Source organism: Kangsaoukella pontilimi (assembly GCF_009830125.1).
GTDB classification, from domain to species: Bacteria; Pseudomonadota; Alphaproteobacteria; order Rhodobacterales; family Rhodobacteraceae; genus Kangsaoukella; species Kangsaoukella pontilimi.
Genome location: NZ_WUPT01000002.1, coordinates 111,033 through 166,480, shown reverse-complemented (window position 1 = coordinate 166,480; position 55,448 = coordinate 111,033). Strand labels below are relative to the sequence as shown.

Annotated in this window: 57 protein-coding genes and 1 tRNA gene (2 of these 58 cut by a window edge); 26 read left to right on the top strand and 32 right to left on the bottom strand. The window is 62.7% G+C overall.

Annotation, left to right across the window (positions count from 1 at the left end):
• A protein-coding gene (locus tag GQ651_RS10220; protein ID WP_160764161.1) for a hypothetical protein crosses the window boundary here: on the bottom strand, positions 1-343 show its beginning. Its footprint begins 572 nt before the window's first position; 343 of the gene's 915 nt are visible here — the first part of the coding sequence; the start codon lies at positions 341-343; the stop codon falls past the left edge of the window.
• Positions 344-432: 89 nt separating this feature from the next.
• Here GQ651_RS10220 and GQ651_RS10215 point away from each other — a divergent pair, with 89 nt between their 5' ends.
• Complete coding sequence (locus GQ651_RS10215) at positions 433-1,140, top strand: extensin-like domain-containing protein (RefSeq protein ID WP_319637396.1); 708 nt, start codon at positions 433-435, stop codon at positions 1,138-1,140.
• 7 nt (positions 1,141-1,147) lie between these two features.
• Here GQ651_RS10215 and GQ651_RS10210 read toward each other — a convergent pair whose 3' ends face one another.
• The 4 genes from GQ651_RS10210 to tsaD form a co-directional block, all read right to left on the bottom strand.
• Positions 1,148-1,531 carry a DUF1761 domain-containing protein gene (locus tag GQ651_RS10210; protein WP_160764159.1) on the bottom strand — a complete coding sequence of 128 codons (384 nt, stop codon included), beginning with the start codon at positions 1,529-1,531 and terminating at the stop codon, positions 1,148-1,150.
• A 64-nt stretch (positions 1,532-1,595) separates the two neighbouring features.
• On the bottom strand, positions 1,596-2,024 hold the full coding sequence (locus tag GQ651_RS10205) for an EVE domain-containing protein (protein WP_160764158.1): 429 nt from the start codon (positions 2,022-2,024) through the stop codon (positions 1,596-1,598).
• A 5-nt stretch (positions 2,025-2,029) separates the two neighbouring features.
• On the bottom strand, positions 2,030-2,983 hold the full coding sequence (locus tag GQ651_RS10200) for an NAD(P)H-dependent glycerol-3-phosphate dehydrogenase (RefSeq protein ID WP_160764157.1): 954 nt from the start codon (positions 2,981-2,983) through the stop codon (positions 2,030-2,032).
• Positions 2,980-4,065 carry a tRNA (adenosine(37)-N6)-threonylcarbamoyltransferase complex transferase subunit TsaD gene (gene tsaD / locus GQ651_RS10195; RefSeq protein WP_160764156.1) on the bottom strand — a complete coding sequence of 362 codons (1,086 nt, stop codon included), beginning with the start codon at positions 4,063-4,065 and terminating at the stop codon, positions 2,980-2,982. The genes GQ651_RS10200 and tsaD overlap by 4 nt, the downstream gene beginning before the upstream one ends.
• Positions 4,066-4,136: 71 nt before the next feature.
• Between tsaD and GQ651_RS10190 the strand changes: the two genes are divergently transcribed.
• The 4 genes from GQ651_RS10190 (at position 4,137) to GQ651_RS10175 (ending at position 8,005) form a co-directional block, all read left to right on the top strand.
• Complete coding sequence (locus GQ651_RS10190; protein ID WP_160764155.1) at positions 4,137-4,826, top strand: uroporphyrinogen-III synthase; 690 nt, start codon at positions 4,137-4,139, stop codon at positions 4,824-4,826.
• A 92-nt stretch (positions 4,827-4,918) separates the two neighbouring features.
• Complete coding sequence (locus GQ651_RS10185; RefSeq protein ID WP_160764154.1) at positions 4,919-6,229, top strand: COG4223 family protein; 1,311 nt, start codon at positions 4,919-4,921, stop codon at positions 6,227-6,229.
• A gap of 13 nt (positions 6,230-6,242) precedes the next feature.
• Positions 6,243-7,826: a heme biosynthesis protein HemY gene (locus tag GQ651_RS10180; RefSeq protein ID WP_160764153.1), complete on the top strand. Its 1,584-nt coding sequence runs from the start codon at positions 6,243-6,245 to the stop codon at positions 7,824-7,826.
• Between the two features lie 103 nt (positions 7,827-7,929).
• Positions 7,930-8,005: transfer RNA gene (locus GQ651_RS10175), tRNA-Thr, on the top strand.
• A gap of 67 nt (positions 8,006-8,072) precedes the next feature.
• Here GQ651_RS10175 and GQ651_RS10170 read toward each other — a convergent pair.
• From GQ651_RS10170 to GQ651_RS10160, 3 genes are read right to left on the bottom strand one after another with little or no spacing between them, the layout of a single operon-like run.
• A complete protein-coding gene (locus GQ651_RS10170; protein ID WP_160764152.1) occupies positions 8,073-10,043 on the bottom strand; it encodes a hypothetical protein in 1,971 nt (656 codons plus the stop codon).
• 7 nt (positions 10,044-10,050) lie between these two features.
• Positions 10,051-12,210: a sulfatase-like hydrolase/transferase gene (locus GQ651_RS10165; RefSeq protein ID WP_160764151.1), complete on the bottom strand. Its 2,160-nt coding sequence runs from the start codon at positions 12,208-12,210 to the stop codon at positions 10,051-10,053.
• A 20-nt stretch (positions 12,211-12,230) separates the two neighbouring features.
• Positions 12,231-13,169 (bottom strand): hypothetical protein, encoded by a 939-nt coding sequence (locus GQ651_RS10160; protein WP_160764150.1) that lies wholly within the window; start codon positions 13,167-13,169, stop codon positions 12,231-12,233.
• A gap of 308 nt (positions 13,170-13,477) precedes the next feature.
• Between GQ651_RS10160 and GQ651_RS10155 the strand changes: the two genes are divergently transcribed.
• Together GQ651_RS10155 and GQ651_RS10150 are read left to right on the top strand one after the other, a co-directional pair.
• Positions 13,478-14,215 carry a methyltransferase domain-containing protein gene (locus tag GQ651_RS10155; RefSeq protein WP_160764149.1) on the top strand — a complete coding sequence of 246 codons (738 nt, stop codon included), beginning with the start codon at positions 13,478-13,480 and terminating at the stop codon, positions 14,213-14,215.
• Between the two features lie 64 nt (positions 14,216-14,279).
• A complete protein-coding gene (locus GQ651_RS10150; protein WP_227258135.1) occupies positions 14,280-15,038 on the top strand; it encodes a class I SAM-dependent methyltransferase in 759 nt (252 codons plus the stop codon).
• Between the two features lie 21 nt (positions 15,039-15,059).
• Here the strand turns inward: GQ651_RS10150 and GQ651_RS10145 are convergent, their stop codons facing one another.
• Positions 15,060-16,787, bottom strand: a complete 1,728-nt coding sequence (locus GQ651_RS10145; protein WP_160764148.1) for an FkbM family methyltransferase — start codon at positions 16,785-16,787, stop codon at positions 15,060-15,062.
• Positions 16,788-17,060: 273 nt separating this feature from the next.
• Here GQ651_RS10145 and GQ651_RS10140 point away from each other — a divergent pair, with 273 nt between their 5' ends.
• Entirely contained in the window at positions 17,061-17,969 is a 909-nt protein-coding gene (locus GQ651_RS10140; RefSeq protein ID WP_160764147.1) for a hypothetical protein, read from the top strand.
• A gap of 21 nt (positions 17,970-17,990) precedes the next feature.
• On the opposite strand, the gene GQ651_RS10135 is transcribed toward GQ651_RS10140, so the two are convergent.
• The 4 genes from GQ651_RS10135 to gyrB all read right to left on the bottom strand — a co-directional run bounded on the left by GQ651_RS10135 (position 17,991) and on the right by gyrB (position 23,897).
• Complete coding sequence (locus GQ651_RS10135) at positions 17,991-20,357, bottom strand: putative bifunctional diguanylate cyclase/phosphodiesterase (RefSeq protein ID WP_160764146.1); 2,367 nt, start codon at positions 20,355-20,357, stop codon at positions 17,991-17,993.
• Positions 20,358-20,381: 24 nt separating this feature from the next.
• Complete coding sequence (locus tag GQ651_RS10130; RefSeq protein ID WP_160764145.1) at positions 20,382-20,915, bottom strand: hypothetical protein; 534 nt, start codon at positions 20,913-20,915, stop codon at positions 20,382-20,384.
• 9 nt (positions 20,916-20,924) lie between these two features.
• Entirely contained in the window at positions 20,925-21,368 is a 444-nt protein-coding gene (locus tag GQ651_RS10125; RefSeq protein ID WP_160764144.1) for a hypothetical protein, read from the bottom strand.
• Positions 21,369-21,479: 111 nt separating this feature from the next.
• Positions 21,480-23,897: a DNA topoisomerase (ATP-hydrolyzing) subunit B gene (gyrB, locus tag GQ651_RS10120; protein ID WP_160764143.1), complete on the bottom strand. Its 2,418-nt coding sequence runs from the start codon at positions 23,895-23,897 to the stop codon at positions 21,480-21,482.
• Positions 23,898-24,163: 266 nt separating this feature from the next.
• Here gyrB and GQ651_RS10115 point away from each other — a divergent pair, with 266 nt between their 5' ends.
• Complete coding sequence (locus tag GQ651_RS10115) at positions 24,164-24,646, top strand: hypothetical protein (RefSeq protein ID WP_160764142.1); 483 nt, start codon at positions 24,164-24,166, stop codon at positions 24,644-24,646.
• Positions 24,647-24,695: 49 nt separating this feature from the next.
• On the opposite strand, the gene GQ651_RS10110 is transcribed toward GQ651_RS10115, so the two are convergent.
• From GQ651_RS10110 to GQ651_RS10070, 9 genes are all read right to left on the bottom strand, one after another.
• The gene (locus tag GQ651_RS10110; protein ID WP_160764141.1) at positions 24,696-25,316 is read right to left on the bottom strand and encodes a LysE family translocator; all 621 of its coding nucleotides are present in this window, start codon (positions 25,314-25,316) and stop codon (positions 24,696-24,698) included.
• Positions 25,313-26,401 carry a DNA replication/repair protein RecF gene (gene recF / locus GQ651_RS10105; protein WP_160764140.1) on the bottom strand — a complete coding sequence of 363 codons (1,089 nt, stop codon included), beginning with the start codon at positions 26,399-26,401 and terminating at the stop codon, positions 25,313-25,315. Before recF ends, GQ651_RS10110 begins: the two co-directional genes overlap by 4 nt.
• A gap of 60 nt (positions 26,402-26,461) precedes the next feature.
• A complete protein-coding gene (gene dnaN / locus GQ651_RS10100) occupies positions 26,462-27,580 on the bottom strand; it encodes a DNA polymerase III subunit beta (protein ID WP_160764139.1) in 1,119 nt (372 codons plus the stop codon).
• 134 nt (positions 27,581-27,714) lie between these two features.
• A complete protein-coding gene (dnaA, locus tag GQ651_RS10095; protein WP_160764138.1) occupies positions 27,715-29,088 on the bottom strand; it encodes a chromosomal replication initiator protein DnaA in 1,374 nt (457 codons plus the stop codon).
• Positions 29,089-29,124: 36 nt separating this feature from the next.
• Positions 29,125-29,454: a rhodanese-like domain-containing protein gene (locus GQ651_RS10090; protein WP_227258134.1), complete on the bottom strand. Its 330-nt coding sequence runs from the start codon at positions 29,452-29,454 to the stop codon at positions 29,125-29,127.
• Positions 29,455-29,794: 340 nt separating this feature from the next.
• On the bottom strand, positions 29,795-30,058 hold the full coding sequence (gene rpsT / locus GQ651_RS10085; protein ID WP_160764136.1) for a 30S ribosomal protein S20: 264 nt from the start codon (positions 30,056-30,058) through the stop codon (positions 29,795-29,797).
• 165 nt (positions 30,059-30,223) lie between these two features.
• Positions 30,224-31,000, bottom strand: coding sequence for an enoyl-CoA hydratase (locus GQ651_RS10080; RefSeq protein WP_160764135.1), 777 nt, complete (start codon positions 30,998-31,000; stop codon positions 30,224-30,226).
• A 63-nt stretch (positions 31,001-31,063) separates the two neighbouring features.
• Complete coding sequence (gene mutM, locus GQ651_RS10075) at positions 31,064-31,915, bottom strand: bifunctional DNA-formamidopyrimidine glycosylase/DNA-(apurinic or apyrimidinic site) lyase (protein WP_160764134.1); 852 nt, start codon at positions 31,913-31,915, stop codon at positions 31,064-31,066.
• Positions 31,908-32,576 (bottom strand): hypothetical protein, encoded by a 669-nt coding sequence (locus GQ651_RS10070; RefSeq protein WP_160764133.1) that lies wholly within the window; start codon positions 32,574-32,576, stop codon positions 31,908-31,910. Before GQ651_RS10070 ends, mutM begins: the two co-directional genes overlap by 8 nt.
• Positions 32,577-32,678: 102 nt before the next feature.
• Between GQ651_RS10070 and ubiE the strand changes: the two genes are divergently transcribed.
• Together ubiE and ubiB are read left to right on the top strand one after the other, a co-directional pair.
• Positions 32,679-33,431, top strand: coding sequence for a bifunctional demethylmenaquinone methyltransferase/2-methoxy-6-polyprenyl-1,4-benzoquinol methylase UbiE (ubiE, locus tag GQ651_RS10065; RefSeq protein WP_160764132.1), 753 nt, complete (start codon positions 32,679-32,681; stop codon positions 33,429-33,431).
• Complete coding sequence (gene ubiB / locus GQ651_RS10060; protein ID WP_160764131.1) at positions 33,432-34,961, top strand: 2-polyprenylphenol 6-hydroxylase; 1,530 nt, start codon at positions 33,432-33,434, stop codon at positions 34,959-34,961.
• Positions 34,962-34,964: 3 nt separating this feature from the next.
• Here ubiB and GQ651_RS10055 read toward each other — a convergent pair whose 3' ends face one another.
• Both GQ651_RS10055 and fliK read right to left on the bottom strand, forming a co-directional pair.
• Complete coding sequence (locus GQ651_RS10055; RefSeq protein WP_160764130.1) at positions 34,965-35,648, bottom strand: flagellar hook capping FlgD N-terminal domain-containing protein; 684 nt, start codon at positions 35,646-35,648, stop codon at positions 34,965-34,967.
• Between the two features lie 10 nt (positions 35,649-35,658).
• Entirely contained in the window at positions 35,659-36,375 is a 717-nt protein-coding gene (fliK, locus tag GQ651_RS10050; protein WP_160764129.1) for a flagellar hook-length control protein FliK, read from the bottom strand.
• 1,287 nt (positions 36,376-37,662) lie between these two features.
• On the opposite strand from fliK, the gene GQ651_RS19035 reads away from it, so the two are divergent.
• The 6 genes from GQ651_RS19035 (at position 37,663) to GQ651_RS10020 (ending at position 41,675) form a co-directional block, all read left to right on the top strand.
• A complete protein-coding gene (locus GQ651_RS19035) occupies positions 37,663-37,944 on the top strand; it encodes a rod-binding protein (protein WP_160764128.1) in 282 nt (93 codons plus the stop codon).
• Entirely contained in the window at positions 37,941-38,267 is a 327-nt protein-coding gene (locus GQ651_RS10040; RefSeq protein ID WP_160764127.1) for a hypothetical protein, read from the top strand. Before GQ651_RS19035 ends, GQ651_RS10040 begins: the two co-directional genes overlap by 4 nt.
• Positions 38,268-38,465: 198 nt before the next feature.
• Entirely contained in the window at positions 38,466-40,016 is a 1,551-nt protein-coding gene (locus tag GQ651_RS10035) for a flagellin (RefSeq protein WP_160764126.1), read from the top strand.
• Between the two features lie 80 nt (positions 40,017-40,096).
• Positions 40,097-40,474 carry a flagellar biosynthesis regulator FlaF gene (flaF, locus tag GQ651_RS10030; protein WP_160764125.1) on the top strand — a complete coding sequence of 126 codons (378 nt, stop codon included), beginning with the start codon at positions 40,097-40,099 and terminating at the stop codon, positions 40,472-40,474.
• On the top strand, positions 40,471-40,875 hold the full coding sequence (flbT, locus tag GQ651_RS10025; RefSeq protein ID WP_160764124.1) for a flagellar biosynthesis repressor FlbT: 405 nt from the start codon (positions 40,471-40,473) through the stop codon (positions 40,873-40,875). Before flaF ends, flbT begins: the two co-directional genes overlap by 4 nt.
• Complete coding sequence (locus GQ651_RS10020; protein WP_160764123.1) at positions 40,872-41,675, top strand: DUF1217 domain-containing protein; 804 nt, start codon at positions 40,872-40,874, stop codon at positions 41,673-41,675. The genes flbT and GQ651_RS10020 overlap by 4 nt, the downstream gene beginning before the upstream one ends.
• A gap of 24 nt (positions 41,676-41,699) precedes the next feature.
• Here GQ651_RS10020 and GQ651_RS10015 read toward each other — a convergent pair whose 3' ends face one another.
• Positions 41,700-43,034: a FliI/YscN family ATPase gene (locus tag GQ651_RS10015; protein ID WP_160764122.1), complete on the bottom strand. Its 1,335-nt coding sequence runs from the start codon at positions 43,032-43,034 to the stop codon at positions 41,700-41,702.
• Between the two features lie 85 nt (positions 43,035-43,119).
• Here GQ651_RS10015 and GQ651_RS10010 point away from each other — a divergent pair, with 85 nt between their 5' ends.
• The 9 genes from GQ651_RS10010 to GQ651_RS09970 are packed head-to-tail and all read left to right on the top strand — an operon-like array spanning position 43,120 to position 47,624.
• The gene (locus GQ651_RS10010) at positions 43,120-43,506 is read left to right on the top strand and encodes a FlgB family protein (RefSeq protein WP_160764121.1); all 387 of its coding nucleotides are present in this window, start codon (positions 43,120-43,122) and stop codon (positions 43,504-43,506) included.
• A gap of 9 nt (positions 43,507-43,515) precedes the next feature.
• A complete protein-coding gene (flgC, locus tag GQ651_RS10005) occupies positions 43,516-43,908 on the top strand; it encodes a flagellar basal body rod protein FlgC (protein ID WP_160764120.1) in 393 nt (130 codons plus the stop codon).
• Between the two features lie 10 nt (positions 43,909-43,918).
• On the top strand, positions 43,919-44,209 hold the full coding sequence (gene fliE, locus GQ651_RS10000; RefSeq protein WP_160764119.1) for a flagellar hook-basal body complex protein FliE: 291 nt from the start codon (positions 43,919-43,921) through the stop codon (positions 44,207-44,209).
• A complete protein-coding gene (locus tag GQ651_RS09995; protein WP_160765120.1) occupies positions 44,206-44,475 on the top strand; it encodes a flagellar biosynthetic protein FliQ in 270 nt (89 codons plus the stop codon). The genes fliE and GQ651_RS09995 overlap by 4 nt, the downstream gene beginning before the upstream one ends.
• Before the next feature lies 1 nt (position 44,476).
• On the top strand, positions 44,477-45,193 hold the full coding sequence (locus tag GQ651_RS09990; RefSeq protein WP_160764118.1) for a flagellar hook-basal body complex protein: 717 nt from the start codon (positions 44,477-44,479) through the stop codon (positions 45,191-45,193).
• A 10-nt stretch (positions 45,194-45,203) separates the two neighbouring features.
• Positions 45,204-45,989: a flagellar basal-body rod protein FlgG gene (gene flgG / locus GQ651_RS09985; protein WP_160764117.1), complete on the top strand. Its 786-nt coding sequence runs from the start codon at positions 45,204-45,206 to the stop codon at positions 45,987-45,989.
• Entirely contained in the window at positions 45,989-46,411 is a 423-nt protein-coding gene (gene flgA / locus GQ651_RS09980) for a flagellar basal body P-ring formation chaperone FlgA (protein WP_160764116.1), read from the top strand. Before flgG ends, flgA begins: the two co-directional genes overlap by 1 nt.
• 4 nt (positions 46,412-46,415) lie before the next feature.
• A complete protein-coding gene (gene flgH, locus GQ651_RS09975; protein ID WP_160764115.1) occupies positions 46,416-47,132 on the top strand; it encodes a flagellar basal body L-ring protein FlgH in 717 nt (238 codons plus the stop codon).
• A 3-nt stretch (positions 47,133-47,135) separates the two neighbouring features.
• On the top strand, positions 47,136-47,624 hold the full coding sequence (locus GQ651_RS09970; RefSeq protein ID WP_160764114.1) for a flagellar basal body-associated FliL family protein: 489 nt from the start codon (positions 47,136-47,138) through the stop codon (positions 47,622-47,624).
• On the opposite strand, the gene GQ651_RS09965 is transcribed toward GQ651_RS09970, so the two are convergent.
• The 7 genes from GQ651_RS09965 to motA all read right to left on the bottom strand — a co-directional run.
• The gene (locus GQ651_RS09965; protein ID WP_160764113.1) at positions 47,596-48,006 is read right to left on the bottom strand and encodes a hypothetical protein; all 411 of its coding nucleotides are present in this window, start codon (positions 48,004-48,006) and stop codon (positions 47,596-47,598) included. The two genes, GQ651_RS09970 and GQ651_RS09965, sit on opposite strands and share 29 nt — an antisense overlap.
• Positions 48,003-49,088: a flagellar type III secretion system protein FlhB gene (flhB, locus tag GQ651_RS09960; RefSeq protein WP_160764112.1), complete on the bottom strand. Its 1,086-nt coding sequence runs from the start codon at positions 49,086-49,088 to the stop codon at positions 48,003-48,005. The genes GQ651_RS09965 and flhB overlap by 4 nt, the downstream gene beginning before the upstream one ends.
• Positions 49,085-49,864 carry a flagellar biosynthetic protein FliR gene (locus GQ651_RS09955; protein ID WP_160764111.1) on the bottom strand — a complete coding sequence of 260 codons (780 nt, stop codon included), beginning with the start codon at positions 49,862-49,864 and terminating at the stop codon, positions 49,085-49,087. Before GQ651_RS09955 ends, flhB begins: the two co-directional genes overlap by 4 nt.
• A complete protein-coding gene (gene flhA, locus GQ651_RS09950; RefSeq protein WP_160764110.1) occupies positions 49,861-51,942 on the bottom strand; it encodes a flagellar biosynthesis protein FlhA in 2,082 nt (693 codons plus the stop codon). The genes GQ651_RS09955 and flhA overlap by 4 nt, the downstream gene beginning before the upstream one ends.
• Positions 51,939-52,613, bottom strand: a complete 675-nt coding sequence (locus tag GQ651_RS09945) for a transglycosylase SLT domain-containing protein (protein WP_160764109.1) — start codon at positions 52,611-52,613, stop codon at positions 51,939-51,941. Before GQ651_RS09945 ends, flhA begins: the two co-directional genes overlap by 4 nt.
• A 153-nt stretch (positions 52,614-52,766) precedes the next feature.
• Entirely contained in the window at positions 52,767-54,971 is a 2,205-nt protein-coding gene (locus tag GQ651_RS09940) for a hypothetical protein (RefSeq protein WP_160764108.1), read from the bottom strand.
• A protein-coding gene (motA, locus tag GQ651_RS09935) for a flagellar motor stator protein MotA (protein ID WP_160764107.1) crosses the window boundary here: on the bottom strand, positions 54,968-55,448 show its 3' portion. Its footprint extends 389 nt past the window's final position; 481 of the gene's 870 nt are visible here — the last part of the coding sequence; the start codon falls outside the window, past its right edge; it ends in the stop codon at positions 54,968-54,970. The genes GQ651_RS09940 and motA overlap by 4 nt, the downstream gene beginning before the upstream one ends.

Here is a 55,448-nt window from a genome sequence, read left to right as displayed (position 1 = left end):
TGGGTTTCTGCGCTTTGACGCTGTCCGGATCGAAAGACCCGCCCAGCATTCGGCCCAGCAGGCTGACCTCGCGTGCCTCGCCGTCGTTCAGGACCATTGCGGTCACGTCGTCATGGGCTGTGGCATCACGCAAGAAAATTCCGGCCCCGGCAAGAAGCAGGGTCGCACCGCCGACCATCATCAATAGCTTGCTTCCGATTGGCGATCCACCGCCCGAAGAGGGCGCAAAGGACGGTCCGGTATCTGCCACCATCTCGACCTTGGGGGTCGCCTTCGGGGCTTCTGCCTGCTTCTTCTCAATCTTCTTGAGACGGTCCTGGAAGCTGTTCTTATCTTGATCCATTGCGCTGCCGAGCCTTGCCGTTTCCAATCGGACCACAATAAAAACAGGTATTCTGGCGAAAGTTGGGCGGTGACATGGTTCTTGTGCGAGTGCGTTGGCTGTCTTCTGTCCTGACGGCTGGCGTCGTTCTTGGTGCAGCCGCCGCGATTGCGATAGCTCATCCAGAGACGCCGCTTCCGGACGCGTGGAACCCGGCAAAGCCATTGGTCATATCCGATCCTGTAACCCCCCTGACCGGCTGGAAACTTCGCGGGGCGCTGTCCGGCGGTCCGGCCTGTCTTGCAGCGCTTTCCGAGGAGCCTGTGCAAAGCCTGCCGCCGCTTGTCGACACGGATACCCCAGCCTGCGGCATCCGGGACCGCGTGCGCCTGACCGGGGTGGGCGACGCGCGCCTAGCCCCTGTCGAGACGGATTGCGCCATCGCCCTCAGGCTCGCCATGTGGGAGCGGCACGGTCTGCAACCGGACGCGCTGCGCCTTCTCGGAACCGAGATCTCCGAAATTCTGCACTTCCAAAGCTATTCCTGCAGGCCCATCCGGACCATGGCCGGGCCTGGCGGCCGCATGTCCACGCACGCAACGGGCGAGGCGATCGACATTGCTGGTTTCAGCCTTGCCGACGGGCGCCGTCTGACGCTGATCTCGGACTGGGAGGGCGACGGGCCGGAGGCGGCGTTTCTACGCGCCACGCGTGACAGCGCCTGCCGTTGGTTCGCCACGACCCTCGGACCGGACTACAACGCGCTGCACGCCGATCATTTCCACCTGCAGGCGCGGGGCTGGGGGCTGTGCCGTTAGGACCGTCTCAGAAAAGGACCAGAACTGCGCCCATGATCGCCATTCCGATTGTGGGATAGGCGCCGTCCATCCAGATCAGGCTGCGCGGACGCTCCGAAAACATGACATTGGTCGCGACCCATGGCGCGGCGACGAAAAGCCCGAGCCCCAGCCCCGATATGACCCCGGCCCCGACCGTTTCGATCCCGGAGCCGCTGAAGATATGCCGCGTCATTCCGGCAACCAGAAGCGTACAGATGAAGCTGACGATATAGGGCGCCGGGTGCTTCCGGTTGACCGTCTCCTCGGTCAGGCCGGACGCCTCCATCCACTGCTTGCCGATGATACCGTACCAGACGGCACCGAAAATCCAGGCCGCAACGGCAGCGGCGACGACGCTCAAAAGTCCCATTTCAAGACCTTTTCCTAGGTTCCCTGTCTGAAACTATGACAAGGAAGGGCGGTCCGATCCAGCGCTAGGATGCTTCGTCGGGAACGCCGCCAAGACCGCACAGGATCTGCCATTCCTCGGCGGTGACTGGCTGAACTGACAGGCGCGAGTTCTTGACGAGGACCATGCTGGAAAGCCGCTCGTCCGCCTTGATCTGATCCAGCGTCACCTCCGTCTTGAAGGGAAGGCGCGCCTTGATGTCCACGCACTCCCAACGATCGTCATCGGTCGAACTGTCGGGATGTGCCTCGGCGATGACCTCGACCGTGCCGACAATCGCCTTGTCCTTTTGCGAATGGTAGAAGAAGCCCCGGTCGCCCTTTTTCATGTCGCGCATGAAATTCCGCGCCTGATAGTTCCGGACGCCATCCCATTCCTCGCCCTTTGCGCCCCGGGCGACCTGATCGTCCCAGCTCCAGGTCGAGGGTTCCGATTTGAACAGCCAGTACTGCATTGGTGTCACTCCTTTCCGGGGGGCCGCGCCAGAAGCGCCTCGATTGCCCTGTCGATGGTAAGGCGACCTTCGGCCACAAGTGCGACCGTCTGGGCCAGTGGCATGTCGATGTCTTCGCGCGCGGTTTCCTCTGCAAGGGCGATTGCGGTTGCCAGCCCCTCGACCGTGACGCCCTCGGGCACGCCCTCGCCCCGGCCAAGGGCAAGGCCAGCGGCAAAATTCCGGGACTTCTCGGAGGTGCAGGTGAGGACAAGATCACCCAGCCCCGCCAGTCCCTGCAACGTCTCGGGCAGCGCGCCCCGCGCTGTCGCATAGCGCACCATTTCCGCGAAGCCCCGCGCAATGACCGACGCGCGGGCGCTGTCTCCCAGACCCGCGCCGATGGCGATCCCGGCGGCGATAGCGATCACGTTTTTCGAGGCGCCGCCAAGCTGCGCGCCCGCCGTATCGTCGCTGCGGTAGATGCGCAGAAGCGGCCGATTGAGCACCTCCTGCACAGGTTTCGCGCCATCGCTCATTGCAAGGACAAGGGCGGTCGGCAGGCCGCGCGCGATGTCGGTGGCAAAGCTGGGACCCGTGAGGCAGCCGGCGCGCGCCCCCGGCAGAACATCGCGGACGACATCCACGGGGCCAAGCCCGCTGCTCCGCTCGATGCCTTTCGCGCAGGTGATCAGCGTCTGACCGGTCAGCGCGCTCGCATGACCTTCCAAAAAGCCGCGCGCCGCCTGCGCAGGAACGGCGATCAGGGCGATATCGGCGTCAGGTATCTCTGCGCTTAGGGTCAGACTGTCGGGCAGTTCGATATCCGGGAGTGCCCGCCCTGTCTTCCGGCTCTCCGCCATTGCGGCAAGGTCATCGCCATCGCGCCCCCAGAGTGTGACTGGAGTACCGTCCCGAGACAGTGCGATGGCGAGCGCCGTTCCGAATGCGCCGGTGCCGAGAACGCTGATCCGTGTCATGCCTTGGCCCCTTTCTTGCCGGAGCCGAGCATCGGCGCCTGCGACCTGTCCAGTGGCCAGCGGGGCCGGGCGACCACCGGTTCCGATGTGTCATAGCCATCCCGCAGCGCCTCGATCCCCGCCCAGGCGATCATCGCGGCGTTGTCGGTACAAAGCTGAAGAGGCGGCGCGACGAAGCGTAGACCTCCATCCGCGGCCACCCTATCGAGCGCCGCGCGGATAGTCCTGTTTGCAGCCACGCCCCCGGCAACGGCGATGGCTGGCGCTTCGGGGGCATGGTCCAGATAGGCCGAAATGGCGCGCCGGGCCTTCTCGGCCAGAACATCCGCCACCGCCGCCTGAAATCCGGCGGCCAGATCGGATCGGTCCTGCCGCGTCAGCCCGCCCTTGTCGGACACGATCTTGTCCCGCTCGCGCAGAACGGCCGTTTTCAGGCCCGAGAAAGACATGTCGCAGCCCGGACGATTGAGAAGCGGTCGGGGAAAGTCGAAACGCGCCGGGTCGCCCTTGGCCGCCTCGGCCTCGACAGACGGGCCCCCCGGCTGAGGCAGCCCGAGAAGGCGCGCGGTCTTGTCGAAAGCCTCTCCCGGCGCATCGTCGATCGTGCCGCCCAGACGCTCGAACCGGTCGGCGCCATGCGCGATCAGGAACTGGCAATGCCCGCCTGACGCCAGCAGCACGAGATAGGGAAAGGCGAGATCATCGGTCAGACGAGGGGTCAGCGCGTGGCCAGCCAGGTGGTTCACGCCGACAAGCGGCACGCCGGACGCCGCCGATAGCCCCTTGGCCAGCATCACGCCCGAAAGCACCCCGCCGATCAGGCCGGGTCCGGCAGTCACCGCAATGGCGTCCAGGTCTTTCAGCGCGTGACCCGAGGCCGCCAGAGCCGCTTCGACGGCGTGATCCAGCTTCTCGGTATGAGCGCGGGCGGCGATTTCGGGAACGACGCCGCCGAATGCCGCATGAAGCGCCGTCTGGTCGGCCACGTTCGACGCGAGAATCGTCCTGTCCGAACGGACAACGGCGGCGGCGGTGTCGTCGCAGCTTGTCTCGATCCCCAAAACGGTCAGTGTGCGGGTCATGGCTCACGCTTGCCCAAGGTCAGACCGGCAGGTAACACCCAAGGCAAGCCCATACAAGCAAGGCACGGTCCATGGACGACGAGGGCGCGACAATCCTGATGACCCGCCCGGCGGACCGGTCGGCAGCGTTTCTGTCGCTCTGCGAGACGCGGGCGGGCCGCCGCCTGCCTGCCGTCGTCTCGCCCATCATCGAAATCCGGGACGAGGGCGATCTGCCCGATCTCGCACGGTACCGCACGATTATCCTGACCTCGGCCAGCGCGGTAGAGCGTCTGGCGCGAGAAGGACAGCTTGTGGGAAGAGCCGTTGCCGCGGTCGGGGACCGGACGGCGGCAGAGGCGCGGGCGGCGGGCGCGGATGCCGTGGCGCTGGGCGACACTGTCGAAGACTTCCTGCAGAACACAAGCTGGGTCGCTCCACCGGCCATACACTGCCGCGGCATCCATGCACGCGGGGATCTTGCCGCCCGTCTGTCCGAGCAGGGCATCTCTTGTGACGAAGCGGTGATCTATGACCAGATCGGTCGCCCCCTGTCCGCCGCAGCGCGCGGGCTCTTGACCGGTTCAGGACGGGTTGTTCTGCCCGTCTTTTCTCCCCGATCCGCGCGACTGATCGCTGAATTCGGAGGAATCACCGCACCCCTCTCGGTGGTTGCGATGAGCGATGCGGTCGCGGAAGCATGGAACGGCCCGGGAACTGTGCAGATCGCCCGCGAACCGACGGCTGACGCCATGTCCGAGGCTGTTCTGGCGTCTTTGTGACGCGCTCGCCTTGTTGCCACCCCCCCTGCGCACTAGAGTCTTTACGTTGAACTGGCCGGGTAAGCGGCCGTCTTCAGAAGGGCTGTTCTGTTTTGGCACGAAAGACGAAATCGTCAGAAAAGACCGAAGAAAATCAGGTAGAGGCCGACTCGGACACCGCCGAGGGCGATGCCACCAAGGACGAGTCGCAGTCGACCGAGCCCGAATCGGAATTGACAGAGGACGTGTCAGCGACCTCTGACAGTGAGGAAACCGCGACGGTTGAGGCCGATGATGGCGCTACCGATCCTGCCGATGCCGCGCTGGATCAAAACGACACCCCCGAGACCACCGAGGCCGATGTCTCGACCGAGGTTGCGGGCGTGGTTCCGGCCCGGTCCGAACCGTCTCCCGCAGTCGTTCCGCCCGCCGCGGCCGCCCCTGCGCAAAGCTCCGGGCCCGGTACCTTCGGCCTCGTTTTCGGCGGCCTTCTTGCCGGTGCCATCGGGTTCCTCGTGGCGACCTTCGCCGTTCCTGAAGGGTGGCCCAATCCGACCGACGATGGCCCGGATCCCATGGTCGCACAGCAGATTGCTGACCTTGAAGGACAGGTGAGTGCACTGGGCGACCGTCTCGATTCTGCACCTGAGCCAATCATCACCGAGGCAGGCGAGGTTGATCTTGGCCCGCTCGAAGAGTCGATCTCGTCGGTTCAGGCATCGGTGGATAACGTCGCTGCGCGTCTGGACGGTTTTGAAGCCACCTTGTCGGACTTCGAGACGCGGCTCTCCGAGGTAGAAACAGCGCCGCCGGTCGCACCGGATGGATCCGCAGCGATGGAAGCGCAGCTTGAAGCGTTCCGGAGCGAGTTGGACGCCGTAACCGAGGCCGCACGCACCGAGATCGAAGAGGCGCAGGCCCGCGCCGACCAGATCGAAGCCGATGCCGCCGCCGCGGCCGAAGCCGCGCGCCGTCAGGCCGCCATAGCGGATATCATGGCGGCTTTGGAAAACGGGACCGCCTTCTCGGATGCTCTATCGGAGTTGGGCGATGCGCCGCCAGCGCTGTCGGCGGTCGCGGAAGACGGTGTGGCCACGCTGGCCAGCCTTCAGGCGACCTATCCCGACCGCGCGCGTGCCGCGCTTCGCGAAACCGATCCGGTTGCGGAATCGGATGGGGCCGCCGACCGGTTTACCGCGTTCCTACGGCGCCAGACAAACGCGCGGTCGCTGGCGCCGCGCGACGGCAACGACCCAGACGCCATTCTGTCGCGCGCCGAAGCGGCGCTGTCGTCGGGTGACCTGCCCGCCGCTCTAACCGAGCTGGACGCGCTTCCGGAAAATGCCCGCGCCGCCATGGATGGCTGGATTGCGGATGCGTCCGCTCGGGCTGACGCCCTTGCCGCCGCCGCAGACCTAAACTGAGGATGTAACAGATATGCTTTGGTCCCTTCTGAAAATCATCCTGTTCCTGGGCTTTGTCGTCGCTGCCGCATGGGGCGCCGGAATGCTTCTGGAAACCGAGGGCGGCGTGCGCGTTGCCGTGGCGAATACCGAGTTCACGCTCGGGCCGCTCGCCTCGGTTATCGCGCTTCTGGCGCTGACCTTCGCGATCTGGCTGTTCCTCAAGCTGGCCGGACTGGTCGTGGCGTTCATCCGCTTCCTCAATGGCGATGAGACCGCGATCACCCGTTACTTCGCCCGCAATCGCGAGCGTAAGGGTTACGATGCGCTCGCCGAAGGCATGATGGCGCTGGCCTCAGGCGAGGCCAAGACGGCTCTGAGCAAGGCCGAAAAGGCAGACCGTTATCTGAACCGGCCCGATCTGACCACGCTTCTGACCGCGCAGGCGGCCGAACAGGCGGGCGATCGGAGAAAGGCCGAAGAGGCATACAAACGCCTTCTGGCCGATGACAAGACGCGCTTTGTCGGCGTCCGTGGCCTGATGAAGCAAAAGCTGGAAGATGGCGACACCGACACCGCCATGAAGCTGGCCGAGAAGGCTTTCGCGCTGAAGCCCAAGCATGAAGACACGCAGAATGTGCTTCTGACGCTTCAGGCCGATGCCGGTGACTGGACGGCGGCGCGGCGCACCCTTGGCGCCAAGCTGAAGCATGGGTCGATGCCGCGCGATGTTCACAAGCGCCGCGATGCGGTGCTCGCCCTTGGTGAAGCGGCGGATATCGTGGCCGATGACAAGTCCATCGAGGCGCGCGAAAAGGCGATTGCGGCGAACCGGCAGTCGCCCGACCTGATCCCCGCTGCTGTCATGGCGTCGGATGCCTATGTCGAACAGGGCAAGCCCAAATACGCAACCCGCGTGATCCGCAAGGCATGGGAGGCCGCGCCGCATCCCGATCTTGCCGGTGCTTTCGCACGGATCGAACCGGACGAAACACCTGCGGACCGGGTCAAGCGTTTTGGCGTTCTGACGAACATGCATCGCGACGACCCCGAGACGAAAATGCTGCAGGCCGAGCTTCTGATCGCTGCCGAGGATTTTCCGGCGGCCCGCAAGGCGCTTGGCGATCTGCCCGAAACCGACCCCACGGCGCGGTCGCTGACCATCATGGCCGCGATCGAGCGTGGCTCGGGTGCGGATGACGCGATCGTCAAGGGATGGCTGGCGCGCGCCCTGACCGCACCGCGCGATCCGCAATGGGTCTGCGACAACTGTCAGAAGATCCATGGCGTCTGGGGCCCGGTCTGCGACAAGTGCGGCGGCTTCGATACGCTCGCCTGGCGCCGTCCGGCCATGGACACTGTCTCTATCCCCTCGGGTGCCGAGATGCTGCCGCTGATCGTCGGCCAGATTTCGGACCAGAGCACAGTCGAAGATGCGGAGGCGGTCGAGGATCAGGACGACGACGCGACCGTCGTCGATCTGAACACCGAGCAGGCCAAGGAGGTGCCATCGTCAGAACCTGACGAGACTGAGGTGAATCAGCCTCCGGCCGACTTCGTCACCGATGACACCGACACAGAGCAGAGCGGCGACGACGCCAAAAAAGTTGCAGGTTAGATCTGGGCAAGCATCTGAAAGGCTGCTAATTGCCCGCTCGGATTGCAAGGGCCCACGCCTGAGCTTTCGTCCGACCGTCTGAACGGCGGTCAGACAGAAGAGTGCCGCTGTAGCTCAGCTGGTAGAGCACGTCATTCGTAATGATGGGGTCGGGGGTTCGAGTCCCTTCAGCGGCACCACTCTTCCCAAAGTCAGATTGGTTGCGTGTCTTATCGCCCCAACGCGTCCTGATGACCGACTTCTGCGTCACGCGGCGCCGACGCGGTCCTCACTCATGAGGGGCACAACGCCCGCCAGCGCGTAGCGACGGAGCGTCCAGTCGGGTGACAGCAGGCTCTGAGCCTCCCAACTGTCGCGGACGGCCCCGTGGTTGGCGGGATAGCCATCGCGCGCCGCTTTGGACCATCCCCACGCATAGGCGAGCGCAAGACCGGCTTCGTCCGGGGCGCGGTTGCAGGTCAGCCGTATCCGGGTGTCATCGACCTGTTCGGCGGACAGGATTTCCAGATCCTCAGGCGCGTCCTCAAGACGGAATCCATGCGGCCCGGGATCGAGCACCAGCGGCGTCAGAGATGTGAAGGCGGCCGTGATCTCGGTGCCGCTCCATGTCGCAAGGCGCAACTCGGGGCAGAACCAGCGGCCACCTGATTGGCATGTGGCAACGGCGAGCGCCTCCAGCTCGTCCATCAGCAGGCGCTCTGCCGGGTCCGGCGTGGATGGCATGTCGGGCATCAGAGCGTAGGGATAGGCGGGGCCAGCAACCACAACGCGGCCAGCCGGATAGGATGCTTCAAGGCGGCCCTCGGCCAGGATACGCGGCGCACGTCCATTCGTCCGGCTACCCGCCGACTGGCTAAGTACGAAATAAGGAAGCGTTCCCTGTCCGGTGTTCTGCGGAATGGCCTCTTCCAGCCAGCCGATCAGATCGCGGTAGGTCGCGGTTATCTCTGCTTCATCCGCGTCCGCCGCCCCTGAGCCAAGACCAAGGATCACCCGATCGACATGGACCGTTCTGTCATGTGAAGGGGCTGCTTCGTTCGCTTGGGCCAGGCGCTCGCGCAGCTTGCGGCGCAGTGTACTGTCTGCTGCAAAGTCCGACAGCGTGCTTCCGGCCTGAGGCAGGTCGAGCGCAAGAACCCCCGGTAAGGCAGTGCCGCGAGAGTCGAGATGGTTTGCCAGAAGAGCGCCATGGGCGCGCGCGGCAAAATCCGGTCCATGTCCTGAGAGCGTTTCATCCAAAACGTGCCAAGGAAAGCGCTCGGGCAACGGGCGGGGGATACCGCACCAATCCCCCAGGGCAATGACGCCACGCATCGTGGGCGGCGTTTGCGCGAGGGTCACGCCATGCCTCTCCTCGAACCCGATGACGCGCCCGCCCCATTGGTCGGACAGATAGTGCAAGCTGCCGCCGCGGTTTTCCAGCATCCACACATTTCCGCGCGTGCATGGCCACCGTTCTTTCGCGCGTGCGGTTTGCCGCGCTCTAGACAGGCGATGCAGGGTTTCGCGATAGAGTGGCAGACGCTTCCTCGCCCGGATCCGGGTATGGAAGTCTGCGGCTTTCAAAGACCGGTCGAAACAGCCGCCGATCGCCGTCTCCAGCAGCCCCGCGTCCTGCAGCGAAGCAACCGGGTCGTCGGACAGGCCTGGCAGCCGTAACATGACGCTGCCAGTGGGCAGTGAACCGGCGGATGGGCGCGGTCCTGCCAGAGGGTCATAGAACAGGTCCACCGGCGCGGCATCGGCCGGCCAGTTCGACGGTATGCTGTCGGGGCATATCGCCACTTTCTGAGCCTTGGTCAGAGCTCCGCCAAGGCGCAGGATGAGCGATCCGGCCTTGCCCGCCCCCAAAACCTTGAGCGCCCCATAGGGTTTGAACAACCCTTCGTTCGTGAGCCCGGAAATGATCCGCTCCAGCCTGTCGATCTCGCGACCGTCCTGAGTGACCTGCAATACAAGCTGGCTCCATCCATGATCGATGCATAGTTTGTCAGTGACACGATCAGACAGAGCTGCGTCATCGCGGCCGGGCAAAAGCTCGACGCTGATGAACAGGGTGGACGGGTTGCGTTCGGTGAACCTGATGACCTGATCATGTTCCCGCCGGAAGAACCCGTTCGAGGGGCCTGCGGGAAAGACCTCTTTCCACCATTGGGGGACGTCCGCTGCATCCAGTGTGGTGGTGGCATCCTGGCCAATTTCGGATTTCGCAGACATGGCGTGATCAACCCGCATAAATGATTTGAGCGCCGACAATCGCGGCAGAGAGCCGGTCCCCCGGAACCCCGACCACAAGCGCCTGTTCGGTCCCGCATTCCATCCGAACACCGTCCTGACATTCGGCAAGGGTGACAGGGCCGATCTCTGCCCAGTCCGTGAGGTCGATCAGGAGGTCGGTCTCACCACAAGTGATGACCTGCGGCAGGCCCGTGCGCCGGAGCGTCAGCCGGGAACTACCGGGCCGGGCGTCGATGGTATTGGCGCCGCCTTCCACGACGATGTGGGTGTTGCCTGTCCCGCTTTGGATCGTCGATTGCCCATGGCCACTGAAGATGGTTGCGTCGCCATCTCCTGCACGGAGCGTATTCTTCCCGCCCGGACCGCCGTGAAGCCGCGTCTCGCCCCTGCCACCGGTCAGGTGATCCGAGCCCGCGCCGCCGTGAACGACGCCGCCGGCGGCCGCGGTAACGGTATTGTTGCCGTCTCCGCAGCGCACAGAGACACGGTCGTGACTGGCAAGGATCGTGTTATTTCCGGGCCCAGTGTAGATGTCCAAGCCGAACCTGCTGTGCCCGTAAATAAGTGAGATGTCGTTATCCCACAAATTTCCGAAGATCGAAATTTTATCGATCTTCCCGCCGCCATCGATGCCCCATTTGACGGTGCGCGTTGCGGGCGACATCTCGAACCGGCTGCCCGAAGACAAAGGCGAGAGGAGTTCGGTACACTCAACTGGGCACCCCGCTTTCGCTTGGGTCCGCGCAGTGCCCGTCACAAACACCTGCGAGGTGCCGGCTTGCTGAGCAGAGCCAGCGTCCGTCGTCATACTGACCGACAAGGCGCGGCGCGTGCGTTTCCCTGTCGAGCCCAGATCGAAACCCCATTCGACCGCGACAGTTGTGAGCCGGTCAAACGTGTCACGGTAGTCGGGGTGATCATGCGCGAGGTTATGGCTGAGCCACTTGTCCTCCTCAACGTCGTGGAACTCCGACCCGCCGTCGGGATACAGGTTCAGGCGCCATGGGCCGCTTCGAATGCCGATCGCGCCGAACTGAAAGCTGGGGATCGCGCGGTCGGGGTCGCCGCGCTTGCTTTCGACGGCGCCTCTGAGACTTCTGCCGTGGGTGCGGAACAGAGGCTGACACCCAGAGTAATCCAGGATCGTCGGGCCGATATCGATCAACCCGACCGGGTCCTCGACAACCCCTCCGGGATTGGCGGGGTCGTAGATCATCAGCGGCACGCGGGTGCATTCTTCGTAGAGCGTTGATTTCCGAAACCGACGCTTGTCGCCCAGATGATAGCCGTGGTCGGAATAGATGACGACGACAGTATTCTCCGCATGGGGCGAGGCCATCAGTGCGTCCCAGACCCGCCCAAGGTGATAGTCCATGTGGCTGTAACACGAGAAATAGTTGCGCACGGACTTTCGCCATTCATCGAGGTCCTCGGACGCGAAATTTTCCTCGATGAACTCTTGCGGGAAAGCGGCCAGATCGAACCCCTTCTTCCAGTCCTCGGGTTGGACGAAGGCGTTTTCGTCATACATCTCCTTGAAGCGCAGAGGTGTCTTGTAAGGCAGATGCGGGTGCAGGAACCCGATCTCGCGATAAAAGGGCGCGTCGCCCTCATAGCCTTGAATGAACGAGATCGCGTCATCGGCGGACTGGCTGTCATAGTAGAGCCGGTCATGCGATGGGTCCGTTGTGGCCGCGCCTCCGCCCAGTCCACCGAACTTCTTGGTGGGTACCTCGCGCCGTCGCGGCGGCGCGATGTTCAGCGCACGGGGTTTGTGAGAATAGAGCACGTCATGCAATTCAGGCGGCTGCGGCGAAAACGCGTGATGGATTTTTCCCGCGGTCGAGCAATAGTACCCTTTCTTCCTCAGCCGGAATTGCCAGAGATGGTCCGGCCGAACCACGTGGTAGAGTCTTGTGTAATTGTCGAAAATCCCGGTTTCACACGGTGACAGACCGGTCAGCATACTGGCCCGAGACGGTCCGCAGATGGGCACCTGACAATAAGCCGAGGTGAAGGCGGTCGAGGCGTCGAAAATCCTGTTAAGGTTGGGCGTCAGAAGCTCGTGACCGAAATCATTCCGGTAGCGCCAGAAGGCGTTTCCGTCATCGATTGAGATAAGAATGATGTTCCGGTCCTGATCCACGATTTTCCCGATGCCCGGCCCTATTCGCCTTGCTCTGTAGACTTGGCCTTTTGTTCAAGCCGTCGCCTTCGAAATGCCGTCCTGAACCGCTCCATCCGCTCAGTCTGGCCCCTCCTGTCCAGTTCGGCCTCAACAGCGCGCCGGTAGATGAGCAGATTGCGACGGCCGCGGATCATCCGGTAGAACATCGGCTCGGTCAGAGTACCGGTTATGGCCGCTGTCATGAAAGGCTTCAGCTGATCGATCCGGCGCAGCACAACGGCGCTCTTGTGGCCGAACCAGAAGCCCTTCAACCGGACCAGCCGGTCCTGCGGCAGACGATCCACGTGGCGCAGATCGTGTTCTACTGCGGGGTCGTAGAGCGCAAAAATCCTGCCCGCATGTTCTGCCGAGATCGCAGCGTCCGAACAGGGCAGGGACCAGTCCTGCACACGTCCTTTCGCAAATCTCTTGTCCCACGGGACGATGGAATCCTCGAGTGTTGATTGAGGGCTGAGCGCCACAACTGTCGCGCCCGGCGCGAATTCGGAGAAGGCAAGTGCACCGAAGCCGCCCATCGACGTGCCGATCAGCGCGACCCTTTCGAAGCGCCGAAAGAAGCCGGACTCAGCGAGCCGGGCAAACTGATCTATCAGCCACATGTCGCGATACCAGGTCGGGCCGCGTGCGAAAACGCCGAGATGGCTCCACCCTTGGTCATGAACGAACTTTCCGGCCCACGGCTCGACATCATAGTTCGGATTTCCAGCGTCGGAGAGATTATCGAAAGAAACGACCAGTTGGCGCCGGCTTCGCTCGACAAAAGCGAGCGCGTGATCGTGGGACTTTTCGTAGAACCCGTTCCTACCGCCTGCGGGAAAGATCTCCTGCAGCCAAGTTGGCGCATCGCCCGAAGGCGTTGCGGGCTCTGCCGCGGCATTGGTGCCGGCCGTCTCGTTGGAAAGACTGCTCAGCGACATCGCTTATTCACCTGCGTCTGCCGGTTCATTCTGCTCCGAAAAGGACAGTCTGGTCCTGCCCGTTTTGTTCTTTTCTCGACTGTATTCGCCTTCGACAGTCAAAAAAACAGCAAATGTGCCCTGGTGAGGCGCTGACTGGTGTCGGCAACGCGTCATCTCGATTTCAGGAAGCGCTTGCAGGCACTCTGCGATTGGGACAGCTTGCGGCAGGGTGCACCGTTTTGCGGTTCCGCTCCTCGCAAGAAACTCCGTCGCGCAGGCAAATTGCCCGGTTCGATCTGCGCGTCTTCGAACGCATGAGACGTTGAATGGCAATTCCCGATACTCTTGCAGCACGTCTCATTGAAGTTACGAAGTCCCACGACCTGAAGGGCCCGTTTCTGATGCTGGGGCGCCAGCGATTTGTCGGAACCCGCAAGGGCAAGGCTGCCAAGCTCTTGCAGGACACGATCGAGACCTACCTGCCCGGCCTGTCGGAAGACGACCTGCGGAATCCCGGTGACGAGTATTCCGAGACATTCTTCGAAAAGCTGGGATACTCGCAGGTGGACTCGCTGGACTTCTCCCCCTTCGAGGGCGCGAGCATCATTCAGGATCTGAGCGGAGATCTGAACCCCGACCTGCACGGGCGCTTCAACACGATCTACGACGGCGGCACGATCGAGCATATCTTCGAGCTTCCGACGGCCTATCGGAACGTGGATCGGATGCTGAAAGAGGGCGGCGTCTTCATCGGGCATTCGCCGTGCAACAACTGGATCAACCACTCGTTTTACCAGATCAATCCAGAGATGGTTTACGGCTTCTGGGAAAAGGCCATGGGGTACAAGATCCTGCACATGATCCTGCAACCCCTCTTGCCGAATTTCTCGGATCGGGTGGTGACGTCGACAAATCCGAACGAGACGGGCGTACGTCCGCGTCTCAGCGGCAAACTGCCGAACAACTCGCCGATCATGTTGTGCTTTGCCGTGCAGAAACCATTCGGCGTCCAAGGCTCACAACGCGCGTATCAGACCGATTACATGGAGAAGTGGGAGAGATGAGCGAAAGACGCGTCAATGATCGGTCGGACACGCAGCCAAGCGTATGGAGAAGGTCACTAAACCGATGACAAAGACGGACATCGCGCCGGAGTTGAGCGCGTCTCATGCTGGCAATCCGCTACCGCCTTCTTCGCGATACGGACGTGGCCAGATGAACCTGACCGACCTCGCGGATCGCTACAAATCCGACAAGGGTTCGAAAAAGCACCGCTACACCGAGCTGTATCAGCTTCTGTTTCTGCCATACAGAAATCTGCCGATTTCCTTCCTTGAGATGGGCTTGCAGATCGGTGGACCGGAGCATGGCAAGCACGCGGATCGCCAGACAACCGATTTGCCGTCCATCCGCATGTGGCTGGAGTATTTCCCCAAGGCACATATCCACGGGCTCGACGTCTCGGACTTCAGCTGGTTCGAAGACGAGCGTTTTACATTCCATCGCTGCGACATGGACACGCGCGCCAATATCAGGGCCGCCGCAGCAGGCATGAGCGACAGCTTCGACATAATCATCGACGATGCCAGCCACGCGTCCCACCATCAGCAGAACGGATTCCTCGAGCTTTTCGGCAAGGTGAAGTCCGGCGGACTTTACATCATCGAGGACCTGCGCTGGCAGCCGGACGTTCTTGAAAAGCCGGGTATCACGAAGACGGCCGCGCTTTTCCAGAGTTACATCAAGTCAGGGGTCTTCAGCCACTCTCAGCCAGACATCGCCGCAAGCTTCAACGCATCCCGCATCGACATATCCGGCTGCTTCATCTTCCAGGCCCATTTCGACAAGACGCGAAAAGATCAGGTGCTTGTTGTTCAAAAGCGCTGAGGAGACCGCGCTGCGAGCGGATCACTCGGGCTTGAAGTAGTTTTCGCGTATCCATTCGCTCAGTTGCTGGATATGTGCCGTCTCGGAGATCTCCTTGACGCGGTTCTTGTGCCACCTGACGGATGAACGGTGTATCTCGGCGAGTTTCGCGTCTTCCCACAGCGTCTGCCATTCGGCACGTGCCCGCGGCAGGTTTTCATCGATCCAGCCGGCGTTCTGACCCCCAATCGAGCGCACTCGATAATAGTGATTGTTATAGCGGTCGCCCTGCGTGACGACACAGCCTCGATCCTGCTTCACAAGATAGCTTTCGACGCTGCGCAGCGCGTAGTGGTTAAGGCAGACCAACTCGTACCCTCCGCGGCGGTCCAGACCGTTCTGAGGGTTGGCGTAGGTGAAATCCTTGGATAGTGGCCGCCCCGAACCATCCAGCCAGACGAAATCGTCTTCCGTTCCCTGATGCAGGAAAGGCCGGTGGGCCTGAAGCGCGGCGACATTCGACATGCCCTTGACGATCGTCTTGACGCCGCGCCGTGCCTGCCAGTGGCCGGGTGCGGGTGTTTCGTGTTCGCGAAAGTCTTCCGTGATCCAGCCGTCTTCGAATTTCCAATGCCCGCCAGAACTGAAGTTCAGTTCGCTCATGGACAGCGCATGGAACGGTCCTGCGGCATCCAGCAGATCGGTGAATCTACCCTCTCCCGTCCTGATGACGACGAACTCATCCACGTCGATGCACATCACGTAATCCGAACGCCTCACCAAGGGCATTTCCTGGGAATACTTCAGCGCAAGGGGCTGGAAATAGGTCGAGTCCGCGACGCCCGCCGGGTTCGGAAGATGTGTGACAATCCCCATTTCGTCCAGACGGTCGAGAAGAACATCAGTCCCGTCATCGCAGTCATTTGTAAAGACGATGAAATTCTGGATACCGATCGAGCGATGGTAGGCGATCCACTCAAGGATGAACGGAGCCTCGTTGCGCATGCACGTGACAATGGTGACTTCGGGGTCTGCCTTGTCGTGTTCTGCTGACGTGAGCCGCACTTTCGGCGCTTCGAGCCCAGAAAGCTCCGGCCTGTGCAACACCCAAACAGTCCCCGGCAGGTGATCCTGATCGACGACGAAGCCGAGGTCGATGAAGGATTTCAGGACGTCTTTCTCGCCTTGACGGCCGTACAGTCTTGGATGCGTCTCTATGATAACCGTGCGGACACCTTCCAGACTACTGTGATTGAAGAGGCCGAGTTCTCCCCCTTCAATATCGCTGATGATGACCGACGGCTTCACCTCTGCGATCAGGTCATCGAGCCCGAAACAAGGCACCGAGACAGCCTCGGTATAGGGTCGCGAGTCGGGCTCCATGCTGGAGCCCCAGAAATCGTTCCTGAGATAGAAAACGGTGCTTTCGCCAGTGCCGTCGGCAACCACGCCATGGCGCAGTTCAGCATCCGACACGCCATTCAGGCGCTGGGTTTCGCGGATAACGTCCAGCAAGCCGGGATGCGCTTCGACCGATACGATTTTCTCGACGCCTTCGATCTTGCCAACGAGACTTGAGACCAGTCCGATCCCACCGCCAAGTTCAAGCACACGGTCACCCGCCTTAACGAACTTGGCTGCTGCCTGGCACTCCCCGGCTTCGTAATTACCAAGCCGTATCTGCCGCTCGATCCGCCGCGTGATGATCTCGCGCACGAAGGGAATTCGAGCGCCATAGAGTTCGAGCTCTTCTTCGTAGTCTAGCTGCATATGGTCCGCCTGTTCTGCTGCCTTGGTGGCAGCCCCGCTCGTCGGATTTTTTGTTTTCCCGAAAAGCTAACCTGTCGTCACCCTTCCCTCAAGAACTTGCTGCCGGCCTGTCATTTGGGTTCGGACCGCCTGACCGTTCGGAACGCCACCGGAAAATTGCGAGCGGCCATGCATTGACCTATAGATGATCGGAACAGGCTTTGGAGGCCGCGTGGGAATGCCGAACCCGGAACCACTTTCGTCGATAGCGCTCGGATAGATGGGGCATAGATCATGAACGCCCATGAGCAAAAATCGGACGCGTGGCATGACGCCTTGACGGAAGCCGCCAGAGACCGCGGCTACCTTGAGCACCTCGGACCTAACCACAAGGCACTCTTTCTCCGCGGAAACCGGACGCTGGTCGTGACTTTCGACAATCTCGACGACACGCGCCAGTCACCCGACCGTTTGCCGTGGGCGGTGAACTTCATTTCCAGTCACGGGTGGTCGTCTCTGGGAATCATGGCGCATGGCCCGACGTGGTACCGGGACGAGAATGTTTTCCGTTTCTTCGACGAGTTGGCGGAAGACGGCTTTTTCGATGGCTTTGACAAGGTCGTCTTCTACGGAACCTCGATGGGAGGCTATGCGGCGGCGGCCTTTTCGGCGGCGGCGCCCGGTGCGACTGTAATCGCCGTGAACCCGCAGGCCACACTCGACCGCGACCGCGCGGGCTGGGAGACGCGGTTTCGAGCCGCCTGGAAGCATGATTTTACAAGTCGTTACGGTTTCGCCCCCGATTGCGTCGCGACGGCGCGCCGCGTTTATCTGTTCTTCAACCCAAGTATCCAGGCCGACGCGATGCACGCCGCGCTGTTTTCCGGCGAGAACCTGATCAAGGTGCGCTGCGCCCATATGGGGCATGGGGTTCTGAGCGTCTGGCGCCAGATGGGTGTGCTGAAGAAGATCATCACGGGCTGTGTCGAAAACGATATCAGCGCGACCGAAATCCACCGGCTTCTCAGGGCACGCCGCGGCGCTGGCGCCTGGCAGAACTTTTTCCTGGAGCATCTGCAGAAGAAGCGGCGCCACCGTCTGGTCGAGCGGTTCTGCCTCGCTCTCGCCGACACGCGGACGGATGACAAATTCGTGCAAGCGCTCGCCGGAGCTCGGAAGGCTTTGGACACTTCCGAGACGTGATGAGCTATTGCGCCTAGCGGATCAGGCGAGCCGGGCTTCTGGTATGTGTTCTCCGGGCATCCGCACCTGCATGCGGCGCAAGGCGAGAAGGTCTTCGAACGGCATTGGACGTGCCATGCCGTATCCCTGAAGTACGATGCGACCGAAGCTGCGAAGAATTTCGACATGGGCGTCGGTTTCCACGCCCTCCGCCACGACCTCGATATTCAGCGCGCCTCCGATATCGATAATCTTTCGGACAAGGTCGAGGTGACGGGGCGAGTCCGTGATTGGCTTCACGATAGCTTGGTCGATCTTCATCGCCTGAGGATTCACCGCCATGAGGCCGGCAAGCGATGCCCGGTGGCTACCGAAGTCGTCGATCTCGATGTCGACGCCTTGCTCCCTGAGCGCGTCGATGGCCCATGTGATGGACTCAGCGGGATCGTCCAGTGACATGGACTCCAGCAACTCGATCGCAACACGGGTGCCGTGATTGATCCGCTTGGAAAGCGTTTCGGCCAGATCGGCCTGCAAGAGCCTGTCAGCGGTGACATTGAAGCTGACCTTGGGCAGGAAAAGTCCGACCTCGGCCAGCCTCTCGACGTCGTTAACCACCTTTTCAAAGAGAATGGCGTCGATCTGCCCGATGACACCCAGTTCCTCAGCCACGGGCAGAAACCGTGTCGGGGGTATCCAGCCGTGTTCCGGGTCATACCACCGGCACAGCACCTCGACCCCACGAAGCTCGAACGAGTGCGAGTAGTATTGCGGCTGGTAGTAGGGCACGAAGGCGGCTGAATCTATCGCCGCGAGAAGACGGTCAGAGATGGCTTTCTTGTCCTGCGACTGACTTGCCATTTCAGCCGTGTAGAACAGGAAGCTGTTCCGTCCCGAGCGTTTGACCTCGTAGAGCGCAAGATCCGCATTGATCAGCGCGCTTGCCGGATCGTAATCGGCGTCGCGACCGAGGGCGATGCCGATGCTTGCGCCGACACGGCAGGTGTGGCCGTCGAATTCGATCGGTTCATCGATACTCTCGATGATGCTTCGTGCCGTGCGCGTCAGTTCCTCTTCTGAAACCTCGTGGAAATAGATGATCAGGAATTCGTCGCCACCGATGCGGTAACACTTTATGTTCTTGCCGCAATGCTGCTGCAACTGCGAGGCCACGACTTTCAGGATGTGATCCCCCGCGACGTGACCCAGTGCATCGTTGACCTCCTTGAAGCGGTCGATATCGATTTGCATCAGACAATAGTCTTCGGGCGTCTCCTCGGCCCGGCGCACAAGGCTTTCTAGATCGGCATCCGCCTGGCGGCGGTTGCCGAGTTCGGTCAGAGGGTCATGCATCGCCAGCCACTCCATCTCGTGACTCGAGCGTTCGAGTTCGGCGAGGTTGCGGGCGATGATTTCTTGCTGTTCCTCATTGCGGCGCGCCAGCGCATTCCGCTCGGTCATTTCGATCCTGAGCTGTTCCAGCGCGGCGCCAAGGCGATCGAAGCCGAAGGCGCGTTCGCTCAGGCTGAACGGGGTACCCAGATCGCCCGAGGCCATCTGCAGGATTTTTGAGGTCGCGTAGGAGAGGGGCTGAACAAAGCGCCGTCTGGCCTGCCAGACAAAGGCGGCGGACATCAACCCGATCAAAAGCGCCGTGACGACCGACATCGTGGCATAGATCTTGACCCAAAGCGTCGTCGATTGCCGGACATCGTTCGAATAGGCCTGAATTCGGGACGATAGCTCGTCCATCAGGCCGTTAAACGCCGCGAGGCTTTCCAGTCGGGCGGCACGACTCTCGCGGATCGGCTTCCAGTAGGTCTCCAACCGGCTCGTCGCGCTCACAACGGCGGCGCGGTCGGTTTCCGGCGCACCCACAAGCCTCGCAAAACCGGTCATCCGAAGTTCGAGCTGTCGCACAAGGGTGTCTATTTCGGCCTCGATCTGGGGAAGATCGTTTTCCTGAAGCGCAGGGGCCTGTACGCTTTCCCGCAACGACGCCAGGAGCCGGTTTATCCGGTTCAGGGCGAGGTTGTGGCGCCGGAAATCAGCCTGCCGAAGGCGTTCGGTCCTCGCGTCTTTCAGCGTGGTGCCCTCTTCGTTCGAGACGTCGTAGAGCCGCGCCTGAAGTGCACGGACATAGGCTTCGCTACCCCACAAGGCACGTCGCGTGGCGCGTGCGATGGATTCATCGTCAGCGTCGATGGCGGCCCGGATACTGGTCTTTAGCCGCGACGAATTCGGCGAACATATACGGCCCGCGGTCTCGGTTTCGCCGGCTTCGCAGCCCTTCGGAAGGGCCGAATAATCGAGGCCACGAAGGGATTGCCGCAACACATCGGGAGGACCGGTCTGCGCCAGACGATCGAAGGCGGCCAGTTGAAGCTGAATGGTCTGAGACGCCAACATGGTGCCGGACAATAATTCCTGAAGCTAATTGATGCGGCGGTGATTACCGTCAAGAGCGTCGGATCGCCGGATGCTGGCCTGTTCCTGCTCGCGAAGGTCCAGTGCCCAGTTTGCCGTCAGGCGCTGAAGTTCTTCGATTGAACGCAAAACAACCGCTTCGAACGGGATGATCGTTTTCCTGCTTTGCTCGGTTGCGGTGACCCGCTCACGAGCCTCTTGGATAATCGCGGAAAATGCGCCTGCAGCGCCGTCACGCAGGTCGCTATTGGCCGATTCCGATACGATCGCTTCGAAATCGTCAAAGGCGCCGAGGATCCTTTCAGATGATGTGTCCTCGCTGTTGAGCGTGCTCTGCGTGATCTTGTTTTGGAGCCGTTCACGGGCGCTGTCCGCCTCGGCGCTCCATGCCCAGTGGTCGATCTGTTCCTGAAGCCGCATGACTGCCAGGATCTGCGAACCGATCAGGATGATGATGGCCAGTGATGCCGTGATCAGAACACGGCGCAGGCCACCGGCCAGCACCGTGTTGTTGAACTCAGATCCCGAACCCGTGACCATCCGAAGGTGCTATCGGCAGACCATTACGGTCGCGTTGCCGCGATCATGGCGCTTCGAATGGCACTTGTAGTCGTATTCTTCCTGGGTGTCGTAGTGATACCACTTCAACTCGGCATCGCCTTCGACAGCCGCAGCAGCCGCGATGATCGGCCAGACAAGCGAGCCCGTCAGGTCTTCGGTTTCCGAGTAATCGGCTGCAATTGTCTCGGGTTCGCGGTTGTCGGCTATGACTGTGCTGCCCTGAAACAGGTTCACGCCCATTCGCGATCCGACGAAGGGTTGTGTTGCATCGTGCATCGCCATGATGGCTGCTTCGATACCTTCCGACTCGACGATCGCAATCATGGCGTCGGCCAATTCCTTGGCCTCGGCCTTCGTTCCGAAATCGCCATCGGCAAGAGCCATCGTCGGGATGGCGGCCATCCCGACTGCGCAAAGGAGTCCTTTTTTCATATTCTTTCTCTCGCTAGACGCGCCCACCCGGCGCTTCGTCTAACGGGAAAGGGTTTCAGGAAGCCTAATCGCTGCTAGGCCAAGGGGCCGCCTCGCCAGCCCCTCTTGGCACTAGAAATCGAGGTTTTCGACAGTGAGCGCGTTCTGCTGGATGAACTCGCGGCGGGGTTCCACCACATCGCCCATCAGCTTGGTGAACAGGTCGTCTGCCTCGGCCAGATCCTCGACTTTGACCTGCAGAAGCGTCCGCGCCTCGGGGTCGAGCGTGGTTTCCCAGAGCTGATCAGGATTCATCTCGCCCAGACCCTTGTAGCGCTGCAGGCTGAGACCCTTTTCGCCTTCTTCCAGGATCGTCTCCAGCAATCCGAGCGGCCCCAGCACCGGGACACCCCTATCGCGCCGGATCAGCGTTGCCGGCTCTGCGTAGATTTCCTGAAGGTCTTCGGTCAGCGAGCCAAGACGTTTCGCCTCGCCCGAACGCAGGATCTGACCGTCGAGCGTTCTGACTTCTTCCACGCCACGCAGCACGCGTGCCAGCCGGATGCCCTTGTCCTGGGTGATCCGCCCGGTCCAGCCACGTTCATATTCGAGCGACACGAGATCCAGACGCGCGGCGACCGCATCGGCCACCCCTTGCAGGTCGGCATCGACCGCGCCCGGTACAAAGGCCCCGGCGATGGCGGCCTGCTCTACGATGGTCGGCGGGTAATGGGTCGGAAAGGCCTGAATGACACGCTTGACCTGCCGCGCTTCGGTCACGACGCGCGCAAGGTCTTGCCCGACGATTTCCTCGCCCGAGCCAAGCCGCAGCACCGCCCCCTCGACACCCATGTCGATCAGGTAGTCTTCAAGCGCGGCGGTGTCCTTCAGATAGACCTCGGATTTGCCGCGCGACACCTTATAGAGCGGCGGCTGCGCGATATAGAGATAGCCGCCCTCGATCACCTCGGGCATCTGCCGGAAGAAGAAGGTCAACAGAAGCGTCCGGATATGCGCGCCGTCCACGTCGGCATCCGTCATGATGATGATCTTGTGATAGCGCAGCTTCGAGATATCGAACTCGTCCCGCCCGATGCCGGTGCCGAGCGCGGTGATCAGCGTACCGATCTCCTGGCTCGACAGCATCCGGTCGAAACGCGCGCGCTCCACGTTGAGGATCTTGCCCCGAAGCGGCAAAACCGCCTGATTGGCCCGTGCGCGGCCTTGTTTGGCCGACCCGCCGGCCGAGTCACCCTCGACAAGGAAGAGTTCGCGCTGAGACGGGTCCTTCGCCTGACAATCGGCCAGCTTGCCCGGAAGAGATGCCACATCCAGCGCGGACTTCTTCCGTGTCATCTCGCGCGCCTTTCGCGCCGCCTCGCGGGCGAGCGCGGCTTCGATGATCTTGCCGACGATCATCTTGGCGGGGCCGGGGTTCTCTTCGAACCACTCGGCCAGCTTTTCGTTCATCAGCCCTTCGACGGCGGGACGCACCTCGGACGAGACCAGCTTGTCCTTGGTCTGGGACGAGAACTTGGGATCGGGCACCTTGACCGACAACACGCAGGTCAGCCCCTCACGCGCGTCGTCGCCGGTGAAGTTGACCTTTTCCTTCCGAGCGATCCCAGACGATCCGGCATACAGGTTGATGGTCCGCGTCAGTGCGCCCCGGAAGCCGGCCAGATGCGTGCCGCCGTCCCGCTGGGGGATGTTGTTGGTAAAGGGCAGCACCGTCTCGTGGTAGCTGTCGTTCCACCACATGGCGACTTCCACAGTGATCCCGTCACGCTCGCCCTCGATGAAGATCGGCTCTTCGATCATCGGCTGCTTGTGCCGGTCGAGATAGCGGACGAATTCGCGCACGCCACCGTCATAGAAGAACTCGGTCTGCAAAGGCTCTTCGGGGCGCTCATCGCGCAGGATGATCCGCACACCCGAGTTCAGGAACGCCAGTTCGCGCAGACGGTTTTCCAGCGTCTTGAAGCTGTAATCCAGGTTCGAGAAAGTCGCCGTAGACGCGAGGAATCGCACCTCGGTCCCCTTGCGGCCGTTGGCATCGCCCTCGACCCTCAGATGCTCGACCGTCTCACCGCCTTCGAAACGCGCGTAGTGCTCTTTGCCGTTCCGCCAGATGCGCAGCTCCAGCCAGTCCGAGAGCGCGTTCACGACGCTGACGCCCACGCCATGCAGACCGCCCGACACCTTGTAGCTGTTCTGGTCGAACTTACCGCCGGCATGAAGCTGGGTCATGATGACCTCGGCGGCGCTGACACCTTCTTCGGGGTGCATATCGACCGGAATTCCGCGCCCGTTATCGCTGACCGAGACGCTCTGATCGCGGTGGATAGTGACGTTTACGGCGTCCGCATGACCCGCCAAAGCCTCGTCGATGCCGTTGTCCACGACCTCGTACACCATGTGGTGCAGGCCGGACCCGTCATCCGTGTCACCGATATACATACCGGGACGCTTGCGAACAGCCTCCAACCCTTTGAGAACTTTGATAGAATCAGCGCCGTATTCTTCGCGCGCCGGTGCGGCCTCGGACATGCCGTTTATCCTTGTTATGGTCTTGGAAAATATAGGCGTTTTGGCGTGCGATGTCACGCCTGAGACACAATATTTGGTGGATCTCGTAACAGTTTCCCAAACGCCTTGTTCCGCAACGTCACGGGAACCGGCGGTCGCTTGCCGGTTGGCCGGTCCGGAGCGGCGTAGCTCCGCGCAAGCGCATGATCTGCGGGAACAAATCTGGCTCAAGCCGAGTTCTCTGCCCGTACGCGGCCAGCGCGCCGCTTGGATAAAAGGAAAATACGATGCGACACCTGACGATGATTACCGCCCTTGGTCTTGGCCTTGCTATGACGCCCGCGGCCATGGCTCAGGACAAGCTGGTCGACGAAGTGGATGTGAAGGTCGAATTCGATGACGTGAATGCCAACGCGCTCGACTTCTACCCGAATATCGAAACCGACCTGGAAACTAAGATGGCCGAAGTCTTCGCGCCGATGCATTCCGACGACGGGTACGACATCACCGTCAGCCTGAGCGAAATCAGCCTCGACGGATCGAAGCTGCTGGGCGCTGAAGGCGAGTTCAACACGCTCAAGGGCTGGGTCTATATCCGCGAGCAGGGCAATCCCGATCCCGTCGACAGCGTCGGCCTGTCGCTTCAGGCGAAAACCGGCGAGAGCGACCCGAACGCTGCCTTTGTGCTCGCTCCTGGAACCGACGATTTCTACCAGGCTCTGATTCAGCGTTTTGCCGAGCGTACTCTGGAAGAAGTCCAGGGTCTGTAATCCGGATCATCGCCACGACAGAGGCCGCGCCCAGACGGGCGCGGCCTTTTCATGTGAAGGGAATGATCAGTCCGACCGCGATCAGCAGGATGCCCGAGATCACGTTCGTCCGCTTCAGGGCGCGGGGTGAGGTCAGCAGCCGACGTGCCCGACCGATGAAGACGGCAAGCGACAGGTTCCCCAGAAGCGGGACGATGAAGGACAGAAAGCAGATGATTGCGATGTCACCCCAGGTCAGTGCCGTCAGGTCGAAGAACCCCGGCAGAACCCCCATGTAGAACAGGATCGCCTTGGGGTTGCCCAGGATCACGGCCATCCCGGCCAGGAAACCGGCCCACATGCCCGGCCGCGTGAGCCGGCTGTCCGACGCGATGCTCTTGTCCCGGTTCCGGATCAGAAGCGCGCCCATGGTCAGGAAGACGAGGCTCGCCACCCATGTGAGAACCGTCATGAAGCCCGAGAAGACCGACACGATCCACGTCACACCGAGGATCGCAAGAAGCGGCCAGAGCACGTCGCCCACAACGACCCCGAAGGCCAGCGGCCATGCCGCGTTGAAACCGCCCGACAAAGCGCGCGCCGTCAGCGCGACCCAGACAGGGCCTGGTGTCAGGAACAGGATCAGAAGCGCACCGGCGTATAGCGCGGCGTCGATAAACGTAATGGTCACGATCCCACCTCAGAGATGCCGTCCCGCTCGATCACGGCAAGGAATTGCGCGCGGGTCGACAGGTCTTCGAACAGTTCCGGCCCAGTGCCGGTCATCCAGGCCTGTGCGCCAAGCGCGCAGATTTCGTCATAAAGCGCAGCGCGGCGGCCGGCGTCCAGATGCGCCGCGACCTCGTCGAGCAAAATCAGAGGCGGCGCGCCCGTATCTTCCGCAAGTGCCCGTGCATTGGTCAGGATGAGAGACACCAGAAGCGCCTTCTGTTCGCCGGTCGAGCATTGTCCGGCTGGCACCCCCTTGGCGGTGTAGACAGCGCTCAGATCCACCCGGTGCGGCCCAGTCAGCGTGCGTCCGGCGCGCAGATCCGTCCCCCGCCCATCAGCCAGTGCGGCAGTCAGGGCGTCGCTCTCCTCGGGCAGGTCGCCCTCGGGGTGCGTCAGGCTCAGTTCAGCGGCGGGGAAGGCGGTTTCCGCGCCCTCCTGCGCCTCGGCCAGACGGGTGAGCGCCGCGCGCCGCGCCGCCGTAATGGCCGCGCCCGCCTCTCCCATGGTCCGTTCCAACGCGTGGTACCAATGGGCATCCCGCACCATGTCCTTCAGAAGCCTGTTCCGCTCACGCATGGCCTTTTCATAGGTCAGGACGGACTGCGCGTGGTCGGGCGCAAAGCTCATGGTCAGTCGGTCCAGGAACCGACGCCGCCCCTCGGCTCCTTCGATCCAGAGCCGGTCCATGGAGGGTACCAGCCAGACTACGCGCGCGATTCCGGATAGCGCCACCTGTGGCGCGGTCTTGCCGTCTATCGTCACCGTGCGCGGCTGGCCCGGTTCGGCGCCGGTCCCGACCTCGCGCCCGGCCAGATCCGCCGTGATCTTCCAGCCGATCGCCTCGGGACGGCGGATGAATTCCTCCGCCGCCGCCCGTCTGAGACCGCGCCCCGGCGACAAGAGCGACACGGCTTCCAGGATGTTGGTCTTGCCCGCCCCGTTGGGCCCGTGAATCGCAACCGGCCGGCCGTCGAGCGACAGCCGGGTCAGCCGGTGCGACCGGAAATGCGACAGCATGAGTTCGGTGACGGCAGGGGCCTGCATCACCCGCCCTTTCTTCTTGGCGAAAATACTCCCGCCGGAGGCGAAGACCGCAGAGCGGTCTTACACGCGCATCGGCATCACGACATAGACCGCCGTCTGGTCGTTGCCTTCGCGCATCAGCGTCGGATCGCCCGCAGAGTTGAACAGAAACACCGCGTTCTCCCGGTCCACCTGGCTGGCGATCTCCAACAGGTACTTGGCATTGAACCCGATCTCGAGTGCGTCGTCGCCATAGGCCACGGCCAGCTCTTCCTCGGCCGCGCCGCTGTCGGGGGCGTTGACCGACAGGACCAGACGGTCCTCGTCCAGCGCCATCTTGACCGCGCGCGAGCGTTCGGACGACACCGTGGCGACACGGTCCACTGCCTGCGCGAATTCGGCGGCGTCGACCTCCAGCCGGCGGGTGTTCCCGGACGGGATGACGCGGCTGTAATCGGGGAAGGTACCGTCGATGACCTTGGAGGTCAGCGTGATGCCGGGCGCTGCAAAGCGTACCTTGGTTTCGCTCACGCTGACCGCGATCTCCGCCTCGTCGTCGTCCAGAAGCTTGCGCAGCTCGCCCACCGTTTTACGCGGGACGATCACGCCGGGCATATTTGCCGCGCCCTCGGGCAGCGGTGCGTCGATCCGGGCCAGCCGATGCCCGTCCGTTGCCACGCAGCGCAGCACCTGCGCACCGTCGGCATCCGCCACGTGCATGTAGACGCCGTTCAAATAATAGCGCGTCTCTTCCGTCGAGATCGCGAATTTCGACTTGTCGAAGAGCCGGCGCAGGACCGGAGCCTTGGCCGAAAAATTCGACTCGTATTCGGAGGAGGCCATCACAGGAAAATCTTCGCGCGGCAGCGTCGCCAGCGAAAAGTTCGAGCGCCCGGCATCCACCATCATGCGGCCGGATGCGCCATCATCGGTCAGCGTCACCAGCGCGCCGTCGGGCAGTTTGCGGACGATCTCGTGCAGAGTAACGGCGCTGACCGTCGTCGCGCCCGCGCGTTCGACCTTGGCCGGCGCATCGTCCACCACTTCGATGTCCAGATCAGTGGCGCGGAAGCGGACCGTGTCGCCCTCGGCTTCGATCAGGACGTTGGCAAGGATCGGAATGGTATTCCGCCGCTCGACCACGGACTGCGCCTGTCCGACCGCTTTCAAAAGCGCGCCGCGTTCGATCGAGAGTTTCATCGCCCTGTGCTCCCTCAGCTGCCGGGACGAAAAACCTATCGGTTTTCCCAGCCCGCGCAATAGTTTTCGGGACTTTCGGGCCAAGCGTCCGGGGCGTCAAGCCGTCCCGGACGAATAAGGGCCGTGAAGGTGGCTCAGGCTTCGAGAGCGCGGCGCAAAAGCTCCAGATCGTCGGCGATCTGGCTGTCCTTCTGCATGAGCTCCTCGATCTTGCGGACGCCATGCATGACCGTCGTGTGATCACGCCCGCCGAAACGCCGCCCGATCTCGGGCAGGGACCGCGAGGTCAGTTGCTTGGACAGGTACATCGCCATCTGGCGGGGCCGGGCGAAGGTGCGAACACGCTTCGGCCCGATCAGGTCGCTGAGGCGGATATTGAAATGCTCGCTGACCTTGCGCTGGATTTCCTCGACCGTGATCTTGCGGTCCGAGGCGCGCAGAATGTCGGCGAGACAGTCCTGGGTCAGCTCCAGAGTAATTTCGCGGCCGACAAGTGCGCCGAAGGCGAAAAGCCGCATCAGCGCGCCTTCCAGAACGCGGACGTTGGTGGAAATCCGATGCGCGAGGAATTCGAGCACACCGTCCGAGATCACGAGGTTCGGGAATTGCTCGGAATACTGTTCGATCTTTTGCTGAAGAATGCCGAGGCGAAGCTCGTAATTGGTCGGGTGCAGGTCGACGACAAGACCTGACTGAAGGCGGCTGACGATCCGGTCCTCGATGCCGGAAATCTCGGTGGGCGCGCGGTCGGATGAAACGATGATCTGTTTGTTCTGATCCACCAGCGCGTTGAACGTATGGAAGAACTCTTCCTGCGTGGCGTCCTTGCCGGCGATGAACTGCACATCGTCGATCATCAGCACATCAACCGACCGGAAAAGCTGCTTGAACGCGATCATGTCCTTGTCCCGCAGCGCCTGCACAAAGCGGTACATGAACTGTTCGGCAGACAGGTAGACGACACGCAGATCGGGAGATTTCTTCTGAAGCTCCCATGCAATAGCGTGCATCAGGTGCGTCTTACCAAGGCCGACGCCGCCGTAAAGGAACAGCGGGTTGAAGGTGACCGTACCGCCTTCGGCCACGCGGCGAGCGGCGGCATGGGCCAGCTCGTTGGGTTTGCCGACGACGAATGTATCGAAGGTGAAACGCTGGTCGAGCGGCGCGCCCGGAAGCTCGTCATCCTTGGCGGTCTTCACCGACCTGATGGCTTTGCCGGCTGGCTTGGACGCTATCTTCGCGGCGGCGGGTTTGTCGCCCCGCGGATTGGGAACGGTGAATTCCACCCGCACGACGCGCTCTCCGGCAGCGGAAAGCTGATGACGGATCTGTTCACCGAAATTGCGCGAAACCCAGTTTCCCATAAACTGCGTCGGCACCAGAAAGGTTGCCACGCCGCTGTCGTCCAGACCCGAGAATTCGAGCGGTTCGATCCAGTTGACGTAATTGTTTCTTCCGACCGACTTAAGCAACTCGTCCTGTATCTGTCCCCAGGTTTCGTTTGTCATTTTTGTTCGACCCGTCGTCCGTCATCATTGTTGTTATCAAGACTGGCGCCATGCCAGCCCCCGGGCCTTCCATCCATTGAGGCCGCCCCGGTGTCCCTGCGGATCCAGATCGCCCTCGAAACCTTCGGCTACGTTCAAGCAAGTGACATTACGCCCGTCTCGCGACAGGTGGTCATGCACTGCGGCGGCAGCCCGCAGGGATCGCGCGCCCGATCGGCAAAGGAACAGAAGCGGGCCGGAGTTGCCTCCTCCGACAGCTTCCAGAACCTCCGCGACAAAGCGCGGGTTGATGGACATGTCAGGAAAAGCCGCCCATTCGACGAAAACCGTCTCATGCCCGACCTCTTCCAAATCAGGAACGCCCACGAATCCCCACTCGGCGCGTGTCCTGACATCAACAAGGCGAGCAGAAGGTTGCTCCCTCAAAATCTGCCACGCTCCGTCGGGATTAACTTCTCCGACGGGCGGGCGAGACCCCGCTCTCATTGACCATGTCCCCCCAAGGACGATGTGAATCGCAGGTACTAGCTAGTCATCGGTTCAGGTCTCAGGCAACAGACCTTTGCGCTTGACTCTGCAATTGCAGAAACGAATCCCGGAGCGGTGACAAAATTGCAGAATGGCGTCCGATATTTGGGCCATGAAAAGAAAATGCGCGCCTCCCGGGACAGGAGGCGCGCATCCGAAACTGGCCGTGCGACCGGCGTCAGCCGAGGGCTTTGACCCGGCTCGACAGGCGCGAAATCTTCCGCGACGCGGTGTTCTTGTGGAAGACGCCCTTGGTCACGCCGCGCATCAGCTCGGGCTGAGCGGCGCGAAGTGCGGCGGCGGCTGCGTCCTTGTCACCCGAGGCGATCGCCTCTTCGACCTTGCGAAGATAGGTGCGGATGCGCGAGCGGCGGGCTTTGTTGATGGTGAAGCGGCGCTCGTTCTGACGGGCGCGTTTCTTGGACTGAGGCGAGTTTGCCATTGTCTGTTTCCCTTTCGTCGGGTCGTTCAAATCCTGTTCGCACGGGGGACCCGACACCGGGTTTCAACAACCGGCAGTCTCTGGCCGAGCGGGCCTCTCGCGCATGTACCGGGCGGCGCATAAGACAAAACGCGCCGTTTGAAAAGCCGATTCTTTCCCGGTGGCTTACTTGTCGCGGAACTGGGCCTGGCGTTTCTCGAGGAAGGCGGACATGCCCTCGGCCTGATCCTCGGTCGCGAAGAGCGCGTGGAACAGCCGCCGTTCGAAGAGAAGACCCTCGCGGAGCGTCGTCTCGTAGCTGCGGTTGACGGCCTCTTTGACGGCCATCGCGGTCAGTGCGGACTTCTCGGCCACCTTTGCGGCAGCGGCCTGCGCTTCTTCCATCAGCTTCTTGGCAGGCACGACGCGGCTGACCAGACCCGAGCGCTCGGCCTCTTCGGCATCCATGAAACGCCCTGTGAGGTGCATCTCCATGGCCTTCGATTTGCCGACCACGCGGGTCAGGCGCTGCGTGCCGCCGATCCCGGCCATTGTGCCGAGGTTGATCTCGGGCTGGCCGAACTTCGCTGTGTCCGCGGCAATGATGAAATCGCACATCATGGCAAGCTCGCACCCGCCGCCCAGCGCATAGCCCGCGACAGCGGCGATGATGGGCTTCCGGCAGCGGATCAGCGCTTCGGTCTCTTGCGTGAACATGTCCGACGCGAAGGCTTCGACGAAGGTCGTCTCGGCCATTTCGTTGATGTCGGCACCGGCGGCGAAGGCTTTTTCCGAACCGGTCAGGATGATGCAGCGAACTTTCTCGTTCCGATCCGCCTCGGTGACCGCTTTGGCCAACTCGGACAGAAGCTCGGCATTGAGCGCGTTCATCGCATCGGGGCGGTTCAGTTGGATCGTCGCAATATGGTCGTCGATGGTGACGTTGATCGTCTTGTACGCCATGAAATCGCGTCCCGGCCGTTCACATTAGCGCCAAGGCTTAGCATCCGCTGAGGCGGGATCAAGCTATCTTTGGCAGGTCTGGCAGTAGAAGCTGGATCGCCCGGATTGCACGATCCTTCGGATCGGTGTCGCGCAGCCCGGCGTGACGCAGGGTTGCCCCTCGCGGTCATACACTTGGAAACTATGCTGAAAATAGCCAAGCTCGCCGTCCGCCTGTCGATAATCCCGCAGGCTGGAGCCGCCGGACTCGATCGCCTCGGACAAAACCGCCCGAATAATGGGCACAAGAGCGCGAACGCGCGCGTCGCCAATGCGCCCTGCCTTCCGCATGGGCGAGATCCCCGCCCGGAACAGCGCCTCGCAGACATAGATATTGCCCAGACCGGCGACGATTCTCTGATCGAGCAGCGCCGATTTGATCGGTGTCATGCGCCCCTTGAGCCGCGCGACGAGATAGTCCTCGTGAAAGGCGTTCCCCAAGGGCTCGGGGCCAAGGCTGCTCAAAAGCCAATGGGTCTCGACCGCGTCGGTGGGCGCAAGGTCCATCGCGCCGAAGCGGCGGGCGTCGTTGAAGGTGACCCGCGCGCCATTCGACATCTCGAACACGACGTGATCGTGTTTCTCGGGCGCGGGATGCTCGTGATGGAACTGACCCAGCGGGTCGCCCGAGATCAGGATGCGCCCCGACATGCCAAGATGCACGATCAGCGTCTCGCCGCCCGACAGATCGGCCAGAATGTACTTCGAGCGGCGGCGGAGCGCCGTCACGGTCTGCCCCGTCAGCCGTTCCGCCATCCGCTCGGGAAACGGCCAGCGCAGGTCGGGCCGCCGGACCTCGGCGCGCGTGATCACGGTGCCCTCCATCGCTGGCAGAAGGCCGCGCCGGACGGTCTCGACCTCGGGCAGTTCAGGCATGGTCGGTGTCGATCTCTTTTACACGTTTCTCGGCGAAGCGCATGCAGTCTCCGATGCCCACATAATAGATCGAAAGGCGCTGCACACCCTTGTCCCCGAAATCAAAAATCACATCGCCCGGCCCGTTATCGACCCGGATGTCCCGAAGATCGGCCCAGTCATTCGTTTGCCAGCGGAGAAGATAGTAGATCGACGACAGGCCATCGCAGTCATAGCGGGCGCGCACCGTGAAACAGAGGATCAGCCCATAGAGGCAGGCCGCCAGCATCGGGGAGACGAAAAGCCAGATGCCGAACGGTTCATCCCCCGCGATCAGGGCAAAGACGAGGCCCGCGAACATCATCAGCGCGAGACCGGCGGCGGTCCATTTCGCGCCGGGGATGAGGCGGAGTTCAGTTGTTCCGGAGGCATCGCGCCCTGGTCGGATCCGTTGGTGCGGCCCGGCGCCCAGCATGACGAGGGATGCGATCAGCGCCGCGAGCGGGGGCGCCAAAAGGACGGTCCCGAAGAGCTTGAGCAGCGGCACAAGCCAGACGTCCTTTTGCGGGTCGAAGGGCAGCCACGCGGGCGGCGGCACATCTTCGCGAAGGATCAGCGTGATGCCGACGAAAACGCCGAAGGCGAGGACGAGAATCAAGGCATTTCGGAGAACAGCGATCATGTTGCGGCTGCCGGAGGTCCGTTCTGCGTCACCCGGGCGCGATTGTAAGGCGGGGACCCGCGCTATATGAGAGGCGGGACAGGAAAAAGGCAACAGGCTGACATGGCGGAAGATACGGGCAAGACAACGCATTTCGGCGCACGCGAAGTGCCCGAATCCGAAAAGGCCGGACTGGTCCATGGTGTCTTCACCAATGTCGCCTCGCGCTATGATGTGATGAACGACGTGATGTCGGTCGGCATCCACCGGCTCTGGAAGGACGCGATGATGGACTGGCTCGCGCCGCGCGCCGGTCAACGTCTTTTGGATGTGGCCGGTGGCACGGGCGACATCGCCTTCCGTTTCCTGAAGCGGGCGGGCGTGGCGTCGGCGGTCGTCTGCGACATGACCGAAAGCATGCTGATCGAGGGCCGCAAACGTGCCGATGCCGAAGCGCTGGGCGACCGGTTGGACTGGGTCACCGGCGACGCGATGGCGCTGCCCTTCGAGGATGCCAGCTTTGACGTCTACACGATTTCCTTCGGCATCCGGAACGTCACGCGTATCCCCGATGCGCTGAGCGAGGCCTACCGCGTGCTGAAACCCGGCGGACGGCTGATGGTGCTGGAGTTCTCGCAGCTTCCCAATCCGGGACTGCAGAAGGCCTATGACCTCTATTCCTACAACGTGATTCCGCGCATGGGACAGGTCATCGCCAATGACCGTGACAGCTATCAGTACCTTGTCGAGTCGATCCGGAAATTCCCGGACCAGGACACCTTCGCGGCCATGATCCGGGATGCGGGTTTCGATCAGGTAAAGTACCGCAACCTGTCCATGGGCATCGCGGCGCTTCATTCGGGGTGGAAGCTCTAGGTGCGTGGTCCCCACAACATCCTGCGGCTGATCCGCACCTTTGCGACTCTGGAACGGACGGGCGCGATGGATGTCGTGCTGGAAGCCTTCCGCGCACCACCCCAGTTGCGGCTTGCGGCGCGTATTCTCGGTTGGCCCTTCGCATGGCTCGGCTACAAGGGAGACCCCACGCAGCCGCCGGCCACCCGCGCGCTGACGGCACTCGGTCCCGCCTATATCAAATTCGGTCAGATCCTCTCGACGCGTCCTGACGTCGTGGGCGACGAGCTGGCGCTGCAACTGCGTGTGCTGCAGGACAAGCTGCCGCCCTTCTCTACGGCCGTCGCGAAGAAGATGGTTGAGGCCGAGCTGGAGGTCGATGTGGACTCGGTGTTCTCGGAATTCTCCGAGCCCGTCGCCGCTGCATCCATCGCGCAGGTGCACAATGCGCGTCTTGCTGACACGGGCGAGGCGGTGGCGGTCAAGGTCCTTCGCCCAAAGATCGAACAGGCCTTCCGCCGTGACATCGACGCGTTCTACCTCGCGGCCCGCGCGATCGAGACGCTCGCGCCCTCCGCGCGGCGCTTGCGCCCCATGGACGTGATCCGCCACTTCGAAGGCGTCGTCATGGGCGAGCTTGATCTGCGGCTGGAAACCGCGTCGGCCGCCGAGTTCGCAGCGAACACAGTGGGCGATCAGGGCTTCAGCGTTCCCGAAGTGAAATGGTTTCTCTCGTCCCGCCGGGTGATGACTCTCGCATGGGTCGAGGGCGTCCCTTCGGGCGATGTGCCCGCAATCGACGCTGCCGGGCATGACCGTCAGGCGCTGGGCGAGCGGGTACTGCGGATGTTCCTGCTTCATGCGCTGCGCGACGGTTATTTCCACGCCGACATGCATCAGGGCAATCTGAAGGTCGCGCCGAACGGAGATCTGGTCGCGCTCGATTTCGGCATTATGGGTCGGATCGATGAGTATACCCGCCGCGTCTATGCCGAGATCCTCTTCGGCTTCATCCGCAAGGATTACCATCGCGTGGCCGAAGTCCATTTCGAGGCGGGATATGTGCCGGCAGACCGGGATGTGGACGAATTTGCGCGTGCCTTACGCGCCGTTGGCGAGCCGATCTTCGGCATGGACGCAACGCGCATCTCGATGGGCCGGCTTCTGAGTTACCTCTTCGAAGTGACCGAGCGGTTCGGGATGGAAACGCGGACCGAACTGATCCTGCTGCAAAGGACCATGGTCGTGGTCGAGGGGGTGGCGCGGTCGCTCAACCCGCAGATCAATATCTGGAAAGTCGCGCAGCCCATCGTCGAGGACTATATCAAGCAAAGCATCGGCCCGAAGGCGCTTGCGCGCGATCTGGGGCGCACCGCCATCGTTCTCAGCCGTTTCGGGCCAAAACTGCCGCAGATCGCCGAAGCGATGCTGGTCCGGCAATCCATGCGGAGCGAGGACAGCACGCCCGAGCGTCGCATTCATCCGGCGCTTTGGGTCGGGCTGGGTGGCGCCCTTGTCGGCGCCGGTGTCGTGATCGGGATGCTTCTCTGACTGTCAGAGCGGCTCGACCGGCTGACGCAGCGCCTTGATCTCGGTCGCCGGCACGACCGATCCACCCTGCAATGCTATCTGAACCGAACCGTCGACCGATCGCGCCTCTGACACCAGAGCGTAGTGGTCGACGGGTTTGGTGCTGGTCAATTCGCCCTGGTTGTAGCTTTCAACCTCGAACGTATAGAGCCCCGGCGACAGCGGCGCGCCGGTCGGCCCCGCGCCCGCCCAGAGAACGGTTTCCGACGACACGGGCATCGCCTCGCGCGCAACCTCGCGCCCGGTCGCGTCCCGCACCACAAGCGTGGCTGCGTCCGATGCCGGATCCGGGTCGGGAGCAAGCGTGATCGGGCTGCCACGGAAATCCGCCGGGGCCGAAACCCGCGCCTCCATGCCGACCCACCCCGCGTATTGCGACAGCCCCGACGCGCCAAGCCCGCTGACCATATCTCGGAGAAGATCGTTGGTCTTTACCTGCTGTTCGACGCTGGAAAAGGTGGCGAGCTGCACCGCGAATTCCGAGGAATCGAGCGGGTTCAGCGGGTCCTGGTTTTCAAGCTGCGTCGTGAGCAGAGTCAGAAACGTCTGGAAGTCCGAGTTGATGGTGGTGTCAGAGCCCCGGTTGCCCGACGAGTTGGTGTTGCCGGCGTTCGTGCCGTTGGCGCTGTTTGCACTTTGAATATCCATTCTGTCCTCGTCACATTCTGAGATCGAGCGTTCGACCATTCATCACCGGCAGCGGCCTCTGCACCGCTAGGCCGCGCTCTGGTCGCTCGGCGCTGCCCCCCGCTGCTTCGGTGCCGAAAACCGGTGCGCCCTCCTTCGGACTATCGTCGCGCGCCTGACCCTCTTGCCGGAAGTCCAGGTTCGGGTTGGCAAAGCCTTCAGCCTTCAGGTCGGCCAACAAGAGGTCGGAATGCCGTCGCAGAAGCTCAAGCGTTTCCGGTCGCTCGACGAGGACCGAGACGGATACGCCGCCGTCCGCGGCCGGAGAAACCGTCATCTTCACACGGCCCAGTTCTTCGGGCGAGAGGCGAAGCTCGACCGAGCCGTCCGTTGTCTTCCTCAGGGCTTCGACGATCTGCGCGGGAACGCTGCGGGCGGCCTCAGGGCGGACGGGTGAGGAGCCGGGATCGTGGCGGGTGTTCGGCCCATCCGGGCCGTTCTCGGCGGGAAGGGCGACCCCGTCGAGTGGTGCGGCATCAACGGGCAGCTCTTTCTGGCCAGCTTGCGCAAGGAACGTCGATATCTGCGCTGATTGCTGGGCGGGTATCGACGCTGGCGTGAAGGGCAATGCGGGCAGAGCGGGAACCGGCTGAGGTGCGGCGCGCAGATCGGCCATCGCACGTTCCCGCACCCTCGGCCGTTCGCCAGTCGCGTCCTGCGGAACGGGTACGTTCGGGCGCGGCGCCATGGTTGCCTCCGATGCAATCAGTCGCGTGTCCTTGGCGTTTGTCGGTCCATCCGTGTCGGTCGGACGGGGTGCCCGGGTTATCACGGGGGGCGGAGCCGGCTCAGAACCGACAGGCGGGATCGTTTGAGGACGTGCCGACATGGCCTCCGTCACCGGTGCGATGGCTGGTGCGCTGACTGGTGGAATCACCGCTTGTCCGACTGTTTGAGCCTTTTGGCCAACTGACATCCCCCGAACTGACTCATCTGCGACGGGCGCTCGTGCTGGTGATGCGTCCGGAAATTGGATCGCTGGATCCGGGGTGGTCTTGCTGGGACTTGCTGCTGCTCTGACGAAAGGCTCGGCCCGGCGCGGTGGCGGACCTTCGAAGATCGAGCGCAGCTTGCCCGGCTTTGACGTCTCTGGTGGCGCAGACTTGGCTCCGCTTCCCGGCTCACCGGTCAGAGCCTGTTCAAACCTTTGAGCAGGTTTTTCGGGAGCGCCTGTTACGCGTTCGGCAACGCCTACTTCAGCCCTCTCAGGAGCCGTGGGGGGGACGGCGGCCCTTTCAGCTATCACGCGCGGCATCGGTTCCGAGACGGTTCCGGTCGGTCTCTGAGAATCTCCGGGTCTCGCCTTTGCCACCACCTGTTGAGGCGCGGCTTCCGTCACTTCTGGTCCGGCAGCGGAAGCAGACAGTTTGGGTGTTTCCAGCGAAACCGAGACCGGTTCAGCACGCGCCCCGTTTATGGCAGGTGTATCGCCGCCGTTTCGGGGCGGCTTGCCGGCCGCGTGGGGCGGAAAGGGACGGACCTCGCTCGTCGGACGCTTCTGTCCCAAATCTGCGAACGGCGCAGTTTCCGGCGCGCCGAAGGACGTTTCGAGAATCAAGCCTCCGACGCGCGAATCCGGGCCCTCAACCGGTGCGCGAAGACGCGTCCCGGACATTGGCTGGCCTGCGGGAGGAGCGTCGTCGGTAAAAATCGTCCATGCAGGGGCATCAGATCTGCCTAAGCGAATGTCTGTTTTCTGTGGTGGCAACTCGAGGGCACCCGACGCGACCGCGTCGGCCGTCTGTCCATCTGCCATCGCGAGCGCTTCGATGAAATCACCCGTAAGCGATGTGTCGGCGGCCTTGCCGCCGTCCTTGCGGGCATTGCCATCGCCCAAGGGAAATCCGCCCAGAACCGAAAAAAACTGCATGCTGACCTTCTGTCTGCGATCAGCCCGGTCTATCCCACGAGAGTTACCGGTCCTTTACCGATCCCATGCAATGTCGTTGCAATTGTTCCTTTCGGAGGCAGCGACGTGATCAGTGAGACACCCCCTCTCGGGACGGCCAATTCGGCTCGCCCGCGCGACCCGGAACTCTGGGCGGCGGCGACAGCGCTCGAGGCGACTTTCCTTTCCGAAATGATGAAGGCGGCAAAAATCGGCGCGCCGCGTGGCGAATTTGGTGGCGGCATCGGCGAAGAACAGTTCTCGACGCTTCTTGTCGATGAATATGCGCGCGGCATTGCGGGGCGTGCCGGGACCGGACTGTCTGAGGCGATCTATCGGTCGCTTGTCGCGGATGAGGCCGCAAGATGAGCCGCGCTCAGGATGTTCGCCGACTGTTGGAAGAAGAGCAGGCAATCCTATTGGCCGGACGGCTGTCGGACCTGCAAGGCCTGTCCGAGCGGAAAGAGAGGCTTCTCAGAGAGCTGAGTGAAACGGATGGTGACGCCCTCAAGGCGCTCGCCTTTCTGGCAGAGAGGAATGCCCGGCTGTTGGAGGCGGCGGGCCGCGGGGTCAAGGCGGCGCTGCATCAGATGAGGGATGCGCGCGGTGGCGGCGCGCTTCGCACCTACGATCAGAGCGGTGCAGCGCATGAACACGGCGGTTGGAAGCAGGGTCTGGAGCGGCGGTTCTGATGCTTTTGAGTCTAATTTTAAGAAGCTTTCCCAAGGCGTTCAGACTTCGTTAGCGGTTTGAGGCCAGAACCGCATCCGCATCCCACGGATGGCGCGTCCGGGTCGGAAATGCCCGGATGCAGCGGTCAGAATGACTCCTTCTTCGTCCAAAGGACGATCGTGAAACCGGTGTAAAGCACCCAGACAGGAGACAGCCGCATGGCCAGTATTCTTACCAACACCAGCGCGATGGTTGCGCTGCAAAACCTTCGTACCATCAACTCGAATCTCGTCGATACCCAAAACCAGATCGCGACCGGCAAGAAAATCGCCACCGCGAAAGACAACTCGGCCATCTGGGCCGTGTCGAAGGTTCTGGAGTCCGACGTCAACGCCTTCAAATCCATCTCGGACAGCCTCAACCTCGGCGATTCGACCGTCGCCATCGCCCGTCAGGCGGCCGAGACGGTCTCGGACCTTCTGACCGAGCTCAAGGGCAACATCGTCGCCGCTCAGGAAGAGAACGTCGACCGGTCGAAGATCCAGTCTGACATCGACGCCAAGGTCGATCAGATCACCTCGATCATCTCGGCAGCGCAGTTCAACGGCCTCAGCCTTGTCGAAGGCACGGACGCAGCGACGATCCTCGGCTCGCTCGAACGCGATTCGAGCGGCAATGTCAGCGCCACGGATATCGAAATCGCACGGGCGGACCTGACGCAGTCCGCCGGTACCTATGGCGCCGGTGATCAGCTCGCCGACACGGCGGGCGGTTTCAATACCACCGTCAGCGGCACCACCGTTGCGGAAACGGCCAATGTGGCGGTCCTGAACCTCGACGACAACGCCACCACTTATTCCGGCGATGAGACGATCACGCTGACAATCGGCTCTGTCACGGTCGAGTACACCGCGACCGCAGGCGAAGATGAGACTGACGCAGGCGCGTTCATTGCCGGCAAGATCAACTCGCTTGGCATCGAGGGTGTGACAGCGACCGACAATGGCGACGGTACAGTCGATATCGAGTCGACCAACGCCTTCTCGTCGGTCGATGTGTCGGTGTCGGCGACCGGTACCAATATCGGTACGAACCAGTTCGACACCTTCAACGGTGCCGGCCCCGCCGCCGCCTCCGGCACGATCCAGCAGCGCGCCGAAACCATCACCTTCGACAAGAATGCCGCGGTGAAGGATGGCGACGGCTATCAGGTCACGCTGAACGACGGGTCCAGCACCGACACTTTCCGCTATATCGCGGGACCGGGTGAAACCTTCGAGGACGTTGCACGCGGACTGAAGGCAGCAATCGACCAAGGCGGTATCGAAGGCCTGACCACCAAAGTCAGCACCGATGCCGACGGCAACTTCGTCCTCAGCATCGATAACGATACGGCAACTTCGCTGACGCTCGATGTCGACGGGCGCGAAGACGGTGTGGCGTCGGGCGGTCTGTTCGGCCTGGCCGGTATCGACGTGACGACGAATGACGGTGCCCGTGCCGCGCTCGACAACATCGACACGTTCCTGAACACCGCCATCGACGCGGCGGCCTCTTTCGGTTCGTCGCAAAGCCGGATCGACCTGCAGGCCGGCTTCATTTCGAAGCTGACCGACAGCCTCAAGGCCGGCATCGGCTCGCTTGTGGATGCCGATCTGGAAGCGGCCTCGGCGCGACTTCAGGCGCTACAGGTTCAGCAGCAGCTCGGCATCCAGTCACTGTCGATCGCGAACCAGGCGCCGCAGTCGATCCTGGCGCTCTTCCGGTAACCTGACAGGGCGGTCACCGCATCGGTGGCCGCCCGTCTTCGCCGGGAAACTGAAATAGGTCGTTCCAGGAGGAACATGCGGTGAATATCGTCGAACAGGCCAGAAAAGGGTACGCCGGAAGCAGCCTGCCCATCAAGAGCCCCCGTGGTACCGAATACGAAGCTGTCAGTCGTGTCTCTCACAAGCTACGGCAGGCGGCGCTTCGGCGGGACAAGGACTATCCCGCCTTCGTCGCCGCGCTTGCCGAGAACAGACGCCTTTGGGCCACGTTTGCGGTGAGCGTTGCACAAGCCGACAATCTGCTGCCTGATGACCTTCGCGCGCGTCTTTTCTGGCTGGCGGAATTTACCGAAGCCGAAAGCCGACGCATTCTGCGCGGGCAGGGTGACATCGCGGCACTGATCGAGGTCAACGCGGCCATGATGCGCGGCCTCGGTGTGCAGGAGAACGTCGCATGAGCGGACTTGTTCTGAAACTCTCCCCAAAGGAACGGGTTCTGATCAACGGGGCGGTCATCGAAAACGGCGATCGCCGGACGCGGATCACGATAACGACGCCGAACGCCAATATCCTCCGGCTCAAGGACGCACTTCATCCCGATGAAGCGCGCACGCCTGTTCGGAGGGTGTGCTATGTGGCGCAACTTGCGCTTTCGGGAGATGCGGCAGAGGCGGAAGCGCGTCAGCAATTGCTGACGGGCATCGAGCAGCTCAGTCAGGTTTTTCTGGATGCTGATAGCAGACGCACCCTCGATGCGGCCTCGCAGGCGGTGACCGAGGGGCAATTCTACCAGGCGCTGAAATCGCTTCGGGCGCTGATTCCCCGCGAGGACAGATTGCTGGCGACGGCTGCCGAATGACATTCCAGCCTGTCATCCCCCTGACCGGAAATGCAGGCTGGAGCTTTCTGTCCCGGACACGGGACGCGCAGGAGGTCGCGTTTCGGAACTCTGCCATCAACCAGAGAGAGACCGACTATTTCCGGGAGAACATCGGCAAGGTGACCTCGGCAGAAGAGCTGGTTGCGGATCGGCGCCTGCTAGCCGTGGCCTTGGGCGCCTTCGGACTGGATGAGGACATCAACAACAAATTCTTCATTCGGAAAGTTCTGGAAGAAGGCACGCGCGACGACAAGGCCTTCGCCAACCGCCTGAGCGACAAGCGCTATTTCGCTATGGCCGAGGCGTTCCGCTTCGATTTGTCGCCGCCCAGCACGGTGCTGAACAGTTTCGCGGACCGGACCGTCGAGGCCTATCTCTCGCGGCAGTTCGAAGTGGCGGTTGGGAACACGGACGAGAACATGCGGCTGGCTCTTGGCCTGGAGCGTGAGCTGCAGGGTCTTCTGGATCGCGGTCTGAGCGAGACTGCCCAATGGTTCACAATTCTGGGCACACCGCCGATGCGCCGCGTCTTCGAACAGGCCTTCAACATACCCGCACAGGCGGCGGGCATCGATGTGGACCGACAGTTCGAGATGTTTCGCGATGCCTCGAACCGTATTTTCGGCACGACCAGTCCCACCGATTTCCTAGACAGTGAGAAGCGTGACGGGCTGATCAGGCGCTTTCTGCTTCAGGCTGATCTTGCCGGCGGCACGGCCTCGTTCTCGCCGGGCGCTGTCGCGCTGTCGCTGCTCGGCAGTCAGAGACCGCTCTTCTGACGGTGGCATCCTGCCTTGGCCGCTTCAAGCAGCATCGCTGTCGTCCGGTCCATCCAGTGCAAGGGCAAGCGCCGCGAAGCTGGACGCGTCCGTGTCTCTTGCTCGTCCGCCGAGAAACGTCTCAAGCGCCGGTTTCTGCCCGATCGCCTTATCGAGTGCATGATCCACACCGGGCTGGTACATCCCGGTCCGGATCAGCGCATCATTGCGCGCAAGAAGTGACATGGTCTGACGCGTTCGCTCGATCAGGCGGTTCTCTTCCGCGGTCGCCGCACCGGGCAGGGACCGCGAGATCGACCTGAGGACATCGACCGCAGGATACCGTCCACCCTCGGCAATGGTGCGGGACAGGATCACATGCCCGTCAAGCAGGCCGCGCAACGTATCCGCCACGGGTTCGTCCAGATCGCTGCCGGCCACCAGAACGCTGAAGATCGCGGTGATGTCGCCCTGGCCCTCCTTGCCCGGTCCCGCACGTTCCGCCAACGCGGCGAGAAGCGGGACAAGGGATGGGGGAAAGCCGCGAAGCGACGGCAATTCGCCCGATGCAGCCGCAATTTCCCGATGGGCTTCCGCAAGTCGGGTGATGGAGTCGATCATCAGCAAAACATGTTTCCCGGCATCACGGAAATGCTCGGCCAGTGTCATGGCCGCCTCGGCCGCACGACGGCGCGCGAGTGCCGGCCTGTCCGATGTCTCGACCACCACGATGCTCCGCGCCATGCCGCGACGGCCCAGCACGTGGCGCAGGAAATCGCCCACCTCGCGCCCGCGTTCGCCCACAAGCCCGACGATGACAACGTCCGCTTCGAGTTCTCCGGCGAAGGTGCCCATGAGTGTGGATTTCCCCACGCCGGCACCTGCGAAGATACCCAGCCGCTGACCCCGGACAATCGGCAGAAGCGTATTGAACACATGAAGCCCCGTCGAAAGCCGGTCACCGAAACCACGACGCAAAACCGCCTCAGGCGGGGCGGCCCGAAGATTGCGCGCCTTCGGCCCCATGAGAAGGGGCGATCCATCCACGGGACGACCCGTCGAATCGATGACGCGCCCAAGCCAGGAGTCATGCGGCGCGATGGTGACCGGACCGCGGCAGACCGCCGGTTGGCCCACTGTCAGGCTGTCGATCGCGCCTTCGACCACGACATGCGCGGCATCTTGCGACAGCCCGACAACCTCGCCCGTGGCCCTGCCGCCGGACAGGGGAAAAGACACCCTGTCGCCCAGGGTCATGGTCGATCTGCCCCCAGCGATCAGAACTTGTGTTCCGTCGATGCGGCGGATGCGCGCCAGCGGATGCCGCGCCCCCGTCTGGCGTGCGATGGTGCCGAGCGTCTCGAGATCTCTGAAGGCCAAGGAGTGGTTCCCGTCTGTCTGTGAAAACCGTTTCTAAACGAATCACGGTTAAGCCTTGGTGCATCCAGTCGAGGGAGAAGCCCCGATGTTCGAGACACCGAATGTGATGCGCATGGCGCAGGACCTTGCCCGGTATTCCGGCGCACGGACCTCTTTGATCGCGAAGAATATCGCGAATGCGGATACGCCCGGCTACCGTGCCCGGGATTTCTCCAGCTTCGCCGAAGCGTTGTCCTCTACCGCCGGCGGCGATCTGCGCCGGACCCGCGCCGCGCATATGCAGGCCGGCAGCGCGGACGCTTCTTGGCGCGTCGTCGATGCGGGCGGGACGCCGTCACCCAACGGGAATACCGTGTCGCTGGAAGAAGAGATGGTGCGCGCGACCCGCGCCCAGTCCGATCACAACATGGCGCTGGCCGTCTATCGCGGATCGCTCGACATCCTGCGCGGCGCGCTCGGGCGAGGACGATAGGGGCGCGCAATGGACGGTCTTCACCAAAGCACATCCATTTCCGCCTCGGCGATGCGGGCTCAGACAGACCGGCTGAGGCTGGTGTCCGAGAACATCGCCAACGCGGTTACGCCGGGCTACCGGCGCAAGATCACGACCTTCGAAGAGGTCGTGTCGGCCGGCTCCAAAACGGGGCAGGTCACGACAGGTCCGGTTGAACTGGACCGGAGCGCGCTGGAGCGGGTCTACGACCCGTCTCATCCGCTCGCTGGCGACGATGGGTATTTCGACGGCTCGAATGTCGATCTCGTCTACGAGATCGCGGACGCGCGAGAGGCCCAGAGAAGCTATGAGGCCAACCTCAGGATGTTCGACCAGGCGCGCAAAATGCGGTCCAGCCTGTTCGAGCTTCTGAGACGTTAAGGAGGACAGAATGGACTTTTCGGCGCTTCAGGCAGCCCGTGGATACGCCCAAACCGCAGGACGGTCCCAGCAGGGCGGCGACTCCGCCGCGGCCGGGACGCCCGTCGGTCAGGCGCTGAAGGATTTCACGCAGGTTCTCGCGGAAACCGAAGCTGTTGCCGAGACCGCCATGACCAGCCGCGCAGACCCCCACGCGCTGGTCGAGGCGCTGGCAAATACGCAGCTTGCCGTCGAAACCGCCGTGACGGTCCGGGATCGCGTGGTCGAAGCCTATCAGGAAATCCTGAGGATGCCGGTCTGATGTCGGAAGCGGTCTTTTTCGATGCGTTGAGGCAGGGTTTGTGGAGCGCCGTCATCATGTCGACGCCCATACTGCTTGTCGCGCTGGCGGCGGGCATCCTGGTGGGCCTCGTGCAGGCGCTGACCTCGATCCAGGAAATGACGCTGACCTTCGTGCCGAAGCTGGCGGCCATGATCGCGGTCTTCTGGGCCAGCATGGGGTTCATGACGACGACGCTGGTGGAATATTTCCGGCAGGTCGTCGTGCCCCTGATCGCGGGGTACTGAGATGGAGAACGCCACCTATGTGACCTTGTCGCGGCAATCGGGCCTGCTGCGGGACATGGCGACTGTCGCCCAGAACATAGCCAACATGTCCACGACGGGTTACCGCGCCGAACAGCTCGTCTTCTCGGAATTCGTGGCAGATATCGGACCCGACGATCCGTCCCTGTCCATGGCCCGCGCAGGCGCGCGTGCTGTCGATCTGTCGCAGGGGTCCCTGCAACTGACCGGCGGCACCTTCGATTTCGCGATTGAGGGGGACGGCTTCTTTCTGGTCGATACGCCCGGCGGTACGCGTCTGACCCGCGCAGGATCGTTCACGCCATCCGCCGAGGGGCTGCTGGTCGCACCGGATGGCGCGTTCCTTCTCGACGCGGGTGAGGCGCCGATTTTCGTGCCGCCCGATGCCGGCAGCATCACGGTTGGCGCCGACGGAACGCTCGCCGCCGATGGCCTGCCTTTTGCGCAGATCGGATTGTTCCAACCGGCAGATCCACTGGACATCGCCCGCGCCGAAGGCACCCGTTTCGCGCCTGAGAACGGCGTGGACCCCGTGTTGAACGGACGTGTCCTGCAAGGCTTTCTCGAGCAGTCCAATGTGAACGCGGTGGCCGAGATCACCCGCATGATCGAGGTGCAGCGCGCCTACGAGCTTGGGCAGACCTTCCTCGAACGCGAGGATGAACGCATCCGCAGCACCATCAGAACCACCGGACAATAAGGAGACAACCATGCGCGCCCTCGATATCGCGGCCACCGGCATGAGCGCCCAGCAAACCCGGGTTGAGGTCGTCTCGAACAACCTCGCGAACATGAGTACGACGGGCTATAACGCCCGTCGCGCCGAATTTGCGGACCTGCATTACCAGCAGATGGTGCGCCCCGGCACGATCAATGCGTCCGACGGAACAACCCTGCCCACTGGTGTCCAGCTTGGTCTCGGGGTCCGGCCGACCGCCGTGTCGATGACCGTCATGCAGGGGACGAGCGAGTCCACCGGCGGTGACCTGGACATCGCGATAGAAGGCAAGGGCTATCTCGAGGTGACGCTGCCCACCGGCGTGTCCGCCTATACCCGCGACGGAGGGCTGAAACGCTCGGCCGACGGGCTGATCGTCACATCCGACGGGTATCCGGTGGTGCCCGACATGACCATTCCGGAGGACGCGCGCAGCATATCGATCAATGGAGAGGGCGAGGTATTCGCCTACTTCAATGACCGCGTCGAGCCCGAGTTGCTGGGGCAATTCACCCTCGCCGGATTCGCCAACGCCAAGGGACTGGAGGCCATCGGGTCGAACCTGTTCCTGGAGTCGCCGGCTTCGGGTGCGCCGTTCGTGGCCACGCCGGGTGCGGACGGGTTGGGGACCGTGCGGCAGGGCTATCTGGAATCGAGCTCGGTCGATGCGGTGCGCGAAATCTCGGAACTGATCGAGGCGCAGCGCGGATACGAATTGAACTCAAAGGTCATCACCGCCGCCGACCAGATGCTGGGCGCGACGGTGCAGGTGCGGTGATGCGCATTCTCGTGGCATTTCTGCTGATCGCGTCCCAGGCACCGGCCGACACCAGTCTCACGACGCTCCGTCTTGTGCGCCCCGCGACAGTTCTGGGCGCCGAGGATGTCGGGCGTCTCGACCGCCTCGTGCCTGGCACGCTCACCTCTCCGGATCAGGCCATCGGCTACGAGGCGCGCGTGATGCTTTATCCCGGCCGCCCCATTCTGCTGGGCGATGTCGGACCCGCCGCGCTGGTCGAGCGGAACCAGCCCGTGAAGCTGATCTACCGCACCGGCGGGCTGACCATCACAACCGACGGTCGCGCGCTGGACCGGGGTGCGTCGGGCGAGGCGGTGCGGGTCATGAACCTTGCCTCGCGCACAACCATATCGGGCACCGTCCAGCCGGACGGATCCATTCAAGTCGGTCCGGGAGGGTAACCCGATGCGCGCATTCCTTGTCATTTTCTGCGTCGTTCTGTTCGGCTGTGACCGGCTTGAGGATATCGGCCGGCCGCCCGAGTTCACGCCGATCGACAACGGTGTCGAAGCCATCGCCATGCGTGCGCCATTCGACCGGGAACTTGCGACGGCGCCGAATGTGTCTCCGTCTCTCTGGACGGGCGCGCGTGGTTCACTTCTGGGCGATCGACGGGCCGAGCGTAGCGGCGATATCCTGACCGTGGTCATCGAAATCGACGAGCGGGCGGAAATCTCGAATTCCACATCCCGCGCCCGAAACGGCAGCGAATCCATGTCCGCACCATCGCTGCTGGGTCTGCCGCAGATCGCCGACCGCATTCTGCCGGGTGAGAACAGCTTCTCGAACGGCGCCGATGTCAGCTCGAATTCGCGAAGCTCGGGCAATGGCTCCGTCCGGCGGAACGAGACGCTTGAGCTACGGATCGCGGCCACCGTTGTCGACGTGCTCGGGAACGGCGTTCTGCGCATTCAGGGCAGCCAGGAAGTGCGCGTCAATTTCGAGATTCGCGAGCTTCTGGTCACTGGATATGTGCGGCCCGAGGACGTTACCCGGCAGAACGAGATCACCTATGACAAGATCGCCTCGGCACGAATTTCCTATGGCGGGCGCGGTCAGATCACCGATGTCCAGCAACCCCGGTACGGCCAGCAGGTGGCCGACATCATCCTTCCGTTCTGAGCCATGAAACCTTTCATCATCCCGGTCGTGATGCTTGTCGTGGGCCTTGGTGCCGGCGCGGGTGCCGGTCATTTTCTGGGCGGCAAAGCGCCTGAAGAGGCATGCGAAGGCGAGGATTGCGAAAAGAAAACCGCCGAGGAAAAGGACAAGTCCGAAAAACCCGAGGAGACCCCGTCCTACGTGCGGCTTCAGAATCAGTTTGTGGTCCCCGTGGTCAAAGGTGAAAGCGTCCGCTCTCTCGTGGTGATGTCGCTGTCGCTCGAAACCGAGGCGGGTACATCCGATCAGGTCTACGCGATCGAACCGAAATTGCGGGATGCCCTTTTGCGCGTACTTTTCGATCACGCCCATATCGGAGGATTCGACGGCCCCTTTACCGAAAGCGGTCGGCTGTCGCTTTTGCGGGTTGCTCTGCTGGAGGCGGCTCAGGCGACGCTCGGCCCCATCGTGACCGATATTCTGATCACCGATATCGTCCGGCAAGAGGTCTGAGCATCTCCTGAAGCTGTGTCTCGGCGTCCTGCCGGCGATGCCTTTGTCGTGCGGCTTTTTCCTCTGCCTCCCCCAGGAGCTCCGACAACGCTTCTTTCTTTGCGGCGACGCGGGCCAGCGCCGTTGCGCGCCCTTCCGCCTCAGCGATGCGGACGGCTAATTCGGCGGACAGCCTGCCACGCTCCTTCTGACGCCACAGCGCGTGGCGTTCAGCCATATGCGCTGCGGCCAGATCGGCGTTGGCGGCCTGCGTTTTGCCAAGCTGCGCCAGCTCTTGTCTGACGCGCGCCGCGGCGGCGCGGGCCTGCGCAAGATCGGCTGCGGCCAGGCTGACCTGCTCGGCGACGACCGCGAGCAGGGGGCGCAACTCCTCTGGCGTCATGTCGGATCGCCCGCAGACCGCCGCCGCATGGTATCGGCAAAGCGTATCGCAGCGGCTACGGCGCGATAATGCTCAGGCGGGATCTCGGAGCCAATCTCCACCGTGGCGTAAAGCGACCGTGCTGTCGGCGGATCGCTATGGATCGGCACCTCGGCTTCGGCGGCAACCTGCCGGATGCGTAGGGCCACATTGTCGACGCCCTTGGCGACACAGACAGGTGCCGTGCCGCGGGTTCGCGCCCATTTCAGCGCCACCGCGTAGTGGGTGGGGTTCACAACCACAACGTCGGCCTGAGGGACATCCGCCAGCATCCGGTTCGTCGCGATGTCATAGCCGAACTGACGGCGGGCCTGTTTGGTGTATGGGTCGCCCTCGCTTTCCTTCAGCTCGTCGCGCAACTCTTTCAGGGACATCCGCTGCTTGCGCATGTGCTCAGCCCGCTGCCAGAAAAAATCGATGCCCCCGATCACGACGATGACCAGAAGCGCGACCGACATGAAGGCCAGCGTCAGGTCCACGCCAAGTCCCATGGCGCTCTCGACCGGCAGTGCCGAGGACATGAGAATATCCTCGGCCCAGGTCATCCCGACATAGGCCAGCGCGCCGCTATAGACGGCCAGCTTCACCGCGCTCTTGGCGAAGTTGAAAAGCCCGTCGCGGCCGAATTTCTGCTTGGCATTGCTCAAGGGCGAGATGCGCGAGAGCTTCGGGTTCAGCTTGGCGGGCGCGAAGACCAGAGCGCGCTGGGCAATTGCGACGAGAAGCGCGGCGCCTACCGGGAAAAGGAGCCAGACCGCACCCGGCACCGCCAATGCGCCCAGCAAATCACCGATCAGCGTTCCGGGTCCGAGCGCACGCTCGGCGTGGCTGTCGGCATGGCCCAGAAGATGCGCCAGCGTCGCGCCCATTTCCGAGACGGACCACAGACCGAAGACGGCACCGCAGACGAGAACCGAGAAATAGACACCGGCGGTCAGCAGGTCTTGTGAGATCGGCACGTCGCCTTGCTTGCGCGCCTGTTCCAGTTTTCGCGGCGTGGCGTCGAACGGTTTTTCTGAACTGTCTTCTTCGTCCTTGCTCATCTGGGTAATCCCAGCGGGTCGGCAAGCCGGCCGCCCAGAAGCGCGATCCAGACCGACAGGATCGCCGGCGCGGCCAGCGCCAGCAGAAGCAGCGCGCCCCAGGTGATGGCAGGTGCGCCGACGAAGGCCACCATCAACTGCGGCATGGCACGGTTGATGACGCCAAGCGCAAGGTTATAGAGCATCGAGGCCAGCACGAAGGGCATCGCCAGTGCGAAAGCCGAGCGAAACATGTCATCGGCAAGCGCAAATCCCCATTCCGCGAGAAAGGCGGGATCGATCACCGCGCCGGGCGGGAGTGCGGCGTAAGAGATTATGAACATCTCTGCCAGCCGCACATGGAGCCCGGCCATAGTCGCAAGGGCCAGCCCCGCCAGAACAAGGATCGCTCCCAACGCCGGTTGCGGGTCGACGCCCTGGCCCCCCAGAAGCTGCGACAGGGAGGTCGCCTGGGCCGCCATCGTTCCGGCCACCTGAAGGACGAAGATCAGGATGCGCAGGGCAAAGCCAAGGACTAGCCCGGCGAGCATTTCCAACAGCGCGACTTCGAGAATGGGATTGCCGGCGGCCAGCGCCGCTTCCAGCCCGCTTGAGGCTGCCGGCGTGACAACCGCCGCGAAGGCGAGGCCGAGTGCTAGCCGGACCCGAGCCGGCACCATCATTTCACCAAAGGCCGGCAGGAGCGCCATGGCGCCCCCGGTTCTGAGAAAGACCAGTCCGAAGATCAGCAGGAAATCGGCGCCGATATCCGTCAGTTCGCTCAGTGCCGCGATCATGCCGAGACGAGTCCGACGAGAGACGGTCGTCTCTCGCCGCCAAGCTCGTCGAAGGACAAGACCGGGTTGGTGATGCCCTTGCTGCCCAGCACCATCTTGAGGAAACGGCGTCGCCGGGTCGATGTGACGACGGCTGGGTAGTGGCCGATTTCGGCAGCAGCCGAAAGTTTCTCGGCAACGGCAGAGGTCAGACGGTTGAATATATCCGGCGGCAAAGCGACCTCGGCGGTCCGGTCGTCGCCCATCTGATAGGTGGTGAAAAGCTCTTCCCAGTCACCGGCAAGCTGGACAAGCGGGATGGCGCCGTCCTGATTCCGGAGATCGGCCAGGATCTGAAACGCCAGCCGTTGCCGGACATGTTCGCAGATTGTCTCTGGCGTGGCGGCGGCACCGCGCGCCTCCGAGATCGACTCGAGGATCAGCGGCAGGTTGCGGATCGACACCTGCTCTTCCAAGAGAAGGCGGAGCACGGACAAGAGCAGGTCCAGCGGCACCTTGTCCGGTACAAGCTCGTCGATCAGGCGGCGGTTCGCCTCGGCTCGCGCGGTATCCTGCAGGTTCGTGACCGCGTCCAGAAGCCGACGCAGCGCCTTCAGCCCGAGAAGCCTGGGGAAGTTGGTCTTGATGACCTCAAGAAGGTGCGTCGCCAGCACTTCGGCCGGGTTGACCACCGTCGCGCCCGCGATGGCCGCGTCATCCGCAGCACCGCGTCCGACCCACCGTGCGGGCGCGCCGTAGACAGGCTCTTTCACATCCTCGCCTGCTGGGATTCCGGACGTGTCGCCGGGCAGCAGCACCAGAACCCGGTTCGGGTCAAGCCGGTCGCGCCCCTGCGCGACGCCCTGAATGCGGATGACGTACTCCCCCGGCGGAAGCGCTGCGTTGTCGGTCAGGCGGATTTCCGGAAGGATGACGCCGAACGCCGTTGCAATATGGTTCCGCATATTCGCGATCCGGGCATCCAGCCCGGTTGCGTCGTCCAGCACGAGCGGCACGAGGTCGGTGGCGAATTCCACGTGGATCTCATCGAGGTCCAGAATGTCGCCAATGGTTGGCTCGGCGGGCATTCTGTCAGGGTCACTGGCCTCATCCGGCGGATTGACCGCTTCGGACTGTGTCTGAGACAACCGGAAGGCTACCGCGCCAAGCGCCGCGGCGCCCAGAAGGAAGGGGACCAGCGGAAGGCCCGGCAAAAGCGCCAGCAGCATCATCAGAAACGCGACCGTTCCGATCGCTGCCGGAAACCGGCCAAGCTCGCTGAAGACCGCCATATCGGTCGAGCCTGTAGCGCCCCCGCGAGCAAGAAGCAGCGCCGAGGCGATCGAGATGATGACCGCCGGAATCTGGCTGACCAGGCCGTCGCCCACGGTCAGAATGGCATAGGTTTCAAGCGCCTGGCCCGCCGGCATTCCATGGACCGCGATCCCGATGATCAGACCCATGACAAGGTTCAGGAGCGTGATCAAAAGGCCTGCGATGGCATCGCCCTTCACGAATTTCGATGCACCGTCGAGTGAGCCGAAGAAGGTCGTCTCTGCCTGTTCGCGGGCGCGCCGCTCCTTGGCTTCTTCATGGCTGATCGCGCCGGCGGACATGTCGCTGTCGATGGCGAGCTGCTTGCCGGGCATGCCGTCCAGTGCGAACCGAGCACCGACCTCCGCCATCCGGGCGGCGCCTTTGGTGATCACGACGAAATTGACGATCAGCAGGACGCCGAACACCACCAGACCAAGAAACAGGCTGCCGCCCATGATGAAGCTGGCGAAACCGGCGATGACCTCACCCGCGGCATTCGGACCGGTGTGCCCTTCTCCGATAATCAGCTTGGTCGAGGCGACGTTCAGCGACAGACGCAGCATGAGCGTCGCCAGAAGGATTGTCGGGAAGGCCGAGAAATCGAGGGGCCGCTCGATGAAAAGCGTGACGGTGAAGATAAGGATGGCGAGCGCGAAGGAGGTCGCAAGCCCGATATCGAGGACCCAGGCGGGCATCGGAAGGATCATCATGGTGATGACCGCCATAAGCGCGAGCGCAAGGAGAACCGTCGGTCGGAAGACGCTGGAAATCGACAGGTTCATCTTGCCCTATCCTCCGCGATGAAGCGTCCAAAGGCGGGCGCCGCGCCCAGGGGTACGAGCGACCCACCGCTGCGCGGCCCCACGCCAGCGCGGAACAGCGGATAGGTGCTTTCCCGTCGCGGGGGCTCGCCGGCGGTCGCCAAAGCGACCTGCGTATCTCTCGGCGGCTCATTGGCCGGAGTGCCGGTCGCTCGGGCCAGAAAACGCTCGAAGCGGGCTTCGTACTTTCGCGCGAATTTCGGCGTCCGCGAATGATAGGCACCCGCCGCGCGGGTCCAATCACCGAATTCCGCATGGAGCGACTTCAGGAACCGCGCCGCGTAAACCGCATTGGACACCGGGTCGAACATATGTTCGATCGATTGAAAGGCGTTGCCGTGCCAGCGGTAGTTGATCTGGAAACAGCCGACATCAAAGCTCCGCGCACCTCGCGCGTGATGAGTTCTGGCGTACTCAAGAGCCTTTCCTGGATCGTCGAACCAGACGCCCTTGCCTTCCATATTGACGGTCCAGGGCCAGGGTCGGGTCTGGCCGGCCATCCTTCGACCCGTCTCTGTCAGCGAGATTGCGTGAAGAATCTCTACCGGAATGCCGACGCGGTCGGCTGCAATCTGGGCAGCAGAGCGGCAGATTGCCGAGATGCGTTCCACGCGCTCATCGGCGCGGAGCATTGCCGGCGACACTGTCGCAAGGCATGCGCAGAGCGCGATCGCGTGCAAGGTTTTCAACCCGCCTGAGAGGGACATGTTCGAACCCTGTTTCCGCCATTCTAGCAGTCTCGGTACCGGCTATCGTCAAAGCCTTTCTGTTCCGTGAACGCCGGCTCACATTTCGGCCGACATCGTCAGAAGCTCTTCCAGTGCGGCGCGGCGCGAGGTGATCATGCGGAGAAGTTCGTTATTACTGTCATTCTCCGCACGGGTGGTGGTTTCCTGCAGGCCAAGGCGGTCCCATTGCGCGGCGCGCATTGCGTTCTGTCTGCCGCGCGCCTCGTCTGCGACGGCGAAGAACGCATCCGCAGCCTCGGCGGCGCGACCGGCAGTGGCAAGAATCTCGGCCCTCGTGACGGCCGCAGCCTCCGTCGTGACGCCGTCGAGATGGGCAAGCGCGTCTTCGTGGCGCCCCAGTCGCAGGTCGATTTTTGCGAGCAGCAGGCCCGCGTCCGCATCGGGCGGAAGAGCGCCGGCGTAGAGATCGGCGCGTTCGAAAAGGCCAAGGTCCAGCAATCGTGAAGCCAGCCGCAGGTTCAGGCCGACATCGCGGTCGGACGAAGCGATGCGGTTCGGAAAGGCGATTTCCGCCCGCAGGAACCGGGCGTCATCCGCCCTTTCGACAGCCGCGTCGAGCAGTGCGTCTGTCAAAGCCGGCATGTCGTCGGGGTTTAACGGAAGCTTTGACTCTGTCAGGCTGCGCCGGGTCTCGTCGAAACGATCCAGAGCGATGGCGCCTCTAAGCATGGACGAGGCGAGTTGGCTGGCCACGTCCGTTCCCCGCAGCGCGCGGATCAGGGATGGCGCATCGTCGACCCATTTGGGATCAGGGTCGACGCCGCGAGCCGCCGCGTCATTCAGAAGTTCTAGAAGAGCCTCTCCGGCGGTGAGGCCCGTGCCATTCGTGAGCGCGACAAGCCGGGCGCGGGCAGCGTCGGCACGCGTGCCGGTCAGCTCCAGACGTGCCGAGGTCAGGGCCTGCTGGGTCGTACTGTTTCCGGCGCGGATAACCGTGTTGAGCGCGATGCGAGACTCTTCAGGCAGGCCCGCAACCCGCAGGCGCTCGGCCAGGATCGGGCCCAGGTGTATGCGAAGGTGCAACGGAAAAGCCGAAAAGGCTTCGAGAAGGCCTGACAGATCGCGGGGCAGTTCACTTGCCTGGAAAGGGCCAGCGAGCGCGCGCCAGAGACCTGCAAGCGGTGAACAGCCGAATTGCTCGGCGAAGACAGGTGACGCCGTTGCGCCGTTATCAATGATGTCGGCCATTGCCCGGATCAGTGGCTGGTGCGACGACAGCGTATGGTCGGCCACGGAGCGGGCCTCGGCGCCGAAGCCGAGGTAGAGATAGGCATGCGCCAGATCGCGCATCTTTTCCGGATCGAGAGTCCCGTCCTCTTTGGTGGCCTCAGCACGGGCGGGGCCGATACGCGCCAGCCCGCTTTCATCACCCCACGCGGTCAGGTCGAGGTCGTCCGGAGAGATGCAGTTTCCTGTCGCGCGTGACGCGATAGCCTCGTCGAAGGCGCTCGCCACGGCGCGTTCAATGGCGGTGTCGACGCTGAGATTCGCAATCTCCTCCGGTTCCGGACGCGGCTCCCGCGTATCTTTCATTTGCGGGTCGATAACTTGGAGGAGGCCCTGCGTTGTCGCCCGCGCGATATTCGCGGCGACGATATCGACGGCGTCGTTTATCCGCTCCTGATCTGGCGGGTCTTGTGAACTTGCGACCCGCAGGTTGCCGGCGTCATGCACCGTCGGAGCGCTAGGCATATCGGGTTCAATCAGCCTCGGAACGCGCTCGCGATCGGGCGGAGCGGCGATGATCGTCGGGATGTTTTCTGTCCTTGCCAGAGGAGGAGCGACCGGTGCCTGCAAAGTTACGGCCAGATCGAAGACCGCGGTTGGCGACAATGACGGACCTGGGGGGAGCGGCGACTGGTAGGCGACATTTTCACCGGGTACGCCATCGCGAATATCGATGACGATCAGCGTGTCCCGGTAGTTTCCGAACGTCGCATAGCACTCGCAGGCGAGCAGGACCGCGACCTCGTTCGAACCATCCCTTCCGCGAATATCGGCAAGACGGTTGCGGTTGATAAAATCGAAGGCGCGGGACATGTCGGCGCTGAGGTTCTCGATCTTGGGAAACCGTACCGCATAGCCACCGTCGACCCTGCCGGCAGTCCAGTCTGGCCTTTCGTCGAATTCCAGAACGACACGGGTGAACCCGTTATGTTCGCCGGCACGAACGGAAACCTGCACTGCCCAGGCAGGGGCGGCGGCCAGAATCGCAAGAAGAACAGCCAGACACCGAATCATGCGGCGTCCTTCTTGGTGTTCTTCATCGCTTCTTCCAGCTCGGAGAACGAGGGCCGCACATGCCCCGGCGTATTCTGCCGCCCGACTTCGATACAAATCGCGGTGGCATGGTTGTGCAGGTTTGCGACAAGAACCTCGCGAATAAGCTTGTAGAAGTGTTGATCCTCTTCCGCGATGGTAGCGAGCCGGCTGGCAATGGGTCCAACGATCCCGTAGGCGAGAAACACGCCGAGAAAAGTACCGACAAGGGCGCCGCCTATGAGTTTTCCGAGGATCTCCGGCGGCTGGTCTATCGAGCCCATGGTCTTGATCACGCCCAGCACCGCCGCGACGATTCCGAGTGCGGGCAGACCGTCGGCAACGACCTGCAACGCGTGGCTGGAATGCTGTGCGTGGTGGTGATGCGCCTCGATTCGTTTTTCAAGAACATCTTCGACCTGATGGGGGTCGTTGTAGTTCATCGAGGCTGACCGCAGC

Bases quoted from the DNA above. Each gene is read 5' to 3' on its own strand.
- GQ651_RS10210 (WP_160764159.1), bottom strand. From the start codon at position 1,531: ATGGGACTTTTGAGCGTCGTCGCCGCTGCCGTTGCGGCCTGGATTTTC.
- GQ651_RS10205 (WP_160764158.1), bottom strand. From the start codon at position 2,024: ATGCAGTACTGGCTGTTCAAATCGGAACCCTCGACCTGGAGCTGGGAC.
- GQ651_RS10200 (WP_160764157.1), bottom strand. From the start codon at position 2,983: ATGACACGGATCAGCGTTCTCGGCACCGGCGCATTCGGAACGGCGCTC.
- tsaD (WP_160764156.1), bottom strand. From the start codon at position 4,065: ATGACCCGCACACTGACCGTTTTGGGGATCGAGACAAGCTGCGACGAC.
- GQ651_RS10190 (WP_160764155.1), top strand. From the start codon at position 4,137: ATGGACGACGAGGGCGCGACAATCCTGATGACCCGCCCGGCGGACCGG.
- GQ651_RS10180 (WP_160764153.1), top strand. From the start codon at position 6,243: ATGCTTTGGTCCCTTCTGAAAATCATCCTGTTCCTGGGCTTTGTCGTC.
- GQ651_RS10170 (WP_160764152.1), bottom strand. From the start codon at position 10,043: ATGTCTGCGAAATCCGAAATTGGCCAGGATGCCACCACCACACTGGAT.
- GQ651_RS10160 (WP_160764150.1), bottom strand. From the start codon at position 13,169: ATGTCGCTGAGCAGTCTTTCCAACGAGACGGCCGGCACCAATGCCGCG.
- GQ651_RS10155 (WP_160764149.1), top strand. From the start codon at position 13,478: ATGGCAATTCCCGATACTCTTGCAGCACGTCTCATTGAAGTTACGAAG.
- GQ651_RS10150 (WP_227258135.1), top strand. From the start codon at position 14,280: ATGACAAAGACGGACATCGCGCCGGAGTTGAGCGCGTCTCATGCTGGC.
- GQ651_RS10145 (WP_160764148.1), bottom strand. From the start codon at position 16,787: ATGCAGCTAGACTACGAAGAAGAGCTCGAACTCTATGGCGCTCGAATT.
- GQ651_RS10140 (WP_160764147.1), top strand. From the start codon at position 17,061: ATGAACGCCCATGAGCAAAAATCGGACGCGTGGCATGACGCCTTGACG.
- GQ651_RS10135 (WP_160764146.1), bottom strand. From the start codon at position 20,357: ATGTTGGCGTCTCAGACCATTCAGCTTCAACTGGCCGCCTTCGATCGT.
- GQ651_RS10130 (WP_160764145.1), bottom strand. From the start codon at position 20,915: ATGGTCACGGGTTCGGGATCTGAGTTCAACAACACGGTGCTGGCCGGT.
- GQ651_RS10125 (WP_160764144.1), bottom strand. From the start codon at position 21,368: ATGAAAAAAGGACTCCTTTGCGCAGTCGGGATGGCCGCCATCCCGACG.
- gyrB (WP_160764143.1), bottom strand. From the start codon at position 23,897: ATGTCCGAGGCCGCACCGGCGCGCGAAGAATACGGCGCTGATTCTATC.
- GQ651_RS10115 (WP_160764142.1), top strand. From the start codon at position 24,164: ATGCGACACCTGACGATGATTACCGCCCTTGGTCTTGGCCTTGCTATG.
- recF (WP_160764140.1), bottom strand. From the start codon at position 26,401: ATGCAGGCCCCTGCCGTCACCGAACTCATGCTGTCGCATTTCCGGTCG.
- dnaN (WP_160764139.1), bottom strand. From the start codon at position 27,580: ATGAAACTCTCGATCGAACGCGGCGCGCTTTTGAAAGCGGTCGGACAG.
- dnaA (WP_160764138.1), bottom strand. From the start codon at position 29,088: ATGACAAACGAAACCTGGGGACAGATACAGGACGAGTTGCTTAAGTCG.
- rpsT (WP_160764136.1), bottom strand. From the start codon at position 30,058: ATGGCAAACTCGCCTCAGTCCAAGAAACGCGCCCGTCAGAACGAGCGC.
- GQ651_RS10080 (WP_160764135.1), bottom strand. From the start codon at position 31,000: ATGGCGTACAAGACGATCAACGTCACCATCGACGACCATATTGCGACG.
- mutM (WP_160764134.1), bottom strand. From the start codon at position 31,915: ATGCCTGAACTGCCCGAGGTCGAGACCGTCCGGCGCGGCCTTCTGCCA.
- GQ651_RS10070 (WP_160764133.1), bottom strand. From the start codon at position 32,576: ATGATCGCTGTTCTCCGAAATGCCTTGATTCTCGTCCTCGCCTTCGGC.
- ubiE (WP_160764132.1), top strand. From the start codon at position 32,679: ATGGCGGAAGATACGGGCAAGACAACGCATTTCGGCGCACGCGAAGTG.
- GQ651_RS10055 (WP_160764130.1), bottom strand. From the start codon at position 35,648: ATGGATATTCAAAGTGCAAACAGCGCCAACGGCACGAACGCCGGCAAC.
- fliK (WP_160764129.1), bottom strand. From the start codon at position 36,375: ATGGCGCCGCGCCCGAACGTACCCGTTCCGCAGGACGCGACTGGCGAA.
- GQ651_RS10040 (WP_160764127.1), top strand. From the start codon at position 37,941: ATGAGCCGCGCTCAGGATGTTCGCCGACTGTTGGAAGAAGAGCAGGCA.
- GQ651_RS10035 (WP_160764126.1), top strand. From the start codon at position 38,466: ATGGCCAGTATTCTTACCAACACCAGCGCGATGGTTGCGCTGCAAAAC.
- flbT (WP_160764124.1), top strand. From the start codon at position 40,471: ATGAGCGGACTTGTTCTGAAACTCTCCCCAAAGGAACGGGTTCTGATC.
- GQ651_RS10020 (WP_160764123.1), top strand. From the start codon at position 40,872: ATGACATTCCAGCCTGTCATCCCCCTGACCGGAAATGCAGGCTGGAGC.
- GQ651_RS10010 (WP_160764121.1), top strand. From the start codon at position 43,120: ATGTTCGAGACACCGAATGTGATGCGCATGGCGCAGGACCTTGCCCGG.
- flgC (WP_160764120.1), top strand. From the start codon at position 43,516: ATGGACGGTCTTCACCAAAGCACATCCATTTCCGCCTCGGCGATGCGG.
- fliE (WP_160764119.1), top strand. From the start codon at position 43,919: ATGGACTTTTCGGCGCTTCAGGCAGCCCGTGGATACGCCCAAACCGCA.
- GQ651_RS09990 (WP_160764118.1), top strand. From the start codon at position 44,477: ATGGAGAACGCCACCTATGTGACCTTGTCGCGGCAATCGGGCCTGCTG.
- flgG (WP_160764117.1), top strand. From the start codon at position 45,204: ATGCGCGCCCTCGATATCGCGGCCACCGGCATGAGCGCCCAGCAAACC.
- flgA (WP_160764116.1), top strand. From the start codon at position 45,989: ATGCGCATTCTCGTGGCATTTCTGCTGATCGCGTCCCAGGCACCGGCC.
- flgH (WP_160764115.1), top strand. From the start codon at position 46,416: ATGCGCGCATTCCTTGTCATTTTCTGCGTCGTTCTGTTCGGCTGTGAC.
- GQ651_RS09970 (WP_160764114.1), top strand. From the start codon at position 47,136: ATGAAACCTTTCATCATCCCGGTCGTGATGCTTGTCGTGGGCCTTGGT.
- GQ651_RS09965 (WP_160764113.1), bottom strand. From the start codon at position 48,006: ATGACGCCAGAGGAGTTGCGCCCCCTGCTCGCGGTCGTCGCCGAGCAG.
- flhB (WP_160764112.1), bottom strand. From the start codon at position 49,088: ATGAGCAAGGACGAAGAAGACAGTTCAGAAAAACCGTTCGACGCCACG.
- GQ651_RS09955 (WP_160764111.1), bottom strand. From the start codon at position 49,864: ATGATCGCGGCACTGAGCGAACTGACGGATATCGGCGCCGATTTCCTG.
- flhA (WP_160764110.1), bottom strand. From the start codon at position 51,942: ATGAACCTGTCGATTTCCAGCGTCTTCCGACCGACGGTTCTCCTTGCG.
- GQ651_RS09945 (WP_160764109.1), bottom strand. From the start codon at position 52,613: ATGCTCCGCGCCGATGAGCGCGTGGAACGCATCTCGGCAATCTGCCGC.
- GQ651_RS09940 (WP_160764108.1), bottom strand. From the start codon at position 54,971: ATGATTCGGTGTCTGGCTGTTCTTCTTGCGATTCTGGCCGCCGCCCCT.